This is a genomic window from Bacillus sp. FSL K6-1338, assembly GCF_038006965.1.
GTDB lineage: Bacteria > Bacillota > Bacilli > Bacillales > Bacillaceae_G > Bacillus_A > Bacillus_A thuringiensis_S.
The window spans coordinates 292,501-350,171 of record NZ_JBBOWI010000001.1 but is presented as its reverse complement, the minus strand read 5'-3'; the positions used below and the strand labels follow the sequence as shown (position 1 = coordinate 350,171).

Sequence of the window (57,671 nt, the reverse complement as noted above, 5' to 3'; positions counted from 1 at the left end):
AACTTTTCTAATTTCCCCGTTCTTTAAATCCTCCAAAGTCTCTTCTACAGCCTTCTTGTGACTAATCGTTTCATCACAATCGATTCTGTAATCAGATAATCTCGAAAGAGGAATTTTCTTATTTGTAATAACGCTTGCCTTTTCCAACATGTTAAATTTCTGTAAACGGCTAATCTTCTTATAATGAGCATTAGCTTGTTCTTCCAAAACTTTGTTGTTTTGTTCAACTACACATCTAGGGCAAACAACTTGCCCTTTATATTCAATCATTTGAACTGGCTTAATAATTTTTTGTCCACCTATTTCATATGAGTGATTCATACATTGATCAGAATGGTAAGTCACCTTCGATTCCAGGGATTCCGCCAGTTTTTTCATTGGTGTTGCCATTTCTATTCGCTCCTTTTTTACCTTTGTTCTTAAACTCTATTTCTGCTGCATTAACATCAGCTAAAGTACGAATGTTTTTATTAACCCACTGTTTTAAAATGCCCTCAGCATAATTCCATTTCTTCTGTTGTTTCAAAGCACGCTCCATAGCTGCTTGTACAAGTTCTTCGCTTGTATCGTTTACCCATTGTGAAATACTTTCAGCTATGAATGAATTTAAAATACCGAAATTATTTTCGTAGAAAGAGAAGATGCTACTACTACTTTGTATATTAGTATTTTGTTTATTAGTACTTAGTTCTTTAGTACTTAGTAGCGGTTGATTTTCTACTGGTAGATTCTCCACCGGTGGTTTTTCCACTAGTTGATTTTCTACTAGTGGTTTTTCGACTTGTGGTACTTCGTATATAATCGTTTCCCATTTACTAATCTTTCCGTTTTCTCCTTTAATCGGGAACCGCTTAACATAACCACATTCCTTTAATTCCTTCATTCCAGCTTTCAAACTTGCTATCCCATCCTTAGAATGCTTTGTTACTTCTTCCATATAAAAAATCCAATCATCTGGAAGTGTAAGAATATATGCTAAAATTCCTTTCGCTTTCCAACTTAACCTTGTATCTTTAAGACCTGTATTATTTATTGTCGTATAGTTCTTATCTTTATTAACTCGAAAAGTAGCCATTCATTTACCTCCTTGTACAAACCGCCACATATGCTGGTCCGCTTTTAATAATTCGTTGAATTTCATAATACGGATAACCAACTTTGAAGTAATGTTCAATCATTTGTTTTAATTCATCCTTGCTCTCTGCTAAGTCCCAAAATTTATTAGGTAATAGCACTTGATATTCATTTAAATCCATGCACTATTCCCCTACTTTCTGTGGTATACTTATAACAAGTGTTTTTTCTTAGAGGACCCACTGTCATGGGTCTTTTTATTTTGTTTTACATCACTCCAAGCCCATCGTTTTATCGGTTCGTAAGTAATGTAAAGTAACGATGCACTGCACCCGATAAACATTGCGAATACTGCTAATGATGTTGTATCTTCCATCATGCTGACACCCCCTTTTCTAGCCAATTAAAGAATGCATCCCTTGGAACCACCTTCTTACGCCCGATTTTCACTAACGGGAATCCTTTTTGATCCATAATGTCGTATGCCTTTCTTTGCGAAATTCCTAATACTTCTGCTACATGATCTACTTTCAACATAATTGGATAATCATTTGTACTATCGTAAGTAACTGGGATAGCATCTAGTTTTTCTATCGCTGTCTGTCTTGCATCTTCTTTATTGAAACGAAGTAACTCGATCGCCTCCCAAAATTCTTCATCGCTCCATCCTTTTTGAGCTGAAAACTTTGTGACTGCTAATGCTATTTGAACTGTTGCATTCTTCATTTTTTATATCTTCCTTTCTTTTTATAAAATTTTAATTTTATCTATTAAGAAATATAATCATCTAAAACATTTGGCCGCTCAGATGGATACCATCCTGCGATAAATCGCATAGCATTTTGATAATATTTTCGTGGGATTTTATCGTATTTAGCTACACCGAAATGTCTTTTTAGCGCCCCATAGATCCCTTGATACGATGCATTATCATAACCTTCTTCTTTTAGTTCAAATACACGACGTTTTACTTTTCGTTGCACAGCTTCCTTGTTTTGCTCAGTAAGCCAAATCTCATTATCTACAAGATGTTTCACTTTATTCATTTCTTCTTCAGCTTGATCCTGACGTAATTTAAGTTGTTTTAGTTCTGTCATGCTGTGTATCACTGCATCTTCAATACTAATTGGTTGTTGCTGAATTTTTTGGATATGTTCTTTCATCCGTTTGAATTCATTTAGAAACTTAATTTTCATTTTCATTGCCTCTGGCGTTATGTAGCTCATTGCAACAATCGCGAATGCATCTTCTGTAAGATTGAACTTTGGATACCATTGTTTATTTTGATAATGCTGGTATTGGGTGTGCTCAAAGTTGAGCTGCCCCCATTCGGTTTCATTTGCTTCATTCAATTTTTCTAACTGGACCTCAACATCTCGTATTACATTTTTATGTTCTTTTCCAAACATTTGAGCCATCGTTAAACTATCTGTAACCACTTGATTTCCTTCCATAAAAACAAACTCACTTACTGGATGTTGCACATCATGTATTTGATTCATTTTTTCCTCCTTTATTTAAATGATAAATTTTTTATCATTAAATGCCGAAAAATAATCAGGAAACAATTCTTTAACACTTATGTTAAATACATCCTGATACTTAACCATTATATCTGGTCTTGGTATATATCCACCTTCAATCTTTCGAACGTAAACCGTTGATATACCAATCTTTTCAGCTAATTGTCTTTGTGTGAATTTCATCTTTTTTCTTTCGTTTCTCAAGATGTTATTCATTTAACCACCTTCCATTTCAACTCGCGTTTCTTTGTTGACTTCAGTATAAATGATAAATTTTTTATCGTCAACAGATTTTATAAATTTTTTATCATTTTTACAAAAAAGGGTTTAAAGTGATAAAAATTGTATCTATAATATAATTAAGGATTTACTGAGAGGGGAAAATTTAAAATGACTTTTGGAGAAAAACTAAAACAACTGAGGGGCAAGCGTACACAAGGTGATGTAGCTAACCTGTTAAACATATCAAGAGCAACATACTCACATTTAGAAAATAACAGAATTGAACCTAGTATGACTGTATTGAACTCCATTGCAGATCTTTTTTGTGTTTCAACCGATTACTTATTAGGAAGATCTTCAGATCCACGTTTAACTGAACAACAAGATAAAAAAGCTGATGAAATGGCTAGAAGATTTATGGAATTGGTAGCTGACCTACCTAAAGAAGAACAAGAAAACGCATGGAAACAAGCGGCCATGTACGTGAATTTCACTAAAAATCAAAAATAATGTACATCATAAAAGAAGCTAACTACTCAGTTAGCTTCTTTTAATTTCTCTTCTTCATATGTATGAGAAGTGATTGCTTCTAAAATCTCTTCTGGGTTAGTTCCCTTGTTTTCTAAAAGCCACTTCACCATTAATTCTTTTGCTATTTTCTCTTTAATCATTTCAAATTCCCCCTACATCCCTTGAATAATTGTATTTTTTTGGGATTAATTCTGTTTTTATAAATTCTACAAAAAACAGAATATCTCCAGAAACCACGAATGCGACCACCCTTTGAAGGATGATCGCATTCTTTATATCATATATTTAATATCCAATTGTTACCAGCCGCCTGGGTCCTGAGAATATAAAACTATAGTTTGTTTAGCTTCTGTTTCCGTTTGTTTTTTTTGCTCATTTGGCACATTAGAAGAGTTTAATAAAAATCCTCCTAATATAGCTAACATAGGTATAATCTTTAAAAGTTTTTTCAATTGTAATTCACCTACCTTTAATGATAATTATACCATTTTTTCAAGATAAGCCCAAGTATTGTTTTGGTATTTGGGCATAAAAATGATCACCTTTAGAGATCATAATATCTAAAGCTTCTTTCATTATCGTAATTCTATCACTTTCATTATCTTGTGCTAAAGCTAAGTAAACAGTTTGTATCCCAGATAGGAATCCATTTTTTTCCTTTAACTTGATTAACATTAATTTACCTTCTTGTTTATATCCTTGTTTTATTTTTAAAAAGGCAATTTCAGCTTCATCTATTTCAACAATGGAATATAACTCTTTCATGTTATAAATCTTCAAAAATGCTATATTTCGAAGAATCATTCCTCTTTTCTCTTTAATACCATGAAAATCACCTAAACCGCTCAAAGTTTCATATGCCTTAAGAAGATATTGTTTAGATGTTTCATAATTATTAGAATCCAATATATAAGATTCTCCTAATTTAAAGTAAGCAATAGCTTTAGGTAAAATAAAAAATGAATTTTTTTCACATTCATCTAATATCTCATAACATAGCTTACGCGCTTTTTCGATTTCATTATTACGAAGACTCAATACAGCATGAGCTTCTTTGTATCTTACACCAAGTGTACTTTGAAAAAAATTATTGGTAATTGCTAAAATATTCGAATCAATTTCAGACATTTTCTCAGCAATTAATTCATGGTTTCCTGATTGATATAATGTTTGACAGAGTATTAAATCTACTAATGTTTTCATTTCTGTACATGTTGTTTTTTTATTTTTCTCTCTCATTAGATTATAAAATTCTAATAGCTTTATATCTTTAGTAAACCTTTGATGAATAAGTTCATAAATTGTTGAAAATTCCTTATTAAGGGATGTTTTAGAATTTTTCTCTTCCTCCACCAGGATTTTCAATGTACCAAAATCACCCTTTAAAGTTAAATATTCCATAATTTCTCGCTTGCTTTTAGGTTTAGGATTAGCAGCTCTCATATATTCACATACAAATTTTCTCTCTGTTTTAGTACCTCGATTTAATAAGGATAGCGATTTAGTAAGGTAAGAAAAACGCATTTTTCTTTTACCTTTAAAAATCGCTGTAACACCACTTGGGGAAATTCCCCATGACAAGGCAAGTTGCGTGTTATTAATTCCAGCAGAGTACAATTCTTTCTTTAAAACATTAAGAAAATCATTCATTTCATTTGTCCTCCTTATGGACAAAAAGACACGTAAACCCCATTTTGTTACATATAAAGGAAAACGCGCCACTGTTAATCTAAGATGTGTTATAATTATGTAAGAGATCCGCGACAATGTTCCCTAGTCAGGTAGGGGGCAGTGTAAGAAAGTGTTCCTAGCACTACTTACACCGTGGGTCTTTTTTACGTCCGTTTTATTATTATTATTATCATAATATCACAAAAATTAGGAAATTCAGTCATAGAGTTATCAGACAATTATTGAGAAAGTTGAGAAACTGTTCTGTAACAACGTTTTTTATGTTCAACAGAATGAAATATGCAATTTTACATAACATCAAACAAATTCCCTATATGAATATTTTACCACCAAACAAACGTTTGTCTATGTATTTTTTAAAAGTTTGTTAAAATACCAATTACAAACTTAAATGTCAGGATATCGACCAATTATGGTATAGTAATAAGGCGATTATTATACTCAAACTATGAAAACTACAGTCGGACAAAACATTAAACGTTTACGTAGGTCTTTTGATTTAACGCAAGAGCAATTATCTGAGCGAACAGGTTTATCACGCGGACAAATCAAGAATTGGGAAACCGACCGTCATGAACCTGACCTTGAAAGTTTAAAGATACTTGCATCGTATTTTAACACCTCCACAGACACTCTTCTTAATTTTGAGAACAGAAAAGAAGATGCGTTATTGGAATTATTATTCAATGATATCCAAAGAGCTTATGAGGAGCTTGATGGGCGTCAACAAGGTCGTTTTGCAAAACAGGTTTCATTATACGTGAAAATGTTACAAAACAATAAAGACATACTATGATTTGATTTCATCATAAAAGAAATCATTTCCAATTTCAAATTGTAAAATATTCATCTTTTTACAATTTGAGTAAGAGGGCAATTTGCTCTCTTTTTTTATTTGTCCATTCGACATAATATGACAATGACTTGATATTAAATTTGATATGCTGACCTTGGAAATCTTATATTTTATTTAATTGGAGGATATTCATTATGAAAAAACAGTTCTATAAACATTGGTGGTTTTGGCTAGTGGCTATTCTTGTTATAGTTATCTTTATAAATATCGTTGCAAATAATAGTAAAATTAAATCTGTCAGCCAAGACGCTAAAGTAAATGAATCTGATGAAGAAGTAAGCAAAATTATAGATGCTGGAAATTACAGATTACATAACGCGGATAACGAAACACGATTTATTTATTATGATGACGCTTCATTTAGTGACAACTTTGATGGATTTAAATTCACACTAAATCCACTTGCCGTTTCTAACAAGATGAAAACTGATAATGGAACCGATGTAGGATCTGTAGGAACTGCATTTGTAATTGACAATACTTCCAAATCAAAATTTATCTTTGATACAAATAAAATTAAAGTTTCAACCAGTCAAGACAACAAACTTAGAATACCAGTTAAAGGTAATTTTATTAATCAAACCGAATTTATGCCTGGAGATAAAATAACAGATCCTACTAAAGGAGTTATTTCATTCTTTGATTCTTCCCAAAGAAATTTAGAATCTATTCAATGGGTAATATTCTCATTTGAGATTTCAAAAAAAGATGATAATAACAAAACTCTGAAAACAAAGCAATACCATATTAAATTTAATATAAATAACCATTACAATGACCCGAATTCAGAGAAGAAAAATACTAGTTCCACATTATCTAGCAAAGGGAATCGTTCTAATGCGATACCCATTAATGAAGTAGCAACAATTAATGATTTAATCCTAAATAGTGATGGTGGCACCTTCAAAAAATTTAATACAAAAGTAGAATTATCCATACTTGAAGTTATTCGAGGCGATCAAGCTTATCAAATATTAAAAAAAGAAAATCAATTCAATAAACCTGCACCTGAAGGTAAAGAATGGGCATTAGTAAAGGTTAAAGGAAAAGTTGTTGATTCAGAAACTCAAGATTATGAATACTTCTTATCTGATATGAATGTAAATTTAGTCTCCAATGATGGTCGAGTATACAATCGCGAATTATCTGCCGTTACTCCTAATCAATTACATCAAAAATTATATAAAGGCGCTGAGGGAGAAGGATACATTTCACAAGTAGTTGATGTTGGGGATGATTTCAAAATTCAATTTAACACTCATGACAGCAAGAAAATATTCTTTAATTCTAAATAACTTTTAACAACATATTGATTTGATTCATATTTCTCAACAAACTGTATAGATAAATATGGTAAAATTATATTTGCGAGATACATATTATTAAAATTAAAGTGGTTATCAAGTCGTATGAGGGCACCTTAGGGTGTCTTTTTTTTGGTTAAAATACTGATTTTATATTAATAAAAAAGCCCGCAACATGTGCGGACTTAGAAGTATGGATACATATATTTTACCATGAAACTTTATTTTGTGGACTATTATAAATTTGTTCTCAATCCCCGCTATTTGCGTTGACCAAAAAATATGACTATGGTAATATAGGCACTAGAATCACCATTGTATAGTGAATATATATTTACTATGTATTGAGTATGACACTTATCTGAATTGCATAGAATAAAAGAAGAGATGCTGTAACATCTCTTCCAGTAACTGCCGCCATCAGATGGCAAGGTTGCTATTTATTTTCTTTTAGAGCTACCCTGCTTCCTACGGCGAGGGGTGGCTCTTTTACTTTTCTTAAACAAAGTGTTAGCAAACTTATTTGCATAAGCTGTAACAACTATAGTTAGGAATACCTTGAGTAAATCCTGAGACAAAGAAAGTAAATATTCCATCATAAGGGTCACCTCCTTTCTCTCTAAAATAAAGAGAAAGGATAGCAACCAGCCACCCGACGTATACAGTTGAATATAGTTTACCATAAAGTAACTCTTCTGAGTTACTTTTTCCTTTTTCTAATACTGGAATTATCTGTACTATTCGAATAATATTAGTTCAAGGAGGTATGGATAATGAAAGGATATTTTAGAAAACGCGGTGAAAAGTGGTCATTTACAATTGATATTGGAAGAGATCCTCTTACTGGCAAAAGAAAACAAAAAACAGTATCAGGCTTTAAAACAAAGAAAGAAGCCGAAAGAGCATGTAATGAACTTATTCATCAGTTTAATACCGGAAGTCTAGTTGATGATAAGAATCTTACTCTCGGTGAATATTTACAGGAGTGGCTTGAAAACACAGCTAAGCAACGAGTGAGAGATACTACATTTATCAATTATGGACGAGCTGTGAACAGTAGGATTATTCCTGTAATCGGTTCACATAAACTGAAAGATTTAAAGCCTCTACACGGACAAAGATTTGTTAAATCGCTAATCGATGAAGAATTATCTCCTAAATATATTGAATATATTTTTGTTATTTTAAAAGGGGCATTAGAAGATGCTGTTAAATGGGAGCTTTTATATAAAAACCCATTTGAATATGTAGAAATCCCTCGCCCACGAAAAGTGGTCAATAAGACGTGGTCAATTGAGGAGACAAAAACATTCTTAACATATGCTAAATTTGACAATCCTATTTACTATCATTTATTTTTACTTGCACTTAATACTGGCATGCGTAGAGGTGAATTACTAGGTTTAAGGTGGAAAAATGTGGATTTAGTTGAAAGGAAGGTTAGTGTGACTGAAACTCTAATTTACGATAAATTAGGTTTTCGATTTACAGAACCGAAAACATCGGGTTCTAAACGATTAATTTCCATTGACCAAAGTTTATGTAAAGAGTTGAAAGGTTATAAAGCAAAACAAAATGAATTTAAATTAGCTATTGGTAAAGCTTATGAAGATAATGACTTAGTTTTCAGTAGAGAAGACGGTCGACCAATCTATCCAAGAACACTAACTACTGTCTTTGAAAGGTTTACAAAAACAGCACAAGTTCCTAAAATTAGATTCCATGACTTACGACATACTCATGCCACACTTCTTCTTAAATTAGGTATTAATCCGAAAATCGTAAGTGAACGATTAGGACATAATTCCATTAAGACCACATTGGACACCTATAGTCACGTTACGTTAGATATGCAAGAAAGTGCCACTATAGCGCTAAGTGAGGCGTTAAAATCATAAAATAATTGTTGATGTGGTCAAACCGTGGTCAAACCCATCAACAATTATTATAAAACCCTTATATATCAAGGCTCAACCAAGCCACACACTCCACATGAGTCGTATGCGGGAACATATCAACAGGCTGTACTTCCTGTGTTTTATATCCGCCTTCTTCTAGTACTTTTAAGTCACGTGCTAATGTTGCTGGGTTACACGATACGTATACGACGCGGTTTGGCTTCATGTCGATGATTGTGTTTAGTAATGCTTCGTCACAGCCTTTACGCGGTGGATCTACGACCATTGTGTCGGCGATTACGCCTTCTTTGTACCATTTTGGAATGACTACTTCTGCTTCTCCTACGCCAAATTCAGCGTTTGTCATGTTGTTTAGTGCTGCGTTTCGGTTTGCGTCTTCGATTGCTTCTGGGACGATTTCAACGCCGTACACTTTTTTCGCTTTTTGCGCTAGGAATAACGAGATTGATCCGATTCCGCAATAGGCATCGATTACTGTTTCGTTACCATTTAATTTTGCGTATTCTAACGTTTTATCGTATAGCACTTTCGTTTGTTCTGGGTTTACTTGATAGAATGAACGTGCTGAAATCGCAAATTTAATGTCACCGATAAAGTCATAAATATATTCTGATCCGTACAGTACTGTCGTTTTATCTCCGAAAATTACGTTTGTACGCTTCGTATTTACGTTTTGAACGATTGATTTTACTTCTGGGAATTTCGCTGCAATTTCTTCAACGATTGCTTTTTTGTTTGGCAATTCCGCTGTACGCGTAATGAAGACAAGCATAATTTCCCCTGTTACTTGTCCGTAACGAGCCATTACGTGACGAAGTGTTCCTTTGTTACGCTCTTCGTTATACGCAGTGATACCGTGCTTTTCACAAATACGTTTTACTTCTTGAATTAATGTATCGTTTTCTTCTGCCTGAATTAAGCATGATTCCATATTAATGATGTCATGCGTTCCTTGGCGATAAAAACCAGCTACAAGCCCACCTTCACGTTCTCCGATTGGTACTTGTGCTTTATTGCGGTATACCCACGGGTTCTTCATGCCAAGTACAGGATGAACAGGAACATCACCTAGTCCTCCGATACGCTGCATAACGTCACGTACTTGTTTTTCTTTCGCTTGTAATTGTCCTTCATAAGTTAAGTGCTGAAGCTGACAACCGCCGCACTGATTATATACTGGGCATTCAGCATCTTTACGATATGGACTTTCTGTATGAAGCTTCATTAAACGACCAAATGCAAAGTTTTTCTTCACTTTAATAATTTTAATTTGCGCTTCTTCACCTGGTAATCCGTTTTTAACGAAAATAGGATAGCCCTTTACTTTCGCAACACCGGCACCATCATGTGTTAAATCTTCAAATACTACATCTATAAACTCGTTTTTCTCAACTGGTGGCGTCATTTTAGTACTCATTTTCCGACCTCTCTTTTTCATAACACTGCGTTACATTTTATCATACTTATATGGTCTTTTTCTATTGGAAGAAAAAAAGCTATTGACGATACTTCTCTGTTAATGTTACGCTACTACTAATTTAATACGGACGATGTTACCTCATATATACTTGATAATATGGATCGAGAGTTTCTACCCGGCAACCTTAAATTGCTGGACTATGGGGAAAACTAATGAATATTAGCCTATGCGCAAAAAAGGACTCATATTGATTAGCTTTCTCTCATAGATGAAAGTGAATCCATATGGGTCTTTTTTTATTTTTATTTTTCTAAAAGGTCAGACATCTTACGTATGACATAAAACCTCGTTCTTTTATTTTTAGTAATATAACGAGCGTTTTATGTACAAACTTTATACGAACTTCTGAAAGGGGCAACTACATGCAATATGTAATGAGCATTATCGGTATTCTTGCCGTGTTAGGTTTATGTTTTGCTTTGTCAAACAACAAAAGTAAAATCAACTTCCGTGCAATTGCAATTATGATTGGTTTCCAAATTTTAATCGGTTGGTTTATGTTTGCTACAAAGGTTGGTCAACAAATCATTATTTTCATTAGTAAAGTTTTCAACAAACTAATTAAACTTGGTACGACAGGTGTCGATTTTCTCTTTAATGGAATTCACAGAGATTTTGTCTTTTTCTTAAACGTATTATTAATTATCGTATTTTTCTCAGCACTACTTTCAATCTTTAGTTATTTAGGTGTTTTACCATTCATCGTTCGTGTTGTCGGCGGTGCAATTTCAAAAATTACTGGTTTACCACGCGTTGAGTCATTCCACGCAGTAAACTCTGTATTCTTCGGTTCAAGTGAAGCGTTAATCGTCATTAAAAACGATTTACAGCATTTCAATAAAAATCGTATGTTTATCATTTGTTGTTCTGCGATGAGCTCCGTTTCTGCTTCTGTTACAGCATCATACGTAATGATGTTAGATGCAAAATACGTACTAGCAGCTCTTCCGCTAAACTTATTCTCAAGCTTAATCGTTTGTTCGTTATTAACACCAGTTGATACGAAAAAAGAAGATGAAGTGATTCAAAAATTTGATAGAACTCTATTCGGAGACAGCTTTATCGGCGCAATGATTAACGGTGCGCTTGATGGTTTAAAAGTAGCTGGTATCGTTGCCGCATTAATGATCGCCTTTATCGGTGTGATGGAAGTTGTAAACTACGTAATTAGTGCAGCTTCAGGCGCAATGGGACATGCTGTTACTTTACAACAAATCTTCGGTTACGTACTTTCTCCATTCGCATTCTTAATGGGTATTCCAACTCAAGATATTATCCCAGCTGGTGGTATTATGGGTACGAAGATTGTTTTAAACGAGTTTGTAGCAATCCTTGATTTAAAAGACACAGCTACAACATTAGCTCCACGTACAGTTGGAATCGTTACAGTATTCTTAATTAGCTTCGCAAGTATTAGCCAAATTGGTGCAATCGTTGGTACAATCCGTGCCCTTTCTGAAAAACAAGGAAGCGTTGTTTCTAAATTTGGTTGGAAAATGCTATTTGCATCAACACTTGCTTCTATTTTATCTGCAACAATCGCTGGATTGTTTATTTAATAAAAAATCACCTTACTTTAACGAGTAAGGTGATTTTTTTGATTCTTTATGAAATCGAACGGAATTCGACTACTTCCTCGTTACTAATAAGTTTTCCTTCGTGTATGCCTTTTACTGAAATAACCATAACAGATTTATCTTCTCCTTCAAGCTTTCCTAAAGAGAATAAATAGATTAAATTTTCTTTTTGTAACATCCATTGTTTGCCATTTACTCGACCTAATATTCTTTTTTCTGAAGATGGCTTTATTTCTCCAACATACTGACATTCTCCAAAAGAAGTTTTTATTATATTCTTCTCTGTATCAATTACTAGATGCTGGAATAGTTCTAGGTTTCTACTTGAAACAATTTCAATTTCATGGTTACTTTTTTGCTTAAATTGAAGTTTTCCATCACTTGTATTAGATAAACTACTATTCTCAACGGCGTTTCTAAAAAAGTTATATTCTTCTTCTGTAATACCAAAGTTAGGATGATACGGCTTCACCTGCTTATCTATATGCCCTGATATGTAGTTTACGTACCACTCTTTATCATTCTTCACATGATCACTCATCTTTTTAGTAATAACCTCTACTTTTTTACGTGTATCACGATCCATCTCTAGTGTCATAATATCCGCCGTCACTTCCGCATTCATAAGATGCGATGGAATATACTCTTCCACACTATTCGCTTTACTCACTTCACTTTGGCAACCAACTATAAATAGTGATATGAAAAAGATATATATTATTTTTTTATATTTCATTTCTATTCTCCACTCCATACATTATTCTTACTTAGTTTTATAGCGGTTTTTATTATAGTATAAAATCTTTATATTTTAATAAAATCCATATCTGTATGCAAAATTGCATATCAATAAGTCTTCTTCTTACTTTAAAATTAGCTTAAATTACTTTCCAAATTATACAAATAACAAGCTTAAAATGTTATAATTTTCAAAAAACATTGGAGGATATTATGAAAGCCCACGCAATTTTCGATTTCTTACATTTACTAGTCTTAACGCTGAAAAGCTATTATGTATGGGGAATGCCTATCTATGTCTTCATTATTCCTCTTATCTTTGTAGTTGGTTATATCATTATTAATTCTAATAAGAAACAAAAAAATACATCTATTCAAAGTCACTAATCTATTACCTTAATAGCCTCCTAAAAATCATATTCCCCTCATTTTCTTCAAATGATATGATGAACAAGGGTATATCCCCACCACTCTTATAGCGGTGGGGATTTTAATGTCAATATGCAACATACTACACAATAGAAGGTGATTTTCATGAAAAAATACGCAGCAATTGCTTTATGTACGTCTGCCATTCTAGCAGGCTGCAATACTAGCAATGTAAGCCAAGAACCTAAAAAAGAGAAAAAGGTTCAAGAAGTAGCTAAACAAAAAGAGACTGTACAAGAACAAGGTAAAATTTCTTATACTCCCATCACATACGAATCTACAGACACTACTATTCATATGACAGATATAAAAGATAATTTAACTGAAGTACAATATAAAATTTGGCGCACAGCTGATGGCAAGGAAAGTGCTAAATCTTTTTCTTCTAAAGAAAAAGAGAAGCAATTCACAATTCCTTTTGATATAAAGGAATTTGAAGGAAAACGCGGTGAGTTCCAAATTGAAGCAACAGGAATGAAAGAAGATGGGAAAACAATCCCGCTTACGAAATCTACTATTACTTTCGAACAAAAGGTTCCTGTTCTTATGTATCACGCAATTGATGATTATCATGGTCAAGGTATTAAAGACTTATTCGTATCACCAGCTAACTTTGAAGCACAAATGAAACATTTAAAGGACAATGGTTATACGCTGTTAACGTTTGAACGCTGGGGCGATATAAATAAAGTAAATAAGCCGATTTTCGTTACATTTGATGACGGTATGAAAAATAATATGAATGCATTTCGCGTTTTACAAAAGCTAAAAGATGATACTTTTAAACCGGCAGCAACAGAATATATGATTGTTGATAACGTTGATGTAGAAGGAGCATTGTCTACTTCTGAAATAAAAGAAATGGTTGATTCCGGCATTTTCTCGGTGCAATCTCATACTGCAACACATGCAGACTTACCGAAAATTACAAACTATGAGGAAGAGTTAAAAGGTTCAAAAGAAAAACTAGAAAAAATAACAGGTAAGCCTGTTATCGCGATTGCTTATCCATTCGGTCATGTAGATGATAAGGTTGTTACAGAAACGAAGAAGTATTATCAATTTGCGACGACGACAAAGCCTGGGCAATTCATTACGAAGGGTGAACCTGATGAATTGTTAAAGATGAAGCGCGTTCGTATACACCATACAACGACTGTAGAGCAGTTTGCTTCTTCAATTAAGTAAATATAAGGGCTCAATACATTTTGAGCTCTCTTTTTACTTTATATTTATATATATTTTTAGAATTTTCTTGTATTATATATAGTAAGAAATCTTTCAAATTAAAGGAGATTATACATATGTCATTTGAACAAACGTTAGAGAAATATGCTGCTCTTGCAGTTAATGTTGGTGTTAATATTCAACCTGGACAAACTTTATCAATTAGTGCACCTCTTGAAGCTGTACAATTTGTACGCCTCGTTACAGAAAAAGCATATAAATCTGGTGCAAAACACGTATATGTAGATTGGAATGATGAGACGTTAACACGCTTAAAGTTCGATCTAGCTCCTGAAGAAGCTTTCGCTGAATTTCCATCTTGGAAAGCACATGCTCGTGAAGAATTAGCAAAAGAAGGCGCTGCATTTATGTCTATCTATGCAGAAAACCCTGATTTATTAAAAGGTGTAGAAGCATCGCGTATTGCAACAGCTCATAAAGTAGCTGGAGAAGCAATGAAAGTATACCGTGATTACGTACAAGCAGATAAAGTAAGTTGGTGTGTCATTTCTGTTCCTACGAAAGAATGGGCTGCGAAAGTATTCCCTGACGTAGCGCCAGAAGAACAAGAAGCAAAGTTATGGGATGCTATTTTCAAAGCTACTCGTGCTGATTTAGAAAATCCTGTAGAAGCATGGAAAGAACATGATGAAACATTACATACAAAAGTGGATTACTTAAACGAAAAGCATTATAAAGCTCTTCACTATACAGGTCCTGGAACAGATTTAACAATCGAACTTCCAGAAAAACATGTATGGGCTGGTGCTGGTAGCTTAAATGAAAAGAACGTACCATTTATGGCTAATATTCCAACTGAAGAAGTATTTACAATGCCACTTAAAACAGGTGTAAACGGCCAAGTTTCTAGTACAAAACCGTTAGTATTTGCAGGTAATATTATCGATAATTTCACGTTAACATTTGAAAACGGGCGTATCGTAGACTATAAAGCTGAAGCTGGTGAAGAAGCTTTAAAACATTTAGTAGAAACAGATGAAGGTTCTCACTTCTTAGGAGAAGTAGCTTTAGTGCCTCATGACTCACCAATTTCAAACACAAATGTTTTATTCTACAATACACTATTTGACGAAAATGCATCTTGCCACCTTGCAATCGGAAATGCTTATGCATTTAACTTAGTTGGCGGAAAAACAATGTCTAAAGAAGAACTTGCTGAAAACGGCGCAAACGCTAGTATCACACACAACGACTTCATGATTGGATCAGCTGAGCTTGATATTGACGGTATTACTGCTGATGGCAGACATGAGCCTATCTTCCGTAAAGGTAACTGGGCGTTTTAAATTTATTACCATAAAGAAACACATTGGATAATCCAATGTGTTTCTTTATTTATTTGGTTTCAATTCAAATTTTATCGTTCTATTTTCATGCGTAAACTCCGGTCTATATGTAGCGATATACGTATTTTCTTTCGCTACGTCAAATAGCATGATATCTTGAATTTTTTCATCTGGTGCTAACTTTTTACTAATAAAGCTATCAGGGTTATTATATTCTTTAAATCTTGTACCTTTCTTATCGGTAATCTCAAATTCATAAAATGCAAAAGGTATTTCCTTTTTACTATTATTTTCCACTTTGAAAATAACCCCCAAAATCTCTTCTTTCTTTTTATCCTCATCATAATCCGGATATCCTAATTCAACTGAATCGATAGTTACTTGCAAACCATCTACGTCTACTGTCTCCCCTATTTTATACACTTTATCTTGAACATCTTCTTGTTTACTTTCATTACTATCTTTAGTCTCAGTGCAAGCACTTAAACTAAAAGCTATGCCAAAAATTAAAACAATTTGACTCACCTTTTTTAACATACTCTTTCCTCCACATAAGACAATATTTCATATGTATCATAACAAAACGCTTTACTCTTTCTTGTCATATTTTGTCGTATTAATTGCTAACTGCACAAATAGAAAAAAGCTATCTTCTACAAAAGATAGCTTTCATGATGCCGATGAAACCTTAAGCCCAATGACACCCAAAACAATAAAGAGAATACAAAATGCTTGGAATAAGCTAATATGCTCTTTAAAAAAGTACACACTAATGATTGTAATAAGTAACGTTCCAACGCCAGACCAAATGGCATAAGCAATACTTAAATGAATCTTTTTAACGACGATAGCAAACACGCTGAAACAAATTCCATAAAATACGAAAATAAGTACACTTGGAACGAGCTTTGTTAAACCATTTGATAGTTTCATCGCAATTGTTCCAGCCACTTCAAAAATAATTGTAACAAGTAATAATAGCCAATATACCATACTAGAATCTCCTTCTCTGTTACCTTATAGAGATTCTAGTATACTACTTATAGTCCTAATGAAATATATTTAATTTCTAAATATTCCTCGATGCCGAAATGGCCTCCTTCACGGCCGATACCACTTTCTTTAAATCCACCGAATGGTGCTTGTGCAACTGATGGAAGACCATCGTTTAGACCAATAATACCGTACTCTAGCGCTTCACTAATTTGGAATGCTTGGCTAATGTCTTTCGTGAAAATATACGCAGCTAAACCGTATGGTGTATTATTTGCACGTTCAATTACTTCATCAACTGTTTTAAATTTCGCAACTGGTGCCACTGGCCCAAATGTTTCTTCATTCATACAAAGCATCGTATCATTTGCCAACCCAATTACAGTCGGTTGAATGAAATGTCCCTCTAACTCTGCGACCTTTTGACCACCATATAAAACTGTTCCACCTTTTTGAATAGCATCTTCAATATGTTCTTGTACTTTTGAAACTGCATTCTCATCAATAAGTGGCCCGACAGTCGTTCCGTCACCGAAACCGTCTCCTACTTTCAACTGCCCTACTGCCTTTTGGAACTTCTCTACAAATACTTCGTATACTTCTTCTTGAACGAATACTCGGTTTGTACATATACACGTTTGTCCTGCATTACGGAATTTCGAACCAATCACCGCTTCTACTGCTTTATCTAAATCTGCATCATTCATTACGATAAACGGAGCGTGTCCCCCTAACTCAAGCGAAACTTTTTTCATCGTTTGCGCCGCACTAGCCATTAACTCTTTCCCGATTTCCGTTGACCCTGTAAAGGACACTTTTCGAACGCGACCATCTTCCATCCATGTATCAGCAATTGCTTTTGCACTACCTGTTACGATATTGATTACGCCCTTTGGAATATCTGCTTCATGGGCTAATTCAGCTAATTTCAATGCAGTTAATGGCGTTTGACTTGCTGGTTTCACAACGGCTGTACAGCCTGCTGCAAGCGCTGGGGCTACCTTTCTCGTAATCATAGCAGCTGGGAAGTTCCAAGGTGTAATAGCTGCCATAACGCCAACTGGTTGCTTCATAACTAAAATGCGCTTATTCGGATGAGAAGCAGGAATCATTTCACCGTATACGCGTTTCCCCTCTTCTGCATACCATTCAACAAAACTGTTTGCATAATTTACTTCACCAAGCGCTTCTGCAAACGGCTTTCCTTGTTCCTTCGTCATAATCGCTGCGATCTCTTCTTTATTTTCATCAATAAGCGTAAACCACTTTTTTAACTTCGTGGCACGATCTGCTGCCGTTAACTTAGACCACGTTTTAAAAGCTTCATGTGCAGCATCAACAGCTTGCTTTGCCTCTGTTACTCCGCCTTTTGGTACAGTTGCAAATATTTCCTTCGTCGCAGGATTATTTACTTCAATTTGTTCTTGTAGTGTAATCCACTCACTATTTATATACATCGCCTTTTTATCTATACTTACGAAAGTCGCCTTTTTATCCAATGTTTTCTTCCTCCTCTATGAACTTCTTAATTTTCCTAGTAGCAGCAGATTGACTAATTTGCAAAAACTCAGCCACTTTATAACTTGATCCATACGTTTTATACGCTTTAAGAATAATATTTCTCTCTACCTCTTCCAGCATTTTATAAAGGCTTTGCCCCGATTGTTCAACTGCAGCCTCTTGCATAGAGAGTGGCAAATCCTCTACCGTTACAACATCATCGACAGTAATAACAATTCTCTCAATTACATTCTCTATCTCTCTATTGTTTCCTTCCCACGGATATCCGACAAACATTTGTAATGTACCCGGTGCTAGTTTCACATCACGTCCGTACTTTTTATTAAAGTGCTGCAAGTAATGATAAATAAGCGGTAAAATATCTTCTGTTCTTTCCCTAAGCGGGGGAATTGCAATTGGAATGACATTCAGACGATAGTATAAATCTTTCCGAAATGTTCCTTGTTTCACCATCTCGCTTAAATCTCTATTTGTTGCCGCCACAATTCGAACATCTACTTTTTTTAATTCTCTTCCGCCTATAGGACGAAATGTTTTTTCTTGCAATACTTGCAAAAGCTTCGCTTGAATTTCAAGCGGCATTTCACCGATTTCATCTAAAAAAAGAGTTCCTTTATGCGCGGATTCTAATAGTCCCTTTTTCCCTTCACGATTCGCACCTGTAAAAGATCCACCTGAATATCCAAAAAGCTCCGATTCAATTAAATTAGTTGGTAATGCCGCACAATTAATTTCATAGAAACTTTCATGCTTACGGTGACTCACTTCATGTAAATAGCGTACTAATCGACTTTTTCCTACTCCAGTCTCGCCTAAAACGAGAACAGTACTATCCACTACAGATACTTTTTTGATTGTATCGACTATTTTTTGCATAGCTAGACTTTTAAAAATAAGTCCTTCATGCTCATATGTTTCTCTTAATTCTTTTTTATATGTTTTTAGCTGATTATCCATTTCCTCTACCTTTTGACGTAATTGATAGAGTTCAGTAAGGTCGCGAGAATAACTAATCACTCTTCTTAAATTTCCCTCATCATCAAAAACAGGCCTTGTACGAACGTGTAAATACTCTCCTGATTTTGTAGTTTGAACGAGTTCAATTGGCCTCTTTTTTTCAATCACTTCTAATGTCGCTGATGGATAAAAGATTCCATCCTTTTGTAGTTCTTTTACATGCTTACCAACTAACTCTTCTGCAGCTAGTTGGTAGTGCCTTTCACATGTACTATTTACACGTACAACGATCCCTTGCTCATCTGTAACAAAAATTTCGTCAAACGCATATTCAAATACATCTTTTAAATCCATTAACACTCGTTCCTTTTCTGCAACCATCCTAGCCACCCCTAACTTCAAATCCATCGATCCACTTCACTATCTTTATTATAAAGCGAATTTTCTGCATTTAATATAGAGTCAGCTAGAATGTTTGCTATTTATACTTCAGTTTTTAAACGCGAGCGATGTTCGTTTGCTCATAACAAGCTTGCAATGATTCTTCAATTATTGTTAAACCTTCTTCAAGTTGCTCATCTGTAATAACTAAAGGCATTAACACACGGATAACATTTCCATACGTTCCTGCTGATAATAAAAGTAACCCACGCTTATTTGCTTCTGCACATAGATTAGCCGTTAACGTTTTGTCAGGTGCTTTCGTCTTACGATCTTGAACGACCTCAAATGCACACATTGCTCCTAACCCACGCACATCACCGATGCAATGATATTTATTTTTCATCTCTTCGAATCGGTTCATTACGACTTTTCCTAATTCTATCGCTCTATCATTTAATTTCTCATTTTCTATTACATCGAGAACAGCTAATGCAGCTGCACATCCTAATGGACTTCCTGCATACGTTCCACCAAGTTCACCTGGTGCAGATTCATTCATAATTTCTTTACGTCCAATGACACCACTTATCGGTACACCAGCCCCTAATGATTTAGACACTGTAATTAAATCTGGAACGACATCATAGTGATCAATTGCAAAATATTTTCCTGTACGACTAAAGCCTGTTTGTATTTCATCCGCTACAAATAAGATGCCGTTCTCTGAACAAATGCGGCGTACTTCTTGAACAAATTTCTTACTTGGGACGATAAATCCACCTTCCCCTTGAACAGGTTCCATTACAACAGCTGCAATTGTTTCTGGTGCTACTTCCGATATGAAGAAGTTCTTAAACTCTTCAATAATAAAATCATCATACTGCTCTTCCGTTAATCCCTCTGGGCGACGATATTCGTATGGAAATGGCGCTTTATATACTTCTGGAGCAAAGGGACCAAACCCAAATTTATATGGCTTCACTTTACTTGTCATCGTCATTGTCATTAATGTACGACCGTGGAAACCTTTAGAAAATGCGATAATACCAGGTCTCTTCGTATATTTACGAGCGATTTTCACCGCGTTCTCAACTGCTTCTGCACCACTATTTAAAAATAGGACTTGCTTATCGAAACTTCCTGGTGCCAATGCCGCAAGCTTTTCTGCTAATTCAATATATGGCTCATACATCATGACATTAAATCCAGTATGAATGTATTGATCGACTTGTTTATGGAGCGCTTCTTTAACCGTTGGATGACAATGCCCTACGTTAATTGTCCCGATTGCTCCTGCAAAATCAATGTACTGATTGTCATCAACATCTGTTACAAGAGCACCATTTGCAGATTGTACAAACGTTGGGATGCCGTTACTTACTCCTTTTGGTACTATATTTTGACGGCGTTCTAATAAAGATGCCGCTTTCGGTCCTGGAATTTGTTCATTTACTTTAGCAAATTTTTTTGTGTTCATTGCGTACCCCATCCTTTTCTTTACATTGTTTTCTCTTCTTATTGCAAAATATATGCCAACTTTCCTTTCTAGCATTTATCCTATATTCTTTGTATCCAGGCATAAAAAATAAGTCTATAAAGACTCATTAAGAGTCTTTATAGACTTATTTTCCTTACACATTAGACTTTTCTTTCTCCCAGAAAAACTCACCCGATTGAGAAATAAACTCTCCAACAGAATCTAACACTAAATCAGCAAGTGGTTCTAATGTTGGACGGTCTCCCGTACCAGATAGCACCCCAATTGCATAGCAATCACCACCATTTTTAGCTAAATGTAAATCAGTTGGCGTATCTCCAACAACCGCAACCTCACATGATTCTAAATTAAATTTCTCACAAAACACTTCTATAATCTTTTTATCTGGTTTTTGCGCAAGGAATGTATCCGAGGCTATAATATAATCAAAAAAGTTCTCCAACTTATATTGTTTTAAAAATAATTCTGTTGGTGCGAAATCATCCGCCGTGACAACCCCTAATATAAATCCTTTATCTTTTAATGCCTGTAACACTTTCGGTAAATCTGCTGTCATTTTCATATGCGAACGATGCTCATACATAAGGGAAAATAACTTCTCACTTACCCAATGATGCATCTCTTCTTCTCTAGCAGACTCAATATAATTACAAAGCCCCTTCGCTACATCAAGGCTTGTTCCAGCAGCTATTGCACTCCTCGGATTAACAAATGCTCCCTCTACACCAATCTCTTCTAATAAGGTCTGCCCTATTGTACTTGGTAAATGATATAAACTTATACATTCAGCTACAAGTTCTTCAGCTACTTTTATCCAAATTGAATGAAAATCCATTAATGTCCCATCTTTATCAAATAGTATTGCTTTTACCTTCTCCATAGCATCCTACCTCTCGTTTCTTATCTCCTCCAGTGTATCAATAAAATATGGATGTAAAATAAAAGAATTGTAAAAATACCATAAAAATCAAACTAACTCCCAATTTACAATTCATTTTAACAAAGTAAAAAAGGATGCCTTTACAAGGCATCCTCTTGATGTTCAGGAACAAATAGTTCTAAACAATGATATATATTTTCAAATTCCATCGGTGCATCTCCACCATACTCACCATCTAAATTAATCATTAGTTTATCTGGTGAATGTACTTTAATTCGGTTCGCTTGTGTATATAACACTTTTGGATTATTAATATGTTCACCACGTTGTGCTTGTGTTGCTGCTTTAATTAAATCAGCGATAGAACCTTTTTTCAGTACTAATAGGTCAAATAACCCATCGTTAATAGATGCATACGGTGCTACCTTTTCAAATCCACCTACTGAACGAGTATTCGTAATTAAAAACATCGTAATTTCTTCTTGTAGTAACTTTCCATCATACTCAATTTCAACATATGTCGGATGCAATGATGGTAACATCTCGATACCTTTTAGGTAATAAGCAAGTTGTCCTAATACTGTCTTTAACTTACTCGGTACTTCGTATGTTAATTCTGTAATACGACCGCCACCAGCGATGTTAATAAAATATGTATCGTTCGCTCTACCGAGGTCTAATGGCACTGTTTTTCCTTCGCAAATAATATCTGCTGCCTCTTCAATAGAACGAGGTACACCAATCGCACGTGCAAAGTCATTTGTCGTTCCAACTGGAATAATTCCAAATTTCGGGCGGAATTCATGTCCAACTAAACCGTTTACTACTTCATTTAATGTACCGTCGCCACCAGCGGCAATAACAACATCAAACTTACGATCCGCAGCTTGCCTCGCCGCCACAGTAGCGTCTCCAGGACCCGTTGTCGCATGACAAGATGTCTCATAGCCAGCTTGTTCTAATTTTTGTAATACTTCTGGTAAGCTCTTCTTAAATAGCTCACGCCCAGAAGTAGGATTATAAATAATTCTTGCTCGCTTCATCATTTATTAGCATAGGAAATTTCTTTATGCATCGAAAAAGAACATACCGAACTTCTATTCAGTATTCCCATGCCTACCTCCTCTCATCTTGCTATCCTTCTTTTATCCCGCTCAAACAGGCAGTAAGAACCCGATTCGTGTAGTCCATCAAAAGTAAATATTCATTTCAATGGTTTTGTTTTATTTGACCAAAAAATTTATCCCGCTATTTGTGGGCAGTAAATGCCCGATTGGTGTGGGCTAATAATCAGCTTTGGATGAACCTCCCACTGATTAAAGTTTCACTTTATTTCTATCCATTCTTCCATAAAAATTTACATATAACGAATAATAACTATCTATTATTTCATGAGATGAAAAAAAACCTCTATGTTTAGATTTATCATTATTCCCACCTTTTTGCAACTATCATACCATAGTTGCTATACAAACATTTTTCCACTTTTGACAGTTAATCAAACGTTTGTTTAAACGATTTTGTCTCATTTAAACAAACGTTTGATTAACCTAGAAAAACACCCATGTACGGGTGTTTTTCTGCTTAATCTTTAAAAGTCACTACTATTATCGCTTATTAATCTCTTCAAGTAAGATTTTGTTAACAAGCGGTGGATTTGCTTGTCCTTTTGTAGCTTTCATAATTTGACCAACTAAGAACCCAATTGCACGGTCTTTACCGTTTTTAAAGTCTTCGATAGATTGCCCATTATTATCAAGAATTTCTGTTACAACTTTACGAAGTGTACCCTCGTCAGAAATTTGAACAAGACCTTTCGCTTTAACGATTTCTTCTGGGTCTCCACCTTTTTCGATTAATTCATTAAATACTTTCTTCGCAATTTTAGAAGAAATTGTACCTTTTTCAATTAATTGAACCATTTTAGATAAACCAGCAGGCGTTAATGCAACGTCTTTTAATTCTTTTTGTTGTTTGTTTAAGTATGCAAGTACTTCACCCATTAACCAGTTCGATGTTAATTTCGCATCAGCACCGTCTGCAACAGTCGCTTCAAAGAAATCAGACATTTCTTTCGTTAATGTTAATACGTGTGCATCATAAGCTGGTAAGCCAATTTCTGCAACGTAGCGAGCTTTACGCGCATCTGGAAGTTCTGGAATAGAAGCTCGAACTGCTTCTTTCCACTCATCGTCGATGTAAAGTTCAACTAAGTCTGGCTCCGGGAAGTAACGGTAATCGTCAGATCCTTCTTTCACACGCATTAAGATTGTTTTCTTCGTTGCTTCATCATAACGACGTGTTTCTTGTTGGATGATACCACCAGATAACAGTTCTTTTTCTTGGCGCACTTGCTCGTGCTCAAGACCTTTTTGTACGTAAGTGAATGAGTTTAAGTTTTTCAGTTCCGCTTTTGTACCAAACTTCTCTTGTCCAACTGGACGAAGAGAAATGTTCGCATCACAACGCAGAGAACCTTCTTCCATCTTACAATCAGATACACCAGTATATTGAATGATTGATTTTAACTTCTCTAAGTATGCATATGCTTCTTCTGGCGTACGCATATCTGGCTCAGATACGATCTCGATTAAAGGCATACCTTGACGGTTGTAGTCTACTAATGAACCATCAGCTGTATGCGTTGATTTACCAGCATCTTCTTCTAAATGAAGACGTGTAATACCGATACGTTTCTTTTTACCGTCTACTTCGATTTCAATCCAACCATTTTCACCAATTGGCTTATCAAATTGAGAAATTTGGTAAGCTTTCGGATTATCTGGATAGAAATAGTTTTTACGGTCGAACTTCGTTTCCGTTGCGATCTCACAGTTTAATGCCATTGCAGCTTTCATTGCAAAGTTAACTGCTTCTTTATTTAAAGTAGGAAGTACCCCTGGGTATCCTAAGTCAATTACACTTGTTTGTGTATTTGGCTCCGCTCCGAATTCTGTTGGACTCGCAGAGAAAATTTTCGAATTTGTTTTTAACTCAACGTGAACCTCTAAACCAATAATTGTTTCTAAATTCATCTATGCTCGCCTCCTTACAGACTTGCTTTTTTTGTATGATAGTCTGTTGCTTGCTCAAACGCATGTGCAACGCGGTAAATTGTCGCTTCATCGAAGTGTTTACCAATGATTTGTAGACCAAGTGGCATGTTGTTAGCACCGAATCCACATGGAACTGAAATCGCTGGAACACCCGCTAAGTTTACTGGGATTGTTAAAATGTCATTTGCATACATTGTCATTGGGTCGTCAACTTTTTCTCCAACTTTAAATGCCGGAGTTGGTGTTGTTGGTCCAATAATAACATCATAGTTAGCAAATACATTTTCAAAGTCATTTTTAATTAATGTACGTACTTGTTGTGCTTTTTTGTAATATGCATCATAGTAACCAGAGCTAAGGGCAAATGTACCAAGCATAATACGACGTTTAACTTCATCACCGAAACCTTCACTACGTGTGTTTTTGTAAAGATCTAATAAGTTATTTACATTATCAGAACGAACACCGTAACGCACGCCATCAAAGCGTGAAAGGTTAGCAGATGCTTCAGAAGAAGATAATAAGTAATACGTTGCTAGAGCGTATTTAGAGTGCGGAAGAGATACTTCCTCCCAAGTTGCGCCCATACCTTCTAATACTTTTAAAGCAGCTAGTACTGACTCACGAGCTTCTTCGCCAACACCTTCGCCTAAGTATTCTTTCGGTACAGCAATGCGTAAACCTTTAACATCGCCTGTTAAACCAGCTAAATAGTTTCCAACTTCAACATTTGCAGAAGTTGCATCCATGCGGTCAATACCTGAAATAGCTTGTAATAAGTATGCATTGTCTTCTACTGTACGTGTAATCGGTCCGATTTGGTCAAGTGAAGATGCGAATGCTACTAATCCGTAACGAGATACGCGTCCGTAAGTTGGTTTTAAACCTACAACACCGCAATATGCAGCCGGCTGACGGATAGAACCACCCGTATCAGAACCTAGAGAGAATAGTACTTCTCCCGCTGCTACAGCTGCTGCAGAACCACCACTAGATCCGCCCGGAACGTAATCTAAGTTCCATGGGTTTTTCGTAGCGTAGAATCCTGAGTTTTCATTTGAAGAACCCATTGCAAACTCGTCCATGTTTAATTTACCGATTGTAATCGTGTCAGCAGCTTTTAGCTTTTGCACAACTGTCGCATCATAAATTGGATCGAAGTTTGCTAACATTTTACTCGCACAAGTTGTACGAAGACCGTTAGTTACAATGTTATCTTTTACACCAATTGGCATACCGAATAATAAACCATTATCTTCAGCGCCGATTTTTGCATCTAATTCTTTCGCTTTTGCGCGTGCATTTTCTTCATCTAATGTAAGAAAAGCTTTTACGTTATCTTCAACATCCGCAATACGTTTGTAAGATTCTTCTACTAAATCCGTAACGGAAATTTCTTTGTTGTTTAATTTCTTATGTAACTCTGATACTGAATGATCAAATAATGACATCGAAATTCCCCTCCTCTATTCTAATACTGCTGGAACACGGATTTGATTATCTTTGTGATCCGGTGCATTTTTTAATACTTCTTCGACTGGTAAACCTTTTTCTGGTACATCTTCACGCATAACATTTTTCATAGTTAATACATGAGTTGTTGGTTTTACATCTGTTGTATCTAATTCATTTAACTGTTCTGCAAATGTAACAATTGCATCTAGTTGTTTTTGAAATTTTTCAGCTTCTTGATCAGTAATTGCAAGACGTGCTAAATGTGCTACGTGCTTTACATTCTCAACGGAAATTCTTGACACGGCTAGGCCACCTCCATAATATATCGTTCAATCTACAATACTATTGATGATACCAAATTTTCAGTACTTCAAGCAAGTCAACACACGGCACTTACGCCATTTTTACATAAAAAAAGAAAGGCAAATGCCTTTCTTTACAATTTACTCTTTATCTAACGGTTTATTTTTCGGAAATCTCTCGTTATCTTCTTCATTATCACGAATTGTTTTTTGTAACACAAAACAAGACATCGTTAAAAATAGTGTTCCAATTAAATAGTATCCTTTTACACTAAGCGTTTCATCTAACGTATAAATCCCAATTAGCATACCTGAAAGCGCACAAACAAATGAAGTCCATGCTAAAAATGTGAACGCTTGCGTATTACGTCTTCTCATCGTTCTCCCCCTCGTTAGCTGTATACCCATTATAGATAAGTATATTTACCATGATGGATTTTTATGTAAATTCTAGTTTTATATTTATAAATCTATCATAAAAGAATACTATTTTAAAGGAAGTTTTCTGTCTAATCTGAAAAAAACAATCTAAACAATTGGTTTTTCAGATTACCTTACTGTTCGCTATCTACTTTCATTCATAAAAAAAGACCAGGAAAACTCCTGGTCCATTACTCTACTTAACAAACATTGGATTCTACGTTATACAAAATTGGAAGGTACAGAATTAGGGTTCGTTTGTTAAGTAGATTATATGTTGAACGAACTAACAGCGGAGGGGTTCCTTCTGTTAGTCCATTAAACCCAATCATTATTTTACGATTTTTTCAAGCTCCTCAAGTGAAAGGTCAACTGAAATTGAACCATCATTTGTTTCTTTCTTAATTGCATCTGTTACTTCTTTTGAATGATATAATTCAATTACTTTTTTCAGTGTTGGATCATCTTTATCTTTCGTACGAGCTGCGAAAATATTAATATAAGGCTTCGCATTTTCATTCTTTGGATCTTCTAAGAAAATAGGATCCTTCGCTGGATCTAATCCAGCTTGACCAGCAACACCGTTATTAATAACTGAAGCTGCTACATCTTTTAATACACGAGGTGTTTGCTGTGCGATAACCGGCGTGATTTTTAATTTCTTCGGATTTTCAGCAATGCCGCTTGGATCTCCAAATAAGCCAAAATCTTTTTTAAGCTTTAATAATCCAGCTGCATCAAGAAGTTTTAATGCACGTGCTTGGTTCGTTGGATCGTTTGGAATTGCAATTTCTGAACCATCTGGGATTTCATTTGCTTTCTTATATTTTTCAGAGTATAAACCCATTGGTGCAATTTGCGTTGTACCAACAGCTGTAATATCTAACTTATGCTCTTTTTTAAATTGCTCTAAGAAAGCAATATGCTGGAATGAGTTTAATTCAATATCTCCATCAGCTAACGCTTTATTTGGCGTTGTGTAATCAGAGAACTCAATCAGTTTAACTTTAATCCCTTCTTTTTCAGCTTTTTTCTTCAAAATTTCCCAAGCGTCTCCATCCGTTCCAGTTACACCGACGCGAACTACTTTTTCTTTCGCTCCTGCACCCGTGTCTCCACTTGAGCAGCCGCTTAATGCTGAGATTCCTACAATCGCTGATAATGCAAATGCTAAAATTTTCTTCATTTTCTTTTCCTCTCTTCCTTTTTATGATCTGCGTAACAAGACTTTCGCAAAGTAGTTTCCTAAATTTTGAGCTATCTGTACGAGAATAATAAGTAAAACAACCGTTACGAACATAACCGATGTATCAAAACGTTGATAACCATATGTCATTGCCAAGTCACCAAGACCGCCACCACCGACAAGCCCAGCAACTGCAGAAAATTCAATTAAACCAACTGTCATAAACGTGACACCTAAGATTAATGGTGCTAACGCTTCTGGTACAAGGATTTCAAAAACGATTCTAATTGGCGAGGCGCCCATTGCTTGCGCTGCTTCAATTACTCCTTTCGGAACGGAAACAAGATTTGTTTCAACCATTCTAGCAATACCAATTGATGCGACTAACGTCATCGGGAAAATTGCCGCTGCTGTTCCAATCGTCGTTCCAATAACGCTTCTTGTTAGTGGGCTTAAAGCTACTAAAAAGATAATGAATGGTACCGGACGAATTGTATTAATTATGATGTTAAGAATAGAAAAGACCCATTTATTTTCTAAAAAGTTTCCTTTTCTCGTTACATATAAAAGTAAACCTAGAGGTATACCCAGAATTGTAGCGAATATAAGTGTTACAATTACCATTAAGAGGGTATCTCCCGTCGCATCTAGTATGCGCGGCCAAAATATACTCCAATCAACTCGCATGAGCTTCTACCTCCTTCAGCTGCACTTGCAGTCTTAGATGTTGTAATGCTTTTTGAATTTCCCTCTGCTCACCTTGCAATTCTACAAGCAGATTTCCAAATAGCACATTTTGAAGTTCAATAATATTTCCGTACAGTACATTTACATCAACGTTATAGTTTTTTGCAATATATGATAGTACCGGCTGTCCTGTCTCCTCACCAGTAAATGTTAGACGATAAATTTGACCACCATTTTGAATTTTCGCTAGAACACTTTCTGGTAAATGATCATTAATAACAGAACGTACAAAGTTTTGAGTCGTCTTTGTTTTTGGTTGCGTGAAAACATCAAACAGTTTTCCTTCTTCAATAACTTTTCCCTTCTCCATTACAGCTACACGGTGACAAATTTCTTTCACAACATGCATTTCATGTGTAATAAGAAGAATTGTTAAATTGTATTCTCGATTTACTTTCTTTAATAAGTTTAGAATTTCTGTCGTCGTTTCTGGATCTAAGGCTGATGTTGCCTCATCACATATAAGAATATCTGGCGATGTCGCAAGTGCTCTAGCAATACCAACACGCTGCTTTTGTCCCCCTGATAGCTGTTCTGGATAATAGTTTGCTTTATCTTCTAACCCTACAAACCTCAGCAGTTCATTCACTCGTTCCTTTATCTCGTTCTTTGGCAATTTCGCTAACTTTAATGGATAAGCAATATTCCCAAACACTGTTCTTGAATTAAATAAATTAAAGCTTTGAAAAATCATTCCGATTCTTTGTCTTAGTTTGCGTAATTCTTTCGTCGATAATGATGTAATATCTTTATCATCTATTGAAATCGTTCCTGCCGTCGGTCTCTCTAACATATTTACTAAGCGTAATAATGTACTCTTTCCAGCTCCACTAAAACCGATAATGCCAAAAATTTCGCCTTTCTCAACTGATAATGTTACATCCTCCACCGCATGAACAAATTGCCCAGCTGATTCATACACTTTACTTACATTGTTAAAAGAAATCATTTTTCCCCCTCCTATATGCTGTAAAAACTTAAAGTAGAGCTTTCGAGGTAAAATAAAAAGTGCCCTCCTTCTTATCAACCATAAAGATAAGAAGGAGAGCACTTATATGTACTCGTTCACATCTTCTCATCTTCCAAGCCTTTATATGGCTTGCTGGAGTTAGCACGGTATTAAAAAACCCGTTGCTGAGGTATCGTAGGGCCAGTCCCTCCACCTCTCTGGATAAGAATGTATCGATTTAATTGTCGTTTAATTAATTCTCATTATAGAACTCAGAATAATAAGAGTCAATACATTTTTTAGAAAAATATTAATTATTCCTTTATTAAAATTTTCAGATGAATATTCATCTGAAAAATAGTAACTTTCAAGGTTATTTAAAATTCTTCTTCCTCATATTTTTAAACAGGAGAATCCTCTCTACAAATTGAATAAATTTATTTGAATATGAAACTCGGAGGAAGATAAATATATGAAAACAGCTCTTTTACTCGTCGATATTCAAAACGATTATTTTCCAAATGGAAAGATGGAATTGCGTAATCCAGTAGAAGCAAGCGAATATACTAATCAGTTATTACAACACTTTAGAACAAACAGCGAACCTATTTTTCATATCCAACACGTAGCTATAAAAGATGACGCTACTTTTTTCCTACCTAATACAGAAGGTGTACATATTCATGAAAGCGTACGTCCACTTAGAGAAGAAACAGTTATAGTCAAACATTATCCAAATAGCTTCCGAGAAACTAATCTTCTAGAGCAATTAAAACGTTTAAATATTGAACATGTCGTTGTATGCGGGATGATGACTCATATGTGTATCGATGCAACAGTAAGGGCTGCATTCGATTTTGGCTTTCAATGTACCGTTATACATGACGCTTGTGCTACAAAAGACCTTTCTTTTAAGAACGCTACTATACCAGCTGTTTATATTCACAATACAATTTTAGCTAGTTTAAATGGCGTATATGCAAATGTAATAAGCACGCAAGAATTTTTAGCTACATAAAAAAACACTCCTTTCAGTGAGCAAAACTGAAAGGAGTGTTCCTTGTCGAACCATAGATTTTCTTTCAAATTGTATTATACAGGAAATTCTCAAAATGAATACTAAAAAATATGACTAATAAGTCAACTTTTCTCATCATTTTATTTCTGTTCACATGTTTATCACGCTATTAATAGGTTTTAGCTCATTCCCTTCGAACGATGGTAATATATAGGATTTCAATTTTAAAAGGAGCTCTTCACATTCTGTGAAGAGCTCCTCTACTATTTCTTATAAAGTTTCAGAAGTAGTTTTTGCTTGCATGTGAAGTGCTAAGTAATCAGGTCCACCAGCTTTAGAGTCTGTACCAGACATGTTAAAGCCACCGAATGGTTGGTAACCTACGATTGCACCAGTACATCCACGGTTGAAGTATAAGTTACCAACGTGGAAGTCTTCGCGTGCTTTTTCAATATGGTCACGGTTGTTAGTAATAACAGCACCTGTTAAACCGTATTCCGTATTGTTTGCAATTGCAAGTGCATGATCGAAGTCTTTCGCTTTACAGAATGCTACTACTGGTCCGAAGATTTCTTCTTTCATTAAGCGAGCATCTTCTGCAACGTCAGCAACGATTGTTGGTTGGATGAACCAGCCTTTAGAATCGTCTCCTTCGCCACCTGCTAAGATTCTACCTTCTTCTTTACCAATTGCAACATAGCTCATTACTTTATCAAATGCAGCTTGGTCATTAACAGGACCCATGTTTGTACCTAATACTGCTGGGTTAGCAACTGTTAATTCTTTCGTTAATTCAACAGCACGATTTAATACGTGATCGTATACATCTTCATGGATTACTGCACGAGAACATGCAGAACATTTTTGTCCTGAGAATCCGAATGCTGATGCAACGATAGACTTAGCTGCTAATTCAAGATCTGCTTCTTTATCAACAACGATTGTATCTTTACCGCCCATTTCAGCGATAACACGTTTTAACCAAATTTGTCCTGGGTTTACTTTCGCTGCACGCTCATAGATACGGATACCTACATCACGAGATCCCGTGAAGCTTACGAAACGTGTACGAGGATGATCTACTAAGTAGTCACCAACTTCAGAACCGTTACCTGGAACGAAGTTTACTACGCCAGCTGGTAAGCCAGCTTCTTCTAATACTTCCATAAATTTCGCTGCTACTACAGGAGTTGTACTAGCTGGTTTTAGTAATACTGTGTTACCAGAAACTAAAGCAGCTGTTGTCATACCTGCCATAATTGCGAATGGGAAGTTCCAAGGAGAAATGATAACACCTACTCCTAATGGAATGTAAGAGAAACGATTATATTCAATTGGACGGCTTTCTACTGGAATACCGTCTTTTAATTTTAACATTTGACGACCATAATATTCCATAAAGTCGATTGCTTCTGCTGTATCAGCATCTGCCTCATTCCATGGCTTACCTGCTTCTTTTACAAGAATAGCAGAGAATTCATGTTTTCTGCGACGAACGATTGCTGCAGCACGGAATAAAATGTCTGCACGCATTTCTGGCTTTGATTTTCTCCAAGTTTGGAATGTTTCATCCGCTACTTGCATTGCTTTTTCAGCTAACTCACGGCTTGCTTTTGAAACACGACCAACAAGTTCCTCTTTATTTGCAGGGTTTACAGAAACAATTTTGTCTTCTGTAGTGATTTTTTCTCCCCCAATAATTAATGGATAGTCTTGTCCAAGATAAGATTCTACTTTCTTTAAACCTTCTTCAAACGCTAATTTGTTAGCCTCCACTGAAAAATCTGTAAATGGCTCATGTTTGTATGCTACTACCATTTTTTTTAGCCTCCCCTTAGAAAAACGTTTACATTTTACAACATTATTCTACACGATAATTTAGATTTATTCAAATATTCCTAGACTTATATTTTAAAAATTAATAAATTTTTAAAATATAATAAAAAAAAGAGATTCATACATGCGTATGAATCTACAAAATATGAGTATATTCCAAAACATTTTTCCCGATCAATAATATAGTAACTAATAAAAATAAAGTTCTTACATATCCAACACCTTTTTGAACCGCAAACTTCGATCCAAAATAAGCACCTAAGATCATTGATAATCCCATGATAATACCGTATTCAAAATGAATTATGTCTAAAAATAAAAAAGTAATTAAAGATACAATATTACTAACAAAGTTCAAAAGTTTTCCAGATGCTGCCGCTTGAATAAAATCCAAGCCAATTAATAAAAATGCAAAAATTAAAAACGACCCTGTCCCTGGTCCAAAAAATCCATCATAAAATCCTATCATTAAAATAGCAAAGAAAAATATTAATGTTTTTCTTTGCGTCATCTTCTTATAGGTAGACACACTTCCCCAATTCTTTTTTGCAATAATATAAATAGCAATAAATACCAACATTACAAGTACTAATGGGCGTAAAATATCCGATGGAATAAATTTTACTACTAAAGCGCCTGCAACAGCTCCAACAATAGTTAACGGGATTAACTTTCCTACAATTTTAAAATCAACTTTTCCTGATCGAATGAAATACATCGCACTCGTAAACGTCCCCATCGTTGCCGCTAATTTATTCGTTGCAATTGCCGAAGCTGGCGATAAGCCAACAAACATAAGCGCCGGAAGCGAAATTAACCCTCCTCCTCCAACAACCGAATCAATAAAAGCTGCTAAAAAACCGAATGCAATTAATAAAATAATGACTTGAAAACTTAATTCTTCCATGAGCTTTACCCCTTACCCCTATTATTTACAACATTTTAAATTATAACAAAATTGCATAAGAAAAAAAGCTGTTCCTTAGAGGAACAGCCTTCATATTTAATCTAAAATTTTCACAAGTGGTTCATCTTGTTTTGCTTCACGTATAATAATGGCTTCTGGGCGTTCTACAGATTTAATTGTTACTTGTACTTTCATATAATTCGGGAAGTATTCCATAACAAGCCCTGCCACATATTGTGTAAAACCAACTATTTCAGCTTTTCCATTAAATTGGACAGGAATATCAAGCTTCATTTCTCTTAATTCATCATCTCTATACATACCCGTACCAATAACAGCTGTATAGTCGCCTTGGAAATAATCGCTTAGTTTTGCCTTAAAGTTGGATACTCTTGCAAGATCTTCACGTTTATTATCTGTTTTCGCTTGCTCTGATGGGAACAAATAATATTTTTCATTAATTTGTTTCCAATCTTCAACCGTTTCACTACCTTTTTCAACATTTGCATAAGAAACAAAATTACCTGGCACAAGTGACGCCTTCGGAGCCTGACGATAAATTGCAAATGTGATCGGAAGGTTTTTTGTTTCAGGATCTTTTTGATGCATAAACTTCAAGACTTCTTGCGCCATTTTTTTCCCTTCAGCTAACATTTTTTCATTCGAGATTGTAGCTTCACGCGGGTAACCATGTTCTTCATTATAATAATGCACTGAATTCATTGCTAATCCAACTACAATGCCGCTACGCTCATCTTTGTCGCCGTTTTTCACATAATAATCATGCTCTAAAATATTGGAAATATATATTGGATTTTTTTTGTTTTTTTCTTCTAGTATTTCGGATCCTTCACCTAAAGCTGGATTTAATCCTATGTTTGGAAATTTAACTGCATCTTTTTTTAATGTATCTTCTAGTTCTTTCTGTTCAGCATTTGTACGCTTTCTTTTAACAAGCATTTGTACATATTGAGCCTCTAGAGTATCTCCGCCTTTAAAGAAATGATCTTTCGTACTAAATGATTCCTTCGCAATACGCATTAATCCTGTTTCAAATTCATCTATATCAAGACGATTATTTACTCCTTGCACGACTAAACCACGTGCCTTTCCACCATAAAATGGAATAGTCGTCTTATAATATTCATCCGACATAGCGTATTTTGGGACAACTGATTGTTCTTTTGCTTTCCCCGATTTCTCAGACACTTTTTCATCTTTGTCGGCACCTGCACTACACCCACTTACAAGTAGGCCAAGGCTTAATACCGCTAATGCTATTTTTTTCATGGTAAGTTTGCACCTCTTACTTATTTAGCTCTTGTAAGAACCTCTCTTCATTCCAAACCTCAACATTATGTTTCTCCGCTTGTGCTAATTTCGAACCAGCCGATTCACCTGCAACAACCAAATCTGTACTCTTACTAACACTTCCTGTTACTTTTCCACCTAATGCCTCAATCTTCTTCTTCGCTTCACTTCGTCCCATAACTTCTAGCTTACCTGTTAAAACAACCGTTTTTCCTGCGAAGTAAGATTCAACATTTTGTAAATCTGCAATTTTTATACCTTTGTATGTCATATTCACGCCATACTCTTTAAACTGCTGTAATAACTCTAATACATCTTCATTATCAAAATATGTCACAACAGATTGAGCCATTTTTTCGCCAATTTCATTAATTGCTTTTAGTTCTTCTTCTGTTGCTTTTACAAGCTCATCCATCGTTTCAAAGTGCTCTGCAAATGTACGTGCTGCTTTCGCTCCAACGTGTCGAATTCCAAGACCAAATAATAATCGCTCTAACGAGTTTTCTTTAGAATTTTCAATTGCTTGTATTAAGTTTGTTGCTGATTTTTCACCAAAACGTTCTAACTGTAATAACTGCTCTTTCGTTAATGCATATAAATCAGCAAATGTACGAATATAATCTGCATCAAAAAGTTGTGTAATGACACGTTCTCCAAGCCCATCAATATTCATTGCATTTCTTGAAACGAAATGAATTAATCCTTCGCGAATTTGAGCTGGACAAGTTGGATTTATACATCGAAGTGCTACTTCTTCTTCTAAACGAACAAGTTCACTCTCACATGCTGGGCAATGCGTTGGCATGCGGTATTCTTCTTCTTCACCAGTACGCTTATCAAAAATAACGTTCACAACTTCAGGAATAATATCTCCAGCCTTCTTCACAACAACGTAGTCACCAATTCGAATGTCTTTTTCACGAATTAAATCTTCGTTATGTAAAGAAGCACGACGAACGATCGTACCAGCAACTCTCACTGGCTCTAGCTCTGCAGTCGGTGTTACAACCCCTGTTCGGCCAACACTTAATTCAATGCCTGTTAATCTCGTTACAACTTCTTCAGCCGGGAATTTATAAGCAATCGCCCATCTTGGACTCTTCGCTGTAGTTCCTAGACTTTCTTGAAGAGCAACATCATCTACTTTTATAACGATTCCATCAATCTCATAATCAAGATGCGGACGTTTTTCTTGCCATTCTTCTACATAAGCTATAACCTCTTCGATTGTTTCACATGTACGGCGATTTGGATTTGTCTTAAATCCGAGTTCACCTAGGAAATCAAGCGATTCACTGTGCGATGGAATTGTTTTTTCTTCTACATTCGCAAGACCGTACACAAACATAGATAAGTTACGCTTCGCTGCAATTTTCGGATCAAGTTGACGTATTGAGCCTGCTGCCGCATTACGCGGATTCGCAAATACATCTTCTCCATTTTGCTCTTTTTCTTCATTTAGTTTAACAAATGAACGCTTCGGCATATAAGCTTCGCCTCGTGCTTCTAACGTTACTTCTTCATTTAAACGAAGTGGGATAGCTTTAATCGTTTTTAAATTTTGAGTAATATCTTCACCCGTTACACCATCACCACGTGTCGCCCCTTGAATGAAGCGTCCTTTTTCATAATGAAGCGAAACGGCAAGCCCGTCAATTTTTAATTCACATATATATCTTACATTCGCATCATCAATTCCTTGACGTACTCTTCTGTCGAAATCACGTAAATCTCCTTCGTTAAATGCATTTCCTAAACTTAACATTGGTGACTTATGTGTTACTTTTTCGAATATATCAAGAATAGTTCCCCCAACGCGAACGGAGGGAGAATCCTCACTCATAAACTCTGGGTTCTCTGCTTCTAATTTTATAAGCTCCTGCATATTACGGTCATATTCCGCATCAGAAACAGAAGGATTGTCTAATACGTGATATTGATAATTAAATGTATTTAACAAATCACGCAGTTCTTCTATACGTTTTTTTGCTATCTCTTTTGACATATCCTCATTCCTTTCTATTGTTTCGTCACAGGTGCAAATTTTGCTAACAAACGTTTAACACCAATCGGGCTTGGGAAGGCAATATCTAATTCTTTTGCATCACCTTCACCTTTTACACTTACAACTGTACCGATTCCCCATTTTTGGTGGGAAGCTTTATCGCCTACTGCCCAGCCAATTTGCTCACCGCCTGTCGTCTTAGCTGCAGGACGCGCGAAAGCTGAACGAGAGCGTGTTGTGGTTGTCATTTTACTGCTACTTGCTGTTCTGCCTTTTGCACCAAACGAATTTTCACGCTTCGGCGCTGTTTCATTTAATGATTCCACTAGTTCTGTCGGGATTTCTGTAATGAAGCGAGACGCAGCGTTCATACTTGTTCTACCAAATAAAGTACGCATTTGCGCATTAGATAAATATAGCTCTTCTTCTGCACGAGTAATACCTACATAAGCAAGACGACGTTCTTCTTGCATTTCATCCTCTTCCATAAGAGAACGAGTATGAGGGAATATCCCTTCCTCTAAACCAACAATAAAGACAACCGGGAACTCTAATCCTTTCGCTGAGTGCATCGTCATTAAGATAACTTCTTCACCAGCAGTTGGGTCTTCATCTACACGATCAATATCAGCAACAAGTGCTAAATCTGTTAAGAATGCAACAAGACTCTTATCTTCGCTTTGAGATTCAAATGTTTGCGTAACAGATAAGAACTCGTCTAAGTTTTCTAAACGACCTTCCGCTTCTAAAGAACGCTCATTTTTCAACATATCGCGATAGCCTGTTTTTTCAATAACTTCTTCTACTAATTCTGTAACAGATAAATACTCTTGCATATTTACCCAGTTGTGTAATAAACTTGCGAATTCTTTTACTGCCTTTGTAATTTTTGCACTTACTCCAACATGCTCAATCTCATCAAATACAGCAGTTAATGAAATTCCGTTTTGCACACCATAATTAATAATTTTATCAATAGAAGTCGCACCAATACCACGCTTTGGCATGTTAATAATACGTGCAAAACTAATTTCATCATCTGGATTACCGATTAAACGTAAGTACGCCAAAATATCTTTAATCTCTTTACGGTCGTAGAACTTCGTACCCCCGACAATTTTGTACGGGATGTTAGATTTAAGGAAAATCTCCTCGACCATACGAGACTGAGCATTCGTACGATATAGTACTGCAAAATCAGTGTATTTTCGTTTCCCCATTTGAAGATCGTCACGAATTTTTTTCGCAACAAAATATGCTTCGTCCTTTTCAGTTGCAGCACGATAATACGAAATTTTGCTCCCAACTTGATTGTCCGTCCATAATTTCTTCGGTTTACGATTCGTATTTTTTTCAATAACAGCATTCGCTGCATTTAAAATATTTTGTGACGAACGATAGTTTTGTTCTAACAAAATTACTTGTGCATTCTCATAATCTTTTTCGAATGACAAAATGTTAGAAATATCTGCACCACGCCAGCGATAAATAGACTGGTCAGAGTCACCTACAACGCAAAGATTTTTAAAACGCGCTGCCAAATGTTTAACAAGAAGATATTGCGCTTTATTCGTATCTTGATACTCATCAACGTGAATATATTGGAACTTACGCTGATAAAACTCCAATACTTCTGGAACACGTTCAAATAGCTGAATCGTCGTCATAATTAAATCATCAAAGTCTAATGAATTATTTTTCAAAAGACGTTTTTGATACTCTGTGTATACATCGCTCGTTAATTTTTCATATGGATCAGCCATTGTAATTTTTTTTGCATATTTATCCGCAGATAACAGTTCATTTTTCGCATTACTAATACCCGCTAAAATAGAGCGCGGCTCAAATTTCTTCGGATCAATATTGCGCTCTTTCATAATTTTTTTGACTACCGTTAACTGATCACCTGAATCTAAGATTGTAAAGTTACGATTAATGCCAATACGATCGATATCACGTCGTAAAATACGTACACACATAGAGTGGAACGTCGAAATCCAAATATCTTCTGCTTCTGGTCCCACAAGTGTATCAATACGCTCGCGCATTTCACGAGCTGCTTTATTTGTGAAGGTAATAGCTAATACATTCCATGGTGCTACACCTTTTTCACCAAGCAAATACGCAATACGGTGTGTTAACACACGTGTTTTACCACTACCTGCACCTGCCATTAATAGAAGTGGTCCATTCGTTGTTTGTACCGCTTTTTGTTGCTGTGGATTTAAACCGTTTAATAACTTATCTGTCATACTCATATACGCCTGCACCTACTCTCCTTTTACTGCTTTAACTGTTTTTAACGCCGATTTTATATCATCATAAATAATATTTCCAACAACTACTGTATCAGCATATTGTGCCATTTCTTTCGCCTGTTCTGCATTAGAAATACCGCCGCCATAGTATAACTGAGCTTGTTTCAATTCTGCTTTTACATTTTTAACAAGTTCAACTTCTCCATACGTACCGCTATATTCTAAATAAAATATCGGTAAATGTAATAACTTGTCTGCTAAACGAGCATATGCAATAACGTCATCTTCTGTTAAATCACATTTCGCATCTGTAAGCTGGGCTACTTTCGCTTCTGGATTTAAAACACAATACCCTTCCATAAAAATTTCGTCCCAGTCCATAATATCCCCAAATTCTTTCAATGCCTCATGATGAACACCTGTTACCCATTCTACTTTTCGGCTATTTAACACACTTGGGATGTAATAAAAATCAAATCCTGGTGTAATTGCTTCTACATCAGAGACCTCTAATACACAAGGAACAGCATATCTACGAATGCTAACTAGCATGTGTAATACGTTATCAATTGTAACCCCATCACTTCCGCCTACAATAACCGCATCAGTTCCAGACTCACAAATCATTTCTAAATGTTCATCGCTTAACTCCTTATTTGGATCAAGCTTAAATACATGTTTCCATCCGGAAATATCGTACATGAAAACACCCTTCCTTTTCTCTAGTTATATCTATAGTTCTGTTTAAAATAACAGTTAGTTTTCATCTTGTTTTTTAAATATTTTTCAAAAAGAATGATTTAATTTCATCTTCTTTTTATGCATTCTTTCATTATAACAAAAAAAGCTACTGACACACACGCCCATTCCAACATCTTTTTCAACGTCAAATGTTGGATTACATATCCCCAAAATCACACGGGATACTAATAAGAGAAGTAGTATTCACTATTTCAATTTTCATAAAAAGGAGTGTTTTTCTAATGAAGCAAAACATCGGGACAATAAACGCTCTAATTCGAATTACACTTGGGCTTGTCCTCTTCGGATGTAGTGCAACTAAACTTGTACGCAAGCCATGGTGCACTTGGTCTAACATTTTTCTATGGATTGGTGCAATGAAAGTTGCAGAGGGAATTGTTCGCTTCTGCCCTATTGTTGAAGCGTGGAAGTTTGGAAAATACATGAATATGGGTGCATTTAAAATGCCTAGCATGAATTTTACTGAAAAAGGACATGCTAAAGAAGAAGTGAATCAAACTTCCTCTCATGACAAGCCAAAGTCAAAAGGAAGTTATGACGCTTCTGACAAAGAGATTGAGTCAGCGATTGAAGAAATAATCCTGGCAAAACCGCTTTGAATCATTTGTCACGATGCAAGATGCTCTCAAAGGGACTTAGCTGCTGTAGTGAGCGGTTAAGTCTTCTTTATTTTACCATAAAAACAGAACGTACATTCCCTTTTTAAGCTTAAAATGTATATAAAAGATATCAATCAATAAAATTCAGAAAATTAGGTGCATACCTCTTGCTTAAAATGATATAAAAGTGATATCATTTTTATATCAGGAGGCGATCATATGAAAGAAAAACAAGTATTTTATGTAAATGGTTTTCTCGGTATTATTGGAATTTTGATTTTAGCGGCTATCGGTGTATTTTTCCTTGCACAAGAAATTTTTATAGGAGCAGCACTAACTATTGTATTAGCCGCAATTCTCGCTACGGGTATCGGGATTGTTCAACCAAATCAAGCGAAAGTTATTACGTTCTTTGGTAATTATTTAGGAACAATTCGTCAAAACGGTTTATTTTTAACGATTCCGTTCGCATTCCGTCAAACTGTATCTTTACGTGTTGAAAACTTTAATAGTAAGAAATTAAAAGTAAACGATGTTGAGGGAAATCCGATTGAAATTGCAGCTGTTATCGTATATAAAGTAGTTGATTCTGCAAAAGCAATGTTCGGTGTTGAACATTACGATCGATTTGTAGAAATTCAAAGCGAAACGGCAATCCGCCACGTCGCAACAAAATATCCATATGACAATTTCCAAGATGAAACTTGCATTACGTTACGCGGAAATACTGAAGAAATCTCTGAAGAATTAAAACGTGAGTTAGAGGCACGTCTTGAAATTGCTGGTGTAGAAGTATTGGAAACTCGTTTAACGCATTTAGCTTACGCAACAGAAATTGCCCATGCAATGCTACAACGTCAACAAGCAAAAGCAGTATTAGCTGCTAGAAAAGAAATTGTTGAAGGTGCTGTGAAGATGGCCAAAGATTCAATCCATATGTTAGATGAAGAAGGCGTACTGGAACTCGATGACGAGCGTAAAGCAAATATGGTAAACAACTTATTAGTTGCCATCGTTTCAGATAAAGGTGCGCAACCGGTTATTAATACAGGAAGCCTATACTAAAGGGTTGTAAATCATTATGGCTAAAAAGAAAAGCTTTCCATTACGTATTGATCCTGAATTACACGCAGTCATCGAAAAATGGGCGAATGATGAGTTTCGTAGCGTCAATGCACACATCGAGTATTTACTTCGAGAAATGGCAAAGCAAAAAGGAAAATTGAAAAAAGATAAAGATGCATAAAAAATCCCGCTGAGAAATCAGCGGGATTTTTACATATTAGCTTCTCGTCATCTCATGCCCAATTGCACGATATCCTATATCACTTCGGTAAAATAGACCATCACTCTCAATTTTGCCGATTTCTTTATACACCTTATCTTTCGCTGCTTGTAAACTGTCCGCCTTACAAGCAACAAATAGTACACGGCCGCCATTTGTTACAAAGTCACCATGCTTCATGGCTGTACCTGAATGGAAAACAATTACATCTTCCAGTGTATCTAATCCTTTAATAATGTCACCTTTTTTATATGCTTCCGGATATCCTTTCGAAGCAAGTACAACACCAATTACCGCTTCCTCTGACCACTGTAACGTTAATTCACTTTCATCTAATACCGCGTTACATACATCAACTAAATCATTTTCTAAGCGAGGTAATACTACTTCCGTTTCAGGATCACCAAAGCGTGCATTAAATTCAATTACCTTCGGGCCATCATTTGTTAAAATAAGTCCCGCATATAAAATTCCTGTAAACGAACGGTTTTCTGCAATCATTGCCTTGGCAGTTGGATGTAATACCATTTTTATTGCCTCTTGAACTGCTGATTCTGGAATTTGTGGTACTGGAGAATACGCACCCATTCCGCCTGTATTTGGACCTTTATCACCATCAAAAGCTCGTTTATGATCTTGCGCAATTCCCATCGGATGCACAGTTGTTCCATTTACAAATGCCATTAATGAAAATTCTTGTCCATCTAAAAACTCTTCAATAACGACCTTCTTGCTCGCTTCGCCAAACTTCACATATTGTAGCATCTCTTTCACAGCTTGTAATGCCTCTTCAAGCGTCATTGCTACCGTTACACCTTTACCAGCAGCTAGGCCGTCAGCTTTAATTACGATTGGCGCACCAACTTTTTGAATATACTGTACTGCTTCTTCATAGTCTGTAAAAGTTTCATATGCCGCAGTTGGAATATCATATTTTTTCATCAATTCTTTTGTGAAAGCCTTACTACCTTCAATAACAGCAGCCGCTTTATTTGGGCCAAACACACGAAGTCCCTCTTCTTTAAAGCGATCAACAATTCCATTCATAAGTGGAATTTCTGGTCCAACGAAAGTTAATTCAACCTTATTCTCTTTAGCAAATAAAACTAATGCATCAAAATCATTTTCATCAATATCAACTGGTGTTGCAACATCGCGCATACCTTCATTACCTGGTGCTACATACACCTTTTCTACTTTTTCAGATTGTGCAAACTTCCAAGCTAAAGCATGCTCACGCCCACCGCGGCCAATTACTAAAACATTCATATTTCATCCCCCAATAATTAAATAAGTACAAACTAGAAGCTATGCTCCTAGTTTGCTTTCTCATATCAATAAAAGTTTAAAAGGTTATCTCGACCGGACCTTTTAAACATCCTCTATTAGTGTTTGAAATGACGTACGCCAGTGAACACCATAGCAATCCCATACGTATCCGCCACTTTAATAGAATCTTCATCACGGATTGATCCGCCCGGTTGAATGATTGCTGTAATTCCTGCTTTTGCTGCTTCTTCTAATGTATCTGGCATTGGGAAGAAAGCATCAGATGCAAGTGCGCTACCTTGTGCTTTTTCACCAGCTTGTGTAATTGCGATTTTTGCAGAACCTACACGGTTCATCTGCCCTGCACCGACACCAATTGTCATATCATCTTTCGCTAAAACAATTGCATTTGATTTCACATGCTTTACAACTTTCCAAGCTAGTTTTAAATCTTTCCATTCTTGCTCTGAAGGTTCACGTTTCGTTGGAATTGAAATTGTACTTTCATCTAATGATAACGTATCTTCCTCTTGAACGAGAAGCCCACCTTGTACAGAAGTTAGTTTTTTGCTTGCACTTGTCGCTTTTTCAATATTTACAGTTAGTAGACGTAAGTTTTTCTTACTTTGCAATACTTCTAAAGCTTCTTTTGAGAAAGAAGGTGCAATAATGATTTCTAAGAAAATTTCGTGTAACTTTTCTGCTGTAGCTTTATCAATTTCACGATTTGCTGCAATAATACCGCCGAAGATTGATACTGGATCTGCTTCATAAGCACGAGTATATGCTTCGTGAATATCAGTTCCTACTCCAACACCACATGGATTCATATGTTTTACTGCTACTACTGCTGGTTCTGTAAATTCTTTTACGATGCTGAGCGCTGCGTCTGCATCATTAATATTGTTATACGATAATTCTTTACCGTGTAATTGTTCTGCGTATGCAACAGAAGAAGTTGCTGCGAATGGCGCTTTATAGAAAGTTGCCTTTTGATGTGGGTTCTCGCCATAACGTAAGTCTTGCTTTTTCTCGAATGTCACAGTTAATGTTTCTGGACTTTCTTCACCCATTTGCTCTGTTAAATAGTTAGAAATTAGCGCATCATATGCTGCTGTATGACGGAATACTTTCGCTGCTAGTTTACGTTTCGTTTCATCCATTACTTCGCCGTTCTCTTTTAGTTCTGCTAATACAACATCATAATCTACTGGATCTACAATTACAGATACGAATTGATGATTTTTCGCAGCAGAGCGAATCATTGTCGGGCCACCGATATCAATATTTTCAATTGCATCAGCAAATGTTACATCAGGCTTAGCGATTGTTTCTTTAAATGGGTATAAGTTAACAACAACAAAGTCAATTGGCTGAATACCTAATTCATTCATTTGTGTTACGTGTGTTTCATTATCACGAACTGCTAATAGACCACCATGAATATTTGGATGTAATGTTTTCACACGGCCATCCATAATTTCAGGGAAACCAGTTACTTCAGAAATACCAATTACTTGTAAGCCGTTTGCTTCTAGTAACTTTTTCGTACCACCTGTTGAAATAACTTCAATCCCTTGTTCTAGTAACCCTTTAACAAATTCTACTACTCCTGTTTTATCTGAAACACTTACTAATGCACGCTTTTTCATTTATCTTTCACCCCTGGTTGTATGTTAGTTAACAGTTGATTCTTTCACAGACTGAACAATTTGATTCACTGTATTTACGTATAATTTATGCTCAACTTGTTGAATTTTATTTTGTAAGCTTTCTCTCGTATCCCCTTCAGAAACAACTACTGCTTCTTGCGCAATAATTGGCCCTGTATCCATACCTGCATCTACATAATGAATCGTTACTCCAGTTACTTTCACACCTGCTTCTAATGCTTGACCGACAGCATCTTTACCCGGAAAGCTCGGTAGTAATGATGGATGAATATTAATAATCTTCCCGCCGTATGCTTCTAGTAACGTCGGCCCAATTAAACGCATATATCCAGCTAAAATAACATAGTCAATTTCATATTCTTCTAGCTTCTTTAATATCTCTTTTTCAAACGCTTCTTTTGACTCATATGCTTTCGCTGAAAAAGCAAAACACGGAATATGATGATAATGTGCCCGACCAACAGCGCGTGCTTCTGGTTTATCACATACTAATAAACTAATTTCTGCATCCAATCTTTTTTCTTCTACCGCATTAACGAGAGATTGAAAGTTAGATCCGCTTCCAGAAGCAAAAACCGCTAATCTACTCATAGTGCTGTGCCCCCATTAAAAGTAACACCAGCTCCTTGTATAGTACGTCCAATAATACGAGCCGTTTCTCCTTGTTCTTCAAGAAGACGAACAACATCTTTTGCATCTTCTTCCTTTACTGCCACTACCATACCAATACCCATGTTAAAAATATTGAACATGTCTTTCTCTTCCAGGTTTCCAACTTCTTGAAGCAAACTAAAGATCGGCTGAATTTTCCAAGATCCTAGTTCAATCTCAGCACCGATTCCTTCTGGCAACATGCGTGGAATATTTTCAATAAATCCGCCACCTGTAATATGCGCCATACCGTATACTTCATGTTTCTTCAATAGTTCTAAAATAGGTTTGACATAAATTTTCGTTGGTTTTAATAATTCTTCACCAAGAGGTAGCTCTAAGCGACCATAAATACGCTCTAAAGATAGTTCTCCATCTTCTAGTAACACTTTTCGTACTAAAGAGTAACCATTGCTATGAATACCGCTAGATGCTAAGCCAATTAACACGTGACCAGCTTCAATTTTTTCACCTGTTATAATTTTCTTCTTATCAACAATCCCAACTGTAAAACCAGCTAAATCATATTCTTCCGTAGAATACATTCCTGGCATTTCAGCTGTTTCTCCACCGATTAATGCACAACCAGCTTGGCGACAGCCCTCTGATATACCTTTGACGATGTTTTCAATTTTACTAGGTTCAGCTTTACCACAAGCAATATAATCAAGGAAGAAAAGCGGCTCTGCTCCTTGGACAACAATATCATTTACACACATTGCTACTGCATCAATACCAATTGTGTCATGTTTATCTGCCATAAAAGCGAGCATCAATTTCGTTCCCACGCCATCTGTTCCAGATACTAATACAGGTTCTTCTAATGCAAATTTTGATAGATCAAACATACCTCCAAAACCGCCTAAACCGCCTAGTACTTCTTTTCTCATAGTTGTTTGTACGTGTTTTTTCATGCGAGATACCGCTTCATATCCAGCTTCAATATCTACTCCTGCTTGCTTATATGCATTCGCCATCGTTATTTACACCTCGTCTTTTAATTTCTCCCCATCCAGGGCGGGCTATTTTAAGAAAGGAGCTAGCTTCTACATCAAAAGAAGTAGAAGCTTTTTTCACTTTTCTTATTTCATACTTTCTAAAAGCTCTTGCTCATAATCATAAAGAGCTGTTGGATAGTCCCCATTAAAATAAGCCATACATAGACCGCCATATTTCCCTTCATATGGACGCCCAATTGCATCTACTAATCCATCTTCGCTTAAAAATGTTAAAGAATCTGCTCCGATCATTTCACGGATTTCTTCTACTGTATTATTTGCTGCAATTAATTCTTTTCTCGTTTGAATATCAATGCCATAAAAACATGGATACTTAAGAGGTGGTGAAGCGATTCTTACGTGAACTTCTGTCGCTCCAGCTTCACGAAGCATACGAACAATTCGTTTACTTGTCGTTCCTCTTACGATAGAATCGTCAATCATAACAACTCGTTTCCCTTCCACTACACCTCTTACTGCTGAAAGCTTCATCTTAACCCCTTGCTCACGCAGTTCTTGAGAAGGCTGAATAAAAGTACGTCCAACGTAACGATTTTTAATTAATCCTAATTCATACGGAATGCCTGTTGCCTCCGCATAGCCAATCGCTGCTGAAATACTAGAGTCTGGTACACCAGTAACAACATCCGCTTCAATAGGAGCTTCCGCTGCTAAACGTTTTCCCATATTTTTACGCGCTGCATGAACGTTAACACCAGCAATATTAGAATCTGGTCGTGCAAAGTAAATGTATTCCATACTACAAATCGCATGTTCTACATCGTTTGTAAAACGATCTACGTGAATTCCTTCATCATTAATGATAAGTAATTCACCAGGTTCTACATCGCGAATGTATGTTGCACCTACTACATCAAAAGCACATGTTTCAGATGCTACAACGTAAGCATCCCCCATCTTTCCAATTGAAAGCGGACGGAATCCATTTGGATCTAACGCAACGATCATTTCATTTCCAGTTAGTAAAAGATACGCAAACGCACCTTTCACTTTATTCAGAGCCTCTTTTACACTTTCAATTAAAGAGTCTTTCGTACTACGTTTAATAAGATGTAAAAGTACTTCTGTGTCTGAACTTGTTTGAAAAATACTTCCCTCTGCCTCTAATTCACGGCGAAGCATTTTTGCATTAATTAAATTCCCGTTATGAGCTAGCGCCATACTATGATCAGAAAAACGGAACAACAATGGTTGAACGTTAGCAACTTCACTTCCACCAGCTGTTGCATATCGTACATGTCCGATTGCTGATTTTCCATTTAATCCTTCTAGCTCGCCTCTTGAAAACACTTCTGATATTAAACCTAACCCCTTGTGACCGACAATTTTCTCACCATTATTTACGACAATGCCTGCGCCTTCTTGTCCACGGTGCTGTAAACTGTGCAATCCGTAGTATGAAACTTGTGCTGCATTTTCATGCCCCCAAATTCCGAAAACGCCACATTCTTCGTTTAACCCCTTTATTTCAGCAAGCATGGGATTGCCCCTTTCCAAGCCTTTCTCATTTCATCTACATTTGCTGTAAGTAATACTTCATTTTCTTCATTATGAATTGTTACTTCATTTGTACTTGTTACTTCTCCAACTTGGATTGCTTCTACCGCTTTCTCAAACGCCTCTTTATTTTCACGTTTTACAGTAATCACGAAGCGAGACTGTGATTCAGCGAATAATGCTGCTGTTGCTTCTCCATCTAATTTCACAGTAGCACCTAAGCCTTTAGCACCAATTGCACTTTCTGAAATCGCAACTGCTAAACCACCCTCAGCAACATCATGTGCAGATTGAACAAGACCAGCTTGAATTGCTTCTAATACTTGTTTTTGGCGTTTTAATTCTACATCTAAATCGATACTTGGTGATTGCCCGAAGATTTTACCGTGAATCATTTTCTGTAATTCACTTCCGCCAAACTCAGCTTTCGTCTCACCGATTACATAAACTAAATCGCCAGCTTGCTTAAACTCTTGTGTTGTTACATGTTTTAAGTCATGTACAAGTCCGACCATCCCAACAGTTGGTGTTGGATATACAGCTTCGCCACTACGCTCGTTATACATCGATACGTTTCCGCCGATAACTGGTGTTTGTAATGTGCGACAAGCTTCACTCATACCGTCTACTGATTTCTCAATCTGCCAGAAAATCTCTGGTTTTTCTGGGTTACCGAAGTTTAAGCAATCTGTAATTGCAAGTGGCTCCCCGCCAGAACATACGATATTTCGCGCTGCCTCTGCTACTGCAATTTTACCGCCCATTTCTGGATCTAGATAAATGTAGCGAGAGTTACAATCTGTCGTCATTGCTAATCCTTTTTCTGTACCGCGTACACGTACAACTGCAGCATCTGAACCTGGTGTCACAACTGTACTTGTGCGAACTTGGTAATCGTATTGATCGTATACCCACTCTTTACTTGCAATTGTTGGTTGCTGTAATAGAGCGAATAACGCTTCTTTATAATTTTCTACTTTTGGCGTTTCCATTTTCATTGCTTGGAATTCAGCAAAGTATGCTGCTTCTTTTGATGGCTTATGATAAATTGGTGCTTCTTCTGCTAAAGCATCTGCTGGAACTTCAGCTACCTTTTCACCTTTATGGAATAAACGAAGCATTTTATCTTCTGTTACTTTCCCCATCGTAACTGCTGCAAGACCATACTTCTCAAATAAATCTACTATTTCTTGTTCTCTACCTTTTTTCACAACAATTAACATACGCTCTTGTGATTCAGATAGCATCATTTCATATGGTGTCATTCCTGTTTCACGCTGTGGTACATCATCTAAATACATTTCAATACCCATTCCTGCTTTACTTGCCATTTCTGCAGAAGATGATGTTAAACCAGCCGCACCCATATCTTGAATTCCAACAAGTGCATCAGATTGAATTAATTCTAAACACGCTTCAATAAGAAGTTTCTCCATAAATGGATCCCCTACTTGAACCGCTGGACGTTTCGCTTCTGAACTTTCAGATAGTTCTTCCGACGCGAATGTTGCACCGTGAATACCGTCACGACCAGTTGATGCTCCTACGTACATTACTGTATTACCAGCACCGTGCGCTTGCCCTTTTTTAATGTCTTCGTGGTTAATCAAACCTACGCACATTGCATTTACAAGTGGATTTCCTTCGTAACATGGATCAAATTGTACTTCGCCGCCAACAGTCGGAATACCGATGCAGTTACCGTATCCTGCAATTCCTGCTACTACTTCTTCGAATAAATATTTCACACGTGGTGACTGTAATTCACCGAAACGAAGTGAGTTTAATAGAGCTACCGGACGTGCTCCCATAGAGAATACGTCACGAATAATACCACCAACACCTGTTGCAGCTCCTTGATATGGTTCAATAGCTGAAGGATGGTTATGACTTTCCATTTTAAATACAACTGCTTGATTATCACCTATATCTACAATTCCAGCACCTTCTCCAGGTCCTTGCAGAACACGCTCACCTGTCGTTGGAAACTTACGAAGAACTGGTTTTGAATTTTTATAACTACAATGTTCAGACCACATTACAGAGAATAATCCTGTTTCTGTATAATTTGGCAGACGACCTAAAATCCTTTCAACCATGGCAAACTCTTCGTCTGTTAGCCCCATTTCCGCATATATACGCTCTTCTTTAATTTGTGTTGGATTTGGTTCAAGCATTAACGACATATGTTTCCCTCCACTGTTTTAAGATAGATTGAAAGACTTTTAACCCTTCAGCACCGCCAAGTAATTCATCTACAGCACGCTCTGGATGTGGCATCATACCAAGTACATTTCCTTTTTCGTTTACAATACCAGCAATATCTGAAACGCTACCGTTAGGATTTTCTACGTAACGGAATGCGATTTGATTATTCTCTTCTAATTGTTTAAGAGTCTCTTCGTCACAATAGTAATTCCCCTCACCATGAGCGATTGGAATATTGATTATTTCATTTTTTTCATATTGTGATGTAAACATCGTTTCATTATTTTCAACACGCAACTGAACAGTGCGACACATAAATTTTAAGTTTTCGTTTCTCATTAACGCTCCTGGTAGTAATCCTGATTCAACAAGAATCTGGAATCCATTACATACACCTAAAATCGGCTTTCCTTGCTCAGCAGCTTTTTGCACTGCTTTCATTGCATTAGCAAAGCGAGAAATAGCACCGCAGCGTAAGTAGTCACCATAAGAAAATCCACCTGGTAGTAGAATTGCATCATATTCATCTAAATTCTCTGTATCGTGCCAAACGTAATCTACTTCTTCGCCAAGCTCATCTTTAATTGCATGGAACATATCGACATCACAGTTCGAACCCGGAAATACTATTACGGCAAATTTCACTGTGCGACAACCTCCTCAACTTCATAACGGAAGTCTTCCATTACAACGTTCGCTAATAGTTTTTCACACATTTCTTTTACCTTGCTATCTAAATCAGATACAGATTTATCAATTGTTAGTTCCATGTACTTTCCGATTCGAACGTCTTGTACTTCTGTAAATGAAAGACTATGAAGTGCTCCTTTTACTGCTGTTCCTTGTGGATCTAATACGCTTTCTCTTAATGTTACATATACCTTAACTTTATACATGTGAAATTCCCCCTAAACGTTTTAAAATCTCTTCATAAGCTTCTGTTAAATTTCCAAGATCACGACGGAATACGTCTTTATCAAACTTTTCATTGCTCGTTTCATCCCATAAACGGCAAGTATCTGGTGAAATTTCATCCGCTAAAATGATTTCTCCTTCTTCCGTTACACCAAACTCTAATTTGAAATCTACTAATCTTACACGACAGCTTGCGAAATGATCAATCAACACTTGATTGATTTGTAGAGCCATATCTCGTAATACACTTACTTGCTCTGGCGATGCAACGTTTAATACACGAATATGATCTTCCGTTACAAGCGGATCTCCTAAATCATCATCTTTGAAGTAAAATTCTACGATTGGTTCTGCAAGTACAGTTCCCTCTTCCATTCCTAATCGTTTTGAAAGACTTCCTGCAATTACATTTCTTGTGACAACTTCTAAAGGAATAATACTCACTTTTTTAACAAGTTGTTCTGTTTCAGATAACTTCTCAACAAAATGTGTTTTAATTCCCACTTCTTGTAACTTTCTGAACAATAAAGTTGTAATTTCATTGTTCAAACGACCTTTTCCTGTAATCGTCTCTTTTTTCTCCCCATTGAAAGCAGTCGCACTATCTTTGTACTCTACCCAAACCATATCTGCTGATTCTGTACGATAAATTCTTTTTGCCTTACCTTCATACAGCAATTCTAGCTTTTGCATTTCGCAAGCCCCCTGTAGTTTGAAAAATGTGAATAATGTTTTTATAAATAATGGCACAGAATGACTCTATTCTGTGCCATATGAAATTTTACGCTTCGTTTAATCCAAGGCGTTCAAAGATTGTATCAACGTGTTGCATGTGATGCTCATAGTTGAAGCATTCATTAATTTCTTCTTGTGTTAACTTGCTTGTAATACGCTCATCAGCTTCTACAAGCTCTTTAAATTGTACTTGTGTTTCCCAAGCTTCCATCGCTTTAGGCTGTACGATATCATAAGCTTCTTCACGTACCATACCTTTGTCGATTAGTGTAAGCATTACGCGCTGAGAATAAATTAAGCCGTATGTTCTTGTCATATTGCGTTTCATATTCTCTGGGTATACAGTTAAGTTTTTAACGATATTACCAAAGCGATTTAACATGTAATTTAACGCGATTGTAGCATCTGGTAAAATTACGCGTTCTGCTGAAGAGTGAGAAATATCACGCTCATGCCATAATGGAACATTCTCATAAGCTGTCATCATATAACCGCGGATAACACGAGCTAAACCAGTCATATTTTCAGATCCAATTGGATTACGCTTATGCGGCATTGCAGAAGAACCTTTTTGACCTTTTGCGAAAGCTTCTTCAACTTCACGTGTTTCACTCTTTTGTAAACCACGAATCTCAACTGCCATCTTTTCGATAGATGTTGCGATTAGTGCAAGTGTTGACATGTAATGAGCATGGCGATCACGTTGCAATGTTTGTGTTGAAATTGGTGCTGCTTCTAATCCTAAGTTTTCACAAACATACTTTTCTACGAATGGATCGATATTTGCATATGTACCAACCGCACCAGATAATTTACCAACGCGAACTGTATCAGCTGCTTGCTTGAAACGCTCTACGTTACGTTTCATTTCTTCATACCAAAGACCAAGTTTTAAACCAAATGTTGTTGGTTCTGCATGAACACCGTGTGTTCTTCCCATCATGATTGTGTATTTATGCTCTTTCGCTTTGTTAGCTAAAATGCTCACAAAGTTCTCTAAGTCTTTTAATATGATTTCATTCGCTTGTTTTAAGATGTAAGATAATGCTGTATCTACTACGTCTGTAGATGTTAAACCGTAATGAACCCATTTACGTTCTTCGCCTAATGTCGGCGTTTCTGATACAGCACGAGTGAATGCAACTACGTCATGACGTGTTTCTTTTTCAATTTCATAAATACGATCAATATCAAATGATGCATGTTCACGAATTTTTTTAACATCTTCTTTTGGAATGTCGCCAAGCTCAGCCCATGCTTCACAAGCTAAAATCTCAACTTCTAACCACGCTTTAAATTTGTTCTCTTCCGTCCAAATCGCACCCATTTCAGGGCGTGTATAACGACTAATCATCTTTTTCCCTCCAACAGTTGTTCTTGATGGTCCCAAATATGCAAACTCTTCGCTTTTTCTAGAGCAACTTCAATATTATCATTTAAAATATTAACATGCCCCATTTTTCGCTGTGCTTTTGCTTCTTCTTTTCCATACAAGTGTAAATAGCACCCGGTTAGTCTATTCACTTGTCTTAGGACCCCTTCTATATGTTCGCCTAAAATGTTTACCATGACAACTGGTTTTAACAAATTTGTTTCTCCTAGAGGTAAATTACAGATTGCTCGAATATGTTGACCAAATTGGCTCGTTTCACATGCATCCTGTGTGTAGTGTCCTGAATTGTGAGGTCTTGGTGCTAATTCATTAATGTAAATCTCACCATTAGCTGTAGCAAACATCTCTACAGCTAGTGTTCCCACAAGTTTTAATTCATCCGCAAGTACCTTTGCATAAGCAATTGCTTTTTGAGAAAGCTCTTCTGTAATACGAGCTGGAACGATAGATTCATGCAAAATGTTATTTACATGAATATTTTCCGCTACTGGAAACACTTTCGTTTCACCACTTACACTACGAATCACAATAACAGATACTTCTTTTTCAAAAGGCACCCATTTCTCTAAAATACACTCTGCTTTATCCACAAGATTTCTTGCTGTCTCAACATCAGCCTCACTTCTTAAAACAACTTGCCCTTTCCCATCATATCCACCTGTCGTCGTTTTTAAGACGGAAGGGAATGATAACTCAGCAATTGCTTCTGTAAGCTGATCTTGATTTTGAACTAATCTATACGTTGCTACTGGTAACCCAGCCTTCTCAATTCCATTCTTTTCTGTAAAACGATTTTGCGTTTTATTTAACAACTGACTACCTTGTGGCAAGTAAGCATGTTTTTCAAGCCATTGTAAACATCTATAATCAATATTCTCAAATTCATATGTGACAACATCACTTATCTCTGCTAAATGCTGAATTGCCTTTAAATCGTCATACGGTGCAACGATTTCAATATCAGCAACTTGTGCACATGGTGAATGCTTTGTAGGATCTAAAACAGCAATTTTATATCCCATCTCCTTGGCTGCCAATGCCATCATTCTTCCTAGCTGGCCGCCTCCAATAATGCCGATTGTTTTTCCAGGTAAAATGATTCTCGTCATACTAGCTCACTACCTTCGCGCACATCTTTTTCAATCGATTCTCGTCTCAATTCTAATGCATCATGTATATCATCATGGAATGATCCAAGTATTTGTGCAGCAAGTAATCCAGCATTCGTTGAACCGGCTTTACCAATTGCAACAGTTGCAACTGGAACCCCCCCTGGCATTTGGACGATGGATAATAATGAATCTAAGCCGTTTAATGCTTTTGATTGAACTGGAACTCCAATTACAGGAAGATTTGTCTTCGCTGCAACCATTCCTGGTAAATGTGCTGCTCCACCAGCTCCAGCAATAATAACCTTCAATCCACGTTCACGAGCCGTCTCTGCATATTCAAACATATAATCCGGAGTCCGATGAGCGGATACAACCTTTTTCTCATACGGTATATTTAATTCATCTAAAATGTCACAAGCATATTTCATTGTTTCCCAGTCTGACGTACTTCCCATTATGACTCCAACTAGTGATTTCATATTAGAATCCCCCCGATTCAAATAAAAAAAGCCTGAAATAGAACAGTTTCTCTTTTACTATGAGAGAAAGCGCTCTACTCAGGCATACGTATCCCTTGTGAATAGAAAAATACCGAGTGACTTTCCCTCATAGTCTAACGAATAACGGTCGTTAGGTAGAGACTTGCAGGCCATATCCCCGCGATTATATGAGGTCTTATATTATTGTTTCTATGGCTATATTAACAATATTTCATAAACGATGTCAATAAATAATCGAATGTTTTTTTATTAGTAGTCAATAACGTTCGTGTTTTAGTTATATTCAAAAGAAGAATTGCAACTATATGCAAGAAGAAAAGGGAATTAGAATATATATTTCTAGAGATCTATTTACTTATAATCGTTTATATAGTACTTCAGTATGTTTTAAATCAAAATATGTACACTCTTGTATTCTACACATCAATAGAACTTTTATTATAACGATTTAATTTCTAAGGAGGATAAACATGAAAGAAAGAACTACGCTATTATCCTATTTATTTTTTCTATCGCAGTAATTGTTGTAATTATTGAATACTTATTTATAGCATCTCATTATTTAAAATATATACTTATGATAGAAATAATGTGTCCTATTTTAAAAGTCTCTATTTCATTCTTTTTTCGTCTTTAGCGTTATTAAATTTATGGATTATAACATTCGGTAAATAAAAATAAACACAAAAAAACCTAAGTCGAAACGACTTAGGTTTTTGCTTGGCGACGTCCTACTCTCACAGGGACAAGGTCCCAACTACCATCGGCGCTAGAGAGCTTAACTTCCGTGTTCGGTATGGGAACGGGTGTGACCTCTCTGCCATCATCACCAAACTATGAAGGCATATTCCTTCAAAACTAGATAACATTTGCTACATATTATATGGTTAAGTCCTCGATCTATTAGTATTCGTCAGCTCCACATGTCACCATGCTTCCACCTCGAACCTATCAACCTGATCATCTTTCAGGGATCTTACTAGCTTACGCTATGGGAAATCTCATCTTGAGGGGGGCTTCATGCTTAGATGCTTTCAGCACTTATCCCTTCCGCACATAGCTACCCAGCTATGCCCTTGGCAGAACAACTGGTACACCAGCGGTGCGTCCATCCCGGTCCTCTCGTACTAAGGACAGCTCCTCTCAAATTTCCTACGCCCACGACGGATAGGGACCGAACTGTCTCACGACGTTCTGAACCCAGCTCGCGTACCGCTTTAATGGGCGAACAGCCCAACCCTTGGGACCGACTACAGCCCCAGGATGCGATGAGCCGACATCGAGGTGCCAAACCTCCCCGTCGATGTGGACTCTTGGGGGAGATAAGCCTGTTATCCCCGGGGTAGCTTTTATCCGTTGAGCGATGGCCCTTCCATGCGGAACCACCGGATCACTAAGCCCGACTTTCGTCCCTGCTCGACTTGTAGGTCTCGCAGTCAAGCTCCCTTATGCCTTTGCACTCTACGAATGATTTCCAACCATTCTGAGGGAACCTTTGGGCGCCTCCGTTACACTTTAGGAGGCGACCGCCCCAGTCAAACTGCCCACCTGACACTGTCTCCCGGGTCGATAAGACCCGTAGGTTAGAATTTCAATACAGTCAGGGCGGTATCCCACCAGCGCCTCCACCGAAGCTAGCGCTCCGGTTTCAATGGCTCCCGCCTATCCTGTACAAACTGTACCAAAATTCAATATCAGGCTACAGTAAAGCTCCACGGGGTCTTTCCGTCCTGTCGCGGGTAACCTGCATCTTCACAGGTACTATAATTTCACCGAGTCTCTGGTTGAGACAGTGCCCAAATCGTTACACCTTTCGTGCGGGTCGGAACTTACCCGACAAGGAATTTCGCTACCTTAGGACCGTTATAGTTACGGCCGCCGTTTACTGGGGCTTCAGTTCAGAGCTTCGCTTACGCTAACCCCTCTCCTTAACCTTCCAGCACCGGGCAGGTGTCACCCCCTATACTTCGCCTTACGGCTTCGCAGAGAGCTGTGTTTTTGCTAAACAGTCGCTTGGGCCTATTCACTGCGGCTTTCCGTTAAGAAAGCACCCCTTCTCCCGAAGTTACGGGGTCATTTTGCCGAGTTCCTTAACCAGAGTTCTCTCGCACACCTTAGGATTCTCTCCTCGCCTACCTGTGTCGGTTTGCGGTACAGGCACCTTTTATCTCGCTAGAAGCTTTTCTTGGCAGCGGGGAATCAAAGACTTCGCTCCATAAGGAGCTTCCCCATCACAGCTCAGCCTTCACGATAAGCGGATTTGCCTACTTATCAGCCTAACTGCTTGGACGTGCACAACCAATCGCACGCTTCTTCTATCCTTCTGCGTCCCTCCATTGCTCAAACGATAAAGAGGTGGTACAGGAATATCAACCTGTTGTCCATCGCCTACGCCTGTCGGCCTCGGCTTAGGTCCTGACTAACCCTGAGCGGACGAGCCTTCCTCAGGAAACCTTAGGCATTCGGTGGACGGGATTCTCACCCGTCTTTC

55 protein-coding genes, 2 rRNA genes, 3 pseudogenes and 3 riboswitches (2 of these 63 only partly in view) are annotated in these 57,671 nt (G+C 36.5%); of the genes and pseudogenes, 13 read left to right on the top strand and 47 right to left on the bottom strand.

All coding sequences use genetic code 11. The features are described from left to right. The 7 genes in view from NZ044_RS01930 to NZ044_RS01900 are tightly spaced (at most 44 nt apart) and all read right to left on the bottom strand, a layout consistent with a single transcriptional unit that may run on beyond the window. A protein-coding gene (locus NZ044_RS01930) for an ATP-binding protein (protein ID WP_340949457.1) crosses the window boundary here: on the bottom strand, nt 1-390 show its 5' end (the start). It extends 486 nt beyond the left edge of the window; only the first 390 of its 876 coding nucleotides appear in the window; the start codon lies at nt 388-390; its stop codon lies beyond the left edge, outside the window. Then, complete coding sequence (locus NZ044_RS01925; RefSeq protein WP_340949454.1) at nt 329-1,075, bottom strand: DnaD domain-containing protein; 747 nt, start codon at nt 1,073-1,075, stop codon at nt 329-331. The genes NZ044_RS01930 and NZ044_RS01925 overlap by 62 nt, the downstream gene beginning before the upstream one ends. A gap of 4 nt (nt 1,076-1,079) precedes the next feature. Continuing rightward, nucleotides 1,080-1,256, bottom strand: coding sequence for a hypothetical protein (locus NZ044_RS01920; protein ID WP_086406898.1), 177 nt, complete (start codon nt 1,254-1,256; stop codon nt 1,080-1,082). A 29-nt stretch (nt 1,257-1,285) separates the two neighbouring features. Further along, entirely contained in the window at nt 1,286-1,453 is a 168-nt protein-coding gene (locus NZ044_RS01915) for a hypothetical protein (protein WP_016097575.1), read from the bottom strand. Then, complete coding sequence (locus tag NZ044_RS01910; protein WP_088065310.1) at nt 1,450-1,800, bottom strand: helix-turn-helix domain-containing protein; 351 nt, start codon at nt 1,798-1,800, stop codon at nt 1,450-1,452. The genes NZ044_RS01915 and NZ044_RS01910 overlap by 4 nt, the downstream gene beginning before the upstream one ends. A 44-nt stretch (nt 1,801-1,844) precedes the next feature. Further along, on the bottom strand, nt 1,845-2,576 hold the full coding sequence (locus NZ044_RS01905) for a Rha family transcriptional regulator (protein ID WP_340949452.1): 732 nt from the start codon (nt 2,574-2,576) through the stop codon (nt 1,845-1,847). Nucleotides 2,577-2,591: 15 nt separating this feature from the next. Continuing rightward, the gene (locus tag NZ044_RS01900) at nt 2,592-2,813 is read right to left on the bottom strand and encodes a helix-turn-helix domain-containing protein (RefSeq protein ID WP_046945305.1); all 222 of its coding nucleotides are present in this window, start codon (nt 2,811-2,813) and stop codon (nt 2,592-2,594) included. A gap of 174 nt (nt 2,814-2,987) precedes the next feature. Between NZ044_RS01900 and NZ044_RS01895 the strand changes: the two genes are divergently transcribed. Further along, nucleotides 2,988-3,329: a helix-turn-helix domain-containing protein gene (locus NZ044_RS01895; RefSeq protein WP_046945306.1), complete on the top strand. Its 342-nt coding sequence runs from the start codon at nt 2,988-2,990 to the stop codon at nt 3,327-3,329. 26 nt (nt 3,330-3,355) lie between these two features. Here the strand turns inward: NZ044_RS01895 and NZ044_RS01890 are convergent, their stop codons facing one another. From NZ044_RS01890 to NZ044_RS01880, 3 genes are all read right to left on the bottom strand, one after another. Then, on the bottom strand, nt 3,356-3,490 hold the full coding sequence (locus NZ044_RS01890; RefSeq protein ID WP_080345667.1) for a hypothetical protein: 135 nt from the start codon (nt 3,488-3,490) through the stop codon (nt 3,356-3,358). Nucleotides 3,491-3,649: 159 nt separating this feature from the next. Then, nucleotides 3,650-3,802 carry a hypothetical protein gene (locus tag NZ044_RS01885; protein ID WP_160309573.1) on the bottom strand — a complete coding sequence of 51 codons (153 nt, stop codon included), beginning with the start codon at nt 3,800-3,802 and terminating at the stop codon, nt 3,650-3,652. A gap of 40 nt (nt 3,803-3,842) precedes the next feature. Then, nucleotides 3,843-5,000, bottom strand: coding sequence for an AimR family lysis-lysogeny pheromone receptor (locus tag NZ044_RS01880; protein WP_340949449.1), 1,158 nt, complete (start codon nt 4,998-5,000; stop codon nt 3,843-3,845). A gap of 490 nt (nt 5,001-5,490) precedes the next feature. Here NZ044_RS01880 and NZ044_RS01875 point away from each other — a divergent pair, with 490 nt between their 5' ends. Both NZ044_RS01875 and NZ044_RS01870 read left to right on the top strand, forming a co-directional pair. Beyond that, complete coding sequence (locus tag NZ044_RS01875; protein ID WP_046945621.1) at nt 5,491-5,838, top strand: helix-turn-helix transcriptional regulator; 348 nt, start codon at nt 5,491-5,493, stop codon at nt 5,836-5,838. Nucleotides 5,839-6,698: 860 nt separating this feature from the next. Continuing rightward, a pseudogene (locus NZ044_RS01870) lies at nt 6,699-7,193 on the top strand (hypothetical protein); the annotation flags it as partial. Between the two features lie 449 nt (nt 7,194-7,642). On the opposite strand, the gene NZ044_RS01865 reads toward NZ044_RS01870, so the two are convergent. Continuing rightward, nucleotides 7,643-7,801: a hypothetical protein gene (locus NZ044_RS01865; protein WP_000970856.1), complete on the bottom strand. Its 159-nt coding sequence runs from the start codon at nt 7,799-7,801 to the stop codon at nt 7,643-7,645. 174 nt (nt 7,802-7,975) lie between these two features. Here NZ044_RS01865 and NZ044_RS01860 point away from each other — a divergent pair, with 174 nt between their 5' ends. Beyond that, nucleotides 7,976-9,100: a site-specific integrase gene (locus tag NZ044_RS01860; RefSeq protein WP_340949447.1), complete on the top strand. Its 1,125-nt coding sequence runs from the start codon at nt 7,976-7,978 to the stop codon at nt 9,098-9,100. 58 nt (nt 9,101-9,158) lie between these two features. Here NZ044_RS01860 and rlmD read toward each other — a convergent pair whose 3' ends face one another. Continuing rightward, complete coding sequence (rlmD, locus tag NZ044_RS01855; protein ID WP_151629042.1) at nt 9,159-10,538, bottom strand: 23S rRNA (uracil(1939)-C(5))-methyltransferase RlmD; 1,380 nt, start codon at nt 10,536-10,538, stop codon at nt 9,159-9,161. Nucleotides 10,539-10,659: 121 nt separating this feature from the next. Further along, a riboswitch (purine riboswitch) is annotated at nt 10,660-10,761 on the top strand. A gap of 202 nt (nt 10,762-10,963) precedes the next feature. On the opposite strand from rlmD, the gene NZ044_RS01850 reads away from it, so the two are divergent. Then, nucleotides 10,964-12,160, top strand: a complete 1,197-nt coding sequence (locus NZ044_RS01850) for a NupC/NupG family nucleoside CNT transporter (protein WP_001200494.1) — start codon at nt 10,964-10,966, stop codon at nt 12,158-12,160. 46 nt (nt 12,161-12,206) lie between these two features. Here NZ044_RS01850 and NZ044_RS01845 read toward each other — a convergent pair whose 3' ends face one another. Next, on the bottom strand, nt 12,207-12,914 hold the full coding sequence (locus NZ044_RS01845) for a hypothetical protein (protein ID WP_000875605.1): 708 nt from the start codon (nt 12,912-12,914) through the stop codon (nt 12,207-12,209). Nucleotides 12,915-13,129: 215 nt separating this feature from the next. Between NZ044_RS01845 and NZ044_RS01840 the strand changes: the two genes are divergently transcribed. From NZ044_RS01840 to NZ044_RS01830, 3 genes are all read left to right on the top strand, one after another. After that, the gene (locus NZ044_RS01840) at nt 13,130-13,303 is read left to right on the top strand and encodes a hypothetical protein (protein ID WP_000643592.1); all 174 of its coding nucleotides are present in this window, start codon (nt 13,130-13,132) and stop codon (nt 13,301-13,303) included. Between the two features lie 147 nt (nt 13,304-13,450). Beyond that, a complete protein-coding gene (locus NZ044_RS01835) occupies nt 13,451-14,533 on the top strand; it encodes a polysaccharide deacetylase family protein (protein ID WP_098506767.1) in 1,083 nt (360 codons plus the stop codon). 116 nt (nt 14,534-14,649) lie between these two features. Beyond that, a complete protein-coding gene (locus NZ044_RS01830) occupies nt 14,650-15,879 on the top strand; it encodes an aminopeptidase (RefSeq protein WP_000007349.1) in 1,230 nt (409 codons plus the stop codon). 45 nt (nt 15,880-15,924) lie between these two features. Here NZ044_RS01830 and NZ044_RS01825 read toward each other — a convergent pair whose 3' ends face one another. From NZ044_RS01825 to NZ044_RS01760, 14 genes are all read right to left on the bottom strand, one after another. Next, complete coding sequence (locus NZ044_RS01825) at nt 15,925-16,416, bottom strand: DUF4352 domain-containing protein (protein ID WP_000915102.1); 492 nt, start codon at nt 16,414-16,416, stop codon at nt 15,925-15,927. 132 nt (nt 16,417-16,548) lie between these two features. Beyond that, complete coding sequence (locus tag NZ044_RS01820; RefSeq protein WP_000263262.1) at nt 16,549-16,872, bottom strand: DMT family transporter; 324 nt, start codon at nt 16,870-16,872, stop codon at nt 16,549-16,551. A 47-nt stretch (nt 16,873-16,919) separates the two neighbouring features. Next, nucleotides 16,920-18,371, bottom strand: a complete 1,452-nt coding sequence (gene gabD / locus NZ044_RS01815) for an NADP-dependent succinate-semialdehyde dehydrogenase (protein ID WP_340949442.1) — start codon at nt 18,369-18,371, stop codon at nt 16,920-16,922. Beyond that, nucleotides 18,364-19,731 (bottom strand): sigma-54 interaction domain-containing protein, encoded by a 1,368-nt coding sequence (locus tag NZ044_RS01810; RefSeq protein ID WP_000225147.1) that lies wholly within the window; start codon nt 19,729-19,731, stop codon nt 18,364-18,366. The genes gabD and NZ044_RS01810 overlap by 8 nt, the downstream gene beginning before the upstream one ends. A gap of 115 nt (nt 19,732-19,846) precedes the next feature. Next, nucleotides 19,847-21,211, bottom strand: coding sequence for a 4-aminobutyrate--2-oxoglutarate transaminase (gene gabT / locus NZ044_RS01805; protein WP_001093004.1), 1,365 nt, complete (start codon nt 21,209-21,211; stop codon nt 19,847-19,849). Nucleotides 21,212-21,365: 154 nt separating this feature from the next. Next, nucleotides 21,366-22,112 (bottom strand): HAD family hydrolase, encoded by a 747-nt coding sequence (locus NZ044_RS01800; RefSeq protein ID WP_000416657.1) that lies wholly within the window; start codon nt 22,110-22,112, stop codon nt 21,366-21,368. Between the two features lie 140 nt (nt 22,113-22,252). Continuing rightward, nucleotides 22,253-23,158 carry a diacylglycerol kinase gene (locus NZ044_RS01795; RefSeq protein ID WP_000977679.1) on the bottom strand — a complete coding sequence of 302 codons (906 nt, stop codon included), beginning with the start codon at nt 23,156-23,158 and terminating at the stop codon, nt 22,253-22,255. 561 nt (nt 23,159-23,719) lie between these two features. After that, complete coding sequence (gene gatB, locus NZ044_RS01790) at nt 23,720-25,147, bottom strand: Asp-tRNA(Asn)/Glu-tRNA(Gln) amidotransferase subunit GatB (protein ID WP_001047684.1); 1,428 nt, start codon at nt 25,145-25,147, stop codon at nt 23,720-23,722. 14 nt (nt 25,148-25,161) lie between these two features. Beyond that, on the bottom strand, nt 25,162-26,619 hold the full coding sequence (gatA, locus tag NZ044_RS01785) for an Asp-tRNA(Asn)/Glu-tRNA(Gln) amidotransferase subunit GatA (RefSeq protein ID WP_000051441.1): 1,458 nt from the start codon (nt 26,617-26,619) through the stop codon (nt 25,162-25,164). Nucleotides 26,620-26,634: 15 nt separating this feature from the next. Further along, nucleotides 26,635-26,925 carry an Asp-tRNA(Asn)/Glu-tRNA(Gln) amidotransferase subunit GatC gene (gene gatC, locus NZ044_RS01780; RefSeq protein ID WP_000086999.1) on the bottom strand — a complete coding sequence of 97 codons (291 nt, stop codon included), beginning with the start codon at nt 26,923-26,925 and terminating at the stop codon, nt 26,635-26,637. 141 nt (nt 26,926-27,066) lie between these two features. Continuing rightward, the gene (locus tag NZ044_RS01775) at nt 27,067-27,303 is read right to left on the bottom strand and encodes a YiaA/YiaB family inner membrane protein (RefSeq protein WP_001254393.1); all 237 of its coding nucleotides are present in this window, start codon (nt 27,301-27,303) and stop codon (nt 27,067-27,069) included. Nucleotides 27,304-27,676: 373 nt separating this feature from the next. Then, a complete protein-coding gene (locus NZ044_RS01770; RefSeq protein WP_000721588.1) occupies nt 27,677-28,531 on the bottom strand; it encodes a MetQ/NlpA family ABC transporter substrate-binding protein in 855 nt (284 codons plus the stop codon). A 21-nt stretch (nt 28,532-28,552) separates the two neighbouring features. Continuing rightward, a complete protein-coding gene (locus tag NZ044_RS01765; RefSeq protein ID WP_001261865.1) occupies nt 28,553-29,218 on the bottom strand; it encodes a methionine ABC transporter permease in 666 nt (221 codons plus the stop codon). Further along, nucleotides 29,208-30,227, bottom strand: coding sequence for a methionine ABC transporter ATP-binding protein (locus NZ044_RS01760; protein ID WP_000622964.1), 1,020 nt, complete (start codon nt 30,225-30,227; stop codon nt 29,208-29,210). Before NZ044_RS01760 ends, NZ044_RS01765 begins: the two co-directional genes overlap by 11 nt. A 123-nt stretch (nt 30,228-30,350) precedes the next feature. Then, nucleotides 30,351-30,456: riboswitch (SAM riboswitch) on the bottom strand. 243 nt (nt 30,457-30,699) lie between these two features. Here NZ044_RS01760 and NZ044_RS01755 point away from each other — a divergent pair. Further along, nucleotides 30,700-31,265 (top strand): annotated as a pseudogene (locus NZ044_RS01755) (cysteine hydrolase family protein). Between the two features lie 250 nt (nt 31,266-31,515). Here the strand turns inward: NZ044_RS01755 and pruA are convergent. The 6 genes from pruA to NZ044_RS01725 all read right to left on the bottom strand — a co-directional run bounded on the left by pruA (nt 31,516) and on the right by NZ044_RS01725 (nt 40,264). Then, nucleotides 31,516-33,063 carry an L-glutamate gamma-semialdehyde dehydrogenase gene (pruA, locus tag NZ044_RS01750; RefSeq protein WP_000259555.1) on the bottom strand — a complete coding sequence of 516 codons (1,548 nt, stop codon included), beginning with the start codon at nt 33,061-33,063 and terminating at the stop codon, nt 31,516-31,518. Between the two features lie 154 nt (nt 33,064-33,217). Continuing rightward, nucleotides 33,218-33,988, bottom strand: a complete 771-nt coding sequence (locus tag NZ044_RS01745; RefSeq protein ID WP_000391975.1) for a TSUP family transporter — start codon at nt 33,986-33,988, stop codon at nt 33,218-33,220. 96 nt (nt 33,989-34,084) lie between these two features. Next, the gene (locus NZ044_RS01740; protein ID WP_000717037.1) at nt 34,085-35,278 is read right to left on the bottom strand and encodes a CamS family sex pheromone protein; all 1,194 of its coding nucleotides are present in this window, start codon (nt 35,276-35,278) and stop codon (nt 34,085-34,087) included. Nucleotides 35,279-35,294: 16 nt separating this feature from the next. Continuing rightward, nucleotides 35,295-37,304, bottom strand: coding sequence for an NAD-dependent DNA ligase LigA (ligA, locus tag NZ044_RS01735; RefSeq protein ID WP_000031434.1), 2,010 nt, complete (start codon nt 37,302-37,304; stop codon nt 35,295-35,297). A 14-nt stretch (nt 37,305-37,318) separates the two neighbouring features. Further along, complete coding sequence (gene pcrA / locus NZ044_RS01730; RefSeq protein ID WP_002162946.1) at nt 37,319-39,562, bottom strand: DNA helicase PcrA; 2,244 nt, start codon at nt 39,560-39,562, stop codon at nt 37,319-37,321. A 12-nt stretch (nt 39,563-39,574) separates the two neighbouring features. Next, on the bottom strand, nt 39,575-40,264 hold the full coding sequence (locus NZ044_RS01725; protein ID WP_000272085.1) for a heptaprenylglyceryl phosphate synthase: 690 nt from the start codon (nt 40,262-40,264) through the stop codon (nt 39,575-39,577). A 281-nt stretch (nt 40,265-40,545) separates the two neighbouring features. Here NZ044_RS01725 and NZ044_RS01720 point away from each other — a divergent pair, with 281 nt between their 5' ends. The 3 genes from NZ044_RS01720 to NZ044_RS01710 all read left to right on the top strand — a co-directional run bounded on the left by NZ044_RS01720 (nt 40,546) and on the right by NZ044_RS01710 (nt 42,169). Next, the gene (locus NZ044_RS01720; RefSeq protein WP_000812342.1) at nt 40,546-40,923 is read left to right on the top strand and encodes a YgaP family membrane protein; all 378 of its coding nucleotides are present in this window, start codon (nt 40,546-40,548) and stop codon (nt 40,921-40,923) included. 219 nt (nt 40,924-41,142) lie between these two features. After that, on the top strand, nt 41,143-41,988 hold the full coding sequence (locus NZ044_RS01715) for an SPFH domain-containing protein (protein ID WP_000660674.1): 846 nt from the start codon (nt 41,143-41,145) through the stop codon (nt 41,986-41,988). A 16-nt stretch (nt 41,989-42,004) separates the two neighbouring features. Beyond that, nucleotides 42,005-42,169, top strand: a complete 165-nt coding sequence (locus tag NZ044_RS01710; RefSeq protein WP_001085171.1) for a toxin-antitoxin system HicB family antitoxin — start codon at nt 42,005-42,007, stop codon at nt 42,167-42,169. Nucleotides 42,170-42,205: 36 nt separating this feature from the next. On the opposite strand, the gene purD is transcribed toward NZ044_RS01710, so the two are convergent. The 12 genes from purD to purE all read right to left on the bottom strand — a co-directional run bounded on the left by purD (nt 42,206) and on the right by purE (nt 55,159). Beyond that, the gene (purD, locus tag NZ044_RS01705) at nt 42,206-43,477 is read right to left on the bottom strand and encodes a phosphoribosylamine--glycine ligase (protein WP_097891886.1); all 1,272 of its coding nucleotides are present in this window, start codon (nt 43,475-43,477) and stop codon (nt 42,206-42,208) included. A 116-nt stretch (nt 43,478-43,593) separates the two neighbouring features. Then, nucleotides 43,594-45,129 (bottom strand): bifunctional phosphoribosylaminoimidazolecarboxamide formyltransferase/IMP cyclohydrolase, encoded by a 1,536-nt coding sequence (gene purH, locus NZ044_RS01700; RefSeq protein ID WP_000745400.1) that lies wholly within the window; start codon nt 45,127-45,129, stop codon nt 43,594-43,596. 24 nt (nt 45,130-45,153) lie between these two features. Continuing rightward, the gene (purN, locus tag NZ044_RS01695; protein WP_000088578.1) at nt 45,154-45,741 is read right to left on the bottom strand and encodes a phosphoribosylglycinamide formyltransferase; all 588 of its coding nucleotides are present in this window, start codon (nt 45,739-45,741) and stop codon (nt 45,154-45,156) included. Next, entirely contained in the window at nt 45,738-46,778 is a 1,041-nt protein-coding gene (gene purM, locus NZ044_RS01690) for a phosphoribosylformylglycinamidine cyclo-ligase (protein WP_001262424.1), read from the bottom strand. The genes purN and purM overlap by 4 nt, the downstream gene beginning before the upstream one ends. A 105-nt stretch (nt 46,779-46,883) precedes the next feature. Beyond that, nucleotides 46,884-48,299, bottom strand: a complete 1,416-nt coding sequence (gene purF, locus NZ044_RS01685; RefSeq protein WP_000879026.1) for an amidophosphoribosyltransferase — start codon at nt 48,297-48,299, stop codon at nt 46,884-46,886. Then, nucleotides 48,284-50,503 (bottom strand): phosphoribosylformylglycinamidine synthase II, encoded by a 2,220-nt coding sequence (gene purL, locus NZ044_RS01680; protein ID WP_000055594.1) that lies wholly within the window; start codon nt 50,501-50,503, stop codon nt 48,284-48,286. Before purL ends, purF begins: the two co-directional genes overlap by 16 nt. Continuing rightward, nucleotides 50,487-51,170: a phosphoribosylformylglycinamidine synthase subunit PurQ gene (purQ, locus tag NZ044_RS01675; protein WP_000666782.1), complete on the bottom strand. Its 684-nt coding sequence runs from the start codon at nt 51,168-51,170 to the stop codon at nt 50,487-50,489. Before purQ ends, purL begins: the two co-directional genes overlap by 17 nt. Next, nucleotides 51,167-51,421, bottom strand: a complete 255-nt coding sequence (gene purS / locus NZ044_RS01670; RefSeq protein ID WP_000278823.1) for a phosphoribosylformylglycinamidine synthase subunit PurS — start codon at nt 51,419-51,421, stop codon at nt 51,167-51,169. Before purS ends, purQ begins: the two co-directional genes overlap by 4 nt. Continuing rightward, a complete protein-coding gene (gene purC, locus NZ044_RS01665) occupies nt 51,414-52,133 on the bottom strand; it encodes a phosphoribosylaminoimidazolesuccinocarboxamide synthase (RefSeq protein WP_001170545.1) in 720 nt (239 codons plus the stop codon). The genes purS and purC overlap by 8 nt, the downstream gene beginning before the upstream one ends. A gap of 88 nt (nt 52,134-52,221) precedes the next feature. Further along, the gene (purB, locus tag NZ044_RS01660; RefSeq protein WP_000625687.1) at nt 52,222-53,529 is read right to left on the bottom strand and encodes an adenylosuccinate lyase; all 1,308 of its coding nucleotides are present in this window, start codon (nt 53,527-53,529) and stop codon (nt 52,222-52,224) included. Then, nucleotides 53,526-54,677 (bottom strand): 5-(carboxyamino)imidazole ribonucleotide synthase, encoded by a 1,152-nt coding sequence (gene purK / locus NZ044_RS01655; RefSeq protein WP_000196768.1) that lies wholly within the window; start codon nt 54,675-54,677, stop codon nt 53,526-53,528. The genes purB and purK overlap by 4 nt, the downstream gene beginning before the upstream one ends. After that, complete coding sequence (gene purE / locus NZ044_RS01650) at nt 54,674-55,159, bottom strand: 5-(carboxyamino)imidazole ribonucleotide mutase (RefSeq protein WP_000839369.1); 486 nt, start codon at nt 55,157-55,159, stop codon at nt 54,674-54,676. The genes purK and purE overlap by 4 nt, the downstream gene beginning before the upstream one ends. Nucleotides 55,160-55,269: 110 nt before the next feature. Beyond that, nucleotides 55,270-55,371, bottom strand: a riboswitch (purine riboswitch). A 279-nt stretch (nt 55,372-55,650) separates the two neighbouring features. On the opposite strand from purE, the pseudogene NZ044_RS01645 reads away from it, so the two are divergent. Next, a pseudogene (locus NZ044_RS01645) lies at nt 55,651-55,855 on the top strand (hypothetical protein). Nucleotides 55,856-55,898: 43 nt separating this feature from the next. Here NZ044_RS01645 and rrf read toward each other — a convergent pair. Together rrf and NZ044_RS01635 are read right to left on the bottom strand one after the other, a co-directional pair. After that, a 5S ribosomal RNA gene (rrf, locus tag NZ044_RS01640) occupies nt 55,899-56,014 on the bottom strand. 49 nt (nt 56,015-56,063) lie between these two features. Then, nucleotides 56,064-57,671 (bottom strand): 23S ribosomal RNA (locus tag NZ044_RS01635) (it continues 1,314 nt past the right edge of the window).

What these genes read in the sequence shown, in the direction of transcription:
- NZ044_RS01880 (WP_340949449.1), bottom strand. Translation starts at nt 5,000, where the DNA reads ATGAATGATTTTCTTAATGTTTTAAAGAAAGAATTGTACTCTGCTGGA.
- NZ044_RS01740 (WP_000717037.1), bottom strand. Translation starts at nt 35,278, where the DNA reads ATGAAAAAAATAGCATTAGCGGTATTAAGCCTTGGCCTACTTGTAAGT.
- NZ044_RS01830 (WP_000007349.1), top strand. Translation starts at nt 14,650, where the DNA reads ATGTCATTTGAACAAACGTTAGAGAAATATGCTGCTCTTGCAGTTAAT.
- NZ044_RS01820 (WP_000263262.1), bottom strand. Translation starts at nt 16,872, where the DNA reads ATGGTATATTGGCTATTATTACTTGTTACAATTATTTTTGAAGTGGCT.
- purE (WP_000839369.1), bottom strand. Translation starts at nt 55,159, where the DNA reads ATGAAATCACTAGTTGGAGTCATAATGGGAAGTACGTCAGACTGGGAA.
- NZ044_RS01905 (WP_340949452.1), bottom strand. Translation starts at nt 2,576, where the DNA reads ATGAATCAAATACATGATGTGCAACATCCAGTAAGTGAGTTTGTTTTT.
- NZ044_RS01890 (WP_080345667.1), bottom strand. Translation starts at nt 3,490, where the DNA reads ATGATTAAAGAGAAAATAGCAAAAGAATTAATGGTGAAGTGGCTTTTA.
- gabT (WP_001093004.1), bottom strand. Translation starts at nt 21,211, where the DNA reads ATGAACACAAAAAAATTTGCTAAAGTAAATGAACAAATTCCAGGACCG.
- NZ044_RS01775 (WP_001254393.1), bottom strand. Translation starts at nt 27,303, where the DNA reads ATGAGAAGACGTAATACGCAAGCGTTCACATTTTTAGCATGGACTTCA.
- purH (WP_000745400.1), bottom strand. Translation starts at nt 45,129, where the DNA reads ATGAAAAAGCGTGCATTAGTAAGTGTTTCAGATAAAACAGGAGTAGTA.
- rlmD (WP_151629042.1), bottom strand. Translation starts at nt 10,538, where the DNA reads ATGAGTACTAAAATGACGCCACCAGTTGAGAAAAACGAGTTTATAGAT.
- NZ044_RS01915 (WP_016097575.1), bottom strand. Translation starts at nt 1,453, where the DNA reads ATGATGGAAGATACAACATCATTAGCAGTATTCGCAATGTTTATCGGG.
- NZ044_RS01800 (WP_000416657.1), bottom strand. Translation starts at nt 22,112, where the DNA reads ATGGAGAAGGTAAAAGCAATACTATTTGATAAAGATGGGACATTAATG.
- NZ044_RS01770 (WP_000721588.1), bottom strand. Translation starts at nt 28,531, where the DNA reads ATGAAGAAAATTTTAGCATTTGCATTATCAGCGATTGTAGGAATCTCA.
- NZ044_RS01725 (WP_000272085.1), bottom strand. Translation starts at nt 40,264, where the DNA reads ATGTACGATATTTCCGGATGGAAACATGTATTTAAGCTTGATCCAAAT.
- pruA (WP_000259555.1), bottom strand. Translation starts at nt 33,063, where the DNA reads ATGGTAGTAGCATACAAACATGAGCCATTTACAGATTTTTCAGTGGAG.
- NZ044_RS01765 (WP_001261865.1), bottom strand. Translation starts at nt 29,218, where the DNA reads ATGCGAGTTGATTGGAGTATATTTTGGCCGCGCATACTAGATGCGACG.
- NZ044_RS01865 (WP_000970856.1), bottom strand. Translation starts at nt 7,801, where the DNA reads ATGATGGAATATTTACTTTCTTTGTCTCAGGATTTACTCAAGGTATTC.
- purF (WP_000879026.1), bottom strand. Translation starts at nt 48,299, where the DNA reads ATGCTTGCTGAAATAAAGGGGTTAAACGAAGAATGTGGCGTTTTCGGA.
- NZ044_RS01845 (WP_000875605.1), bottom strand. Translation starts at nt 12,914, where the DNA reads ATGAAATATAAAAAAATAATATATATCTTTTTCATATCACTATTTATA.
- NZ044_RS01860 (WP_340949447.1), top strand. Translation starts at nt 7,976, where the DNA reads ATGAAAGGATATTTTAGAAAACGCGGTGAAAAGTGGTCATTTACAATT.
- purM (WP_001262424.1), bottom strand. Translation starts at nt 46,778, where the DNA reads ATGGCGAATGCATATAAGCAAGCAGGAGTAGATATTGAAGCTGGATAT.
- ligA (WP_000031434.1), bottom strand. Translation starts at nt 37,304, where the DNA reads ATGTCAAAAGAGATAGCAAAAAAACGTATAGAAGAACTGCGTGATTTG.
- purK (WP_000196768.1), bottom strand. Translation starts at nt 54,677, where the DNA reads ATGACGAGAATCATTTTACCTGGAAAAACAATCGGCATTATTGGAGGC.
- NZ044_RS01795 (WP_000977679.1), bottom strand. Translation starts at nt 23,158, where the DNA reads ATGATGAAGCGAGCAAGAATTATTTATAATCCTACTTCTGGGCGTGAG.
- purC (WP_001170545.1), bottom strand. Translation starts at nt 52,133, where the DNA reads ATGCAAAAGCTAGAATTGCTGTATGAAGGTAAGGCAAAAAGAATTTAT.
- NZ044_RS01825 (WP_000915102.1), bottom strand. Translation starts at nt 16,416, where the DNA reads ATGTTAAAAAAGGTGAGTCAAATTGTTTTAATTTTTGGCATAGCTTTT.
- NZ044_RS01920 (WP_086406898.1), bottom strand. Translation starts at nt 1,256, where the DNA reads ATGGATTTAAATGAATATCAAGTGCTATTACCTAATAAATTTTGGGAC.
- NZ044_RS01925 (WP_340949454.1), bottom strand. Translation starts at nt 1,075, where the DNA reads ATGGCTACTTTTCGAGTTAATAAAGATAAGAACTATACGACAATAAAT.
- purD (WP_097891886.1), bottom strand. Translation starts at nt 43,477, where the DNA reads ATGAATGTTTTAGTAATTGGCCGCGGTGGGCGTGAGCATGCTTTAGCT.
- NZ044_RS01910 (WP_088065310.1), bottom strand. Translation starts at nt 1,800, where the DNA reads ATGAAGAATGCAACAGTTCAAATAGCATTAGCAGTCACAAAGTTTTCA.
- purL (WP_000055594.1), bottom strand. Translation starts at nt 50,503, where the DNA reads ATGTCGTTAATGCTTGAACCAAATCCAACACAAATTAAAGAAGAGCGT.
- NZ044_RS01850 (WP_001200494.1), top strand. Translation starts at nt 10,964, where the DNA reads ATGCAATATGTAATGAGCATTATCGGTATTCTTGCCGTGTTAGGTTTA.
- NZ044_RS01810 (WP_000225147.1), bottom strand. Translation starts at nt 19,731, where the DNA reads ATGGTTGCAGAAAAGGAACGAGTGTTAATGGATTTAAAAGATGTATTT.
- gatA (WP_000051441.1), bottom strand. Translation starts at nt 26,619, where the DNA reads ATGTCATTATTTGATCATTCAGTATCAGAGTTACATAAGAAATTAAAC.
- gatB (WP_001047684.1), bottom strand. Translation starts at nt 25,147, where the DNA reads ATGAATTTAGAAACAATTATTGGTTTAGAGGTTCACGTTGAGTTAAAA.
- NZ044_RS01720 (WP_000812342.1), top strand. Translation starts at nt 40,546, where the DNA reads ATGAAGCAAAACATCGGGACAATAAACGCTCTAATTCGAATTACACTT.
- NZ044_RS01760 (WP_000622964.1), bottom strand. Translation starts at nt 30,227, where the DNA reads ATGATTTCTTTTAACAATGTAAGTAAAGTGTATGAATCAGCTGGGCAA.
- NZ044_RS01895 (WP_046945306.1), top strand. Translation starts at nt 2,988, where the DNA reads ATGACTTTTGGAGAAAAACTAAAACAACTGAGGGGCAAGCGTACACAA.
- purN (WP_000088578.1), bottom strand. Translation starts at nt 45,741, where the DNA reads ATGAGTAGATTAGCGGTTTTTGCTTCTGGAAGCGGATCTAACTTTCAA.
- NZ044_RS01835 (WP_098506767.1), top strand. Translation starts at nt 13,451, where the DNA reads ATGAAAAAATACGCAGCAATTGCTTTATGTACGTCTGCCATTCTAGCA.
- NZ044_RS01710 (WP_001085171.1), top strand. Translation starts at nt 42,005, where the DNA reads ATGGCTAAAAAGAAAAGCTTTCCATTACGTATTGATCCTGAATTACAC.
- NZ044_RS01745 (WP_000391975.1), bottom strand. Translation starts at nt 33,988, where the DNA reads ATGGAAGAATTAAGTTTTCAAGTCATTATTTTATTAATTGCATTCGGT.
- purS (WP_000278823.1), bottom strand. Translation starts at nt 51,421, where the DNA reads ATGTATAAAGTTAAGGTATATGTAACATTAAGAGAAAGCGTATTAGAT.
- NZ044_RS01900 (WP_046945305.1), bottom strand. Translation starts at nt 2,813, where the DNA reads ATGAATAACATCTTGAGAAACGAAAGAAAAAAGATGAAATTCACACAA.
- pcrA (WP_002162946.1), bottom strand. Translation starts at nt 39,562, where the DNA reads ATGAGTATGACAGATAAGTTATTAAACGGTTTAAATCCACAGCAACAA.
- purB (WP_000625687.1), bottom strand. Translation starts at nt 53,529, where the DNA reads ATGATTAGTCGTTATACACGCCCTGAAATGGGTGCGATTTGGACGGAA.
- NZ044_RS01715 (WP_000660674.1), top strand. Translation starts at nt 41,143, where the DNA reads ATGAAAGAAAAACAAGTATTTTATGTAAATGGTTTTCTCGGTATTATT.
- NZ044_RS01840 (WP_000643592.1), top strand. Translation starts at nt 13,130, where the DNA reads ATGAAAGCCCACGCAATTTTCGATTTCTTACATTTACTAGTCTTAACG.
- NZ044_RS01875 (WP_046945621.1), top strand. Translation starts at nt 5,491, where the DNA reads ATGAAAACTACAGTCGGACAAAACATTAAACGTTTACGTAGGTCTTTT.